This is a genomic window from Sulfitobacter sp. W027 (genome assembly GCF_025143985.1).
In the GTDB taxonomy this organism is placed as follows: Bacteria; Pseudomonadota; Alphaproteobacteria; order Rhodobacterales; family Rhodobacteraceae; genus Sulfitobacter.
In genome coordinates this window covers 552578-610248 of record NZ_CP083564.1, presented here as the reverse complement: position 1 = coordinate 610248, position 57671 = coordinate 552578, and the positions used below count along the sequence as shown (strand labels likewise).

The 57671-nt window shown below is 60.5% G+C and carries 49 protein-coding genes and 1 tRNA gene (2 of these 50 running past the window's edge); 31 read left to right on the top strand and 19 right to left on the bottom strand.

Going from position 1 to position 57671, the window contains the following annotated elements; genetic code table 11:
* From K3759_RS03000 to K3759_RS02980, 5 genes are all read left to right on the top strand, one after another.
* Positions 1–947, top strand: the 3' portion of a protein-coding gene (locus K3759_RS03000) for an acyl-CoA dehydrogenase (RefSeq protein ID WP_259984255.1). Its footprint begins 1318 nt before the window's first position; the window shows 947 of its 2265 coding nt (coding positions 1319–2265); the start codon falls outside the window, past its left edge; it ends in the stop codon at positions 945–947.
* Positions 944–2239, top strand: a complete 1296-nt coding sequence (locus K3759_RS02995) for an acetyl-CoA C-acetyltransferase (protein ID WP_259984254.1) — start codon at positions 944–946, stop codon at positions 2237–2239. Before K3759_RS03000 ends, K3759_RS02995 begins: the two co-directional genes overlap by 4 nt.
* Positions 2239–4311 (top strand): 3-hydroxyacyl-CoA dehydrogenase NAD-binding domain-containing protein, encoded by a 2073-nt coding sequence (locus K3759_RS02990; RefSeq protein WP_259984253.1) that lies wholly within the window; start codon positions 2239–2241, stop codon positions 4309–4311. Before K3759_RS02995 ends, K3759_RS02990 begins: the two co-directional genes overlap by 1 nt.
* 88 nt (positions 4312–4399) lie before the next feature.
* Positions 4400–5458 carry a dipeptidase gene (locus K3759_RS02985; protein ID WP_259984252.1) on the top strand — a complete coding sequence of 353 codons (1059 nt, stop codon included), beginning with the start codon at positions 4400–4402 and terminating at the stop codon, positions 5456–5458.
* A 154-nt stretch (positions 5459–5612) separates the two neighbouring features.
* Positions 5613–7202: an ATP-binding protein gene (locus K3759_RS02980; protein ID WP_259984251.1), complete on the top strand. Its 1590-nt coding sequence runs from the start codon at positions 5613–5615 to the stop codon at positions 7200–7202.
* A gap of 26 nt (positions 7203–7228) precedes the next feature.
* Here K3759_RS02980 and K3759_RS02975 read toward each other — a convergent pair whose 3' ends face one another.
* The 3 genes from K3759_RS02975 to K3759_RS02965 form a co-directional block, all read right to left on the bottom strand.
* Positions 7229–8368: an aminotransferase class V-fold PLP-dependent enzyme gene (locus K3759_RS02975; RefSeq protein ID WP_259984250.1), complete on the bottom strand. Its 1140-nt coding sequence runs from the start codon at positions 8366–8368 to the stop codon at positions 7229–7231.
* Positions 8369–8440: 72 nt separating this feature from the next.
* On the bottom strand, positions 8441–9112 hold the full coding sequence (locus K3759_RS02970; protein ID WP_259984249.1) for an amino acid ABC transporter permease: 672 nt from the start codon (positions 9110–9112) through the stop codon (positions 8441–8443).
* A gap of 81 nt (positions 9113–9193) precedes the next feature.
* On the bottom strand, positions 9194–10003 hold the full coding sequence (locus K3759_RS02965; protein WP_259984248.1) for an ABC transporter substrate-binding protein: 810 nt from the start codon (positions 10001–10003) through the stop codon (positions 9194–9196).
* 171 nt (positions 10004–10174) lie between these two features.
* Here K3759_RS02965 and K3759_RS02960 point away from each other — a divergent pair, with 171 nt between their 5' ends.
* On the top strand, positions 10175–10831 hold the full coding sequence (locus tag K3759_RS02960) for a GntR family transcriptional regulator (RefSeq protein WP_259984247.1): 657 nt from the start codon (positions 10175–10177) through the stop codon (positions 10829–10831).
* On the opposite strand, the gene K3759_RS02955 is transcribed toward K3759_RS02960, so the two are convergent.
* Entirely contained in the window at positions 10828–11715 is an 888-nt protein-coding gene (locus K3759_RS02955) for a LysR substrate-binding domain-containing protein (protein WP_259984246.1), read from the bottom strand. The two genes, K3759_RS02960 and K3759_RS02955, sit on opposite strands and share 4 nt — an antisense overlap.
* Before the next feature lie 118 nt (positions 11716–11833).
* Between K3759_RS02955 and K3759_RS02950 the strand changes: the two genes are divergently transcribed.
* From K3759_RS02950 to htpX, 4 genes are all read left to right on the top strand, one after another.
* Entirely contained in the window at positions 11834–12538 is a 705-nt protein-coding gene (locus K3759_RS02950) for an SDR family oxidoreductase (RefSeq protein ID WP_259984245.1), read from the top strand.
* Positions 12528–12776 (top strand): DUF6552 family protein, encoded by a 249-nt coding sequence (locus tag K3759_RS02945; RefSeq protein ID WP_259984244.1) that lies wholly within the window; start codon positions 12528–12530, stop codon positions 12774–12776. Before K3759_RS02950 ends, K3759_RS02945 begins: the two co-directional genes overlap by 11 nt.
* A 110-nt stretch (positions 12777–12886) precedes the next feature.
* Positions 12887–13126: a hypothetical protein gene (locus tag K3759_RS02940; RefSeq protein WP_259984243.1), complete on the top strand. Its 240-nt coding sequence runs from the start codon at positions 12887–12889 to the stop codon at positions 13124–13126.
* An 80-nt stretch (positions 13127–13206) separates the two neighbouring features.
* Positions 13207–14130 (top strand): zinc metalloprotease HtpX, encoded by a 924-nt coding sequence (htpX, locus tag K3759_RS02935; RefSeq protein ID WP_259984242.1) that lies wholly within the window; start codon positions 13207–13209, stop codon positions 14128–14130.
* 7 nt (positions 14131–14137) lie between these two features.
* Here the strand turns inward: htpX and K3759_RS02930 are convergent, their stop codons facing one another.
* From K3759_RS02930 to K3759_RS02895, 8 genes are all read right to left on the bottom strand, one after another.
* Positions 14138–15181 carry a siderophore-interacting protein gene (locus K3759_RS02930; RefSeq protein WP_259984241.1) on the bottom strand — a complete coding sequence of 348 codons (1044 nt, stop codon included), beginning with the start codon at positions 15179–15181 and terminating at the stop codon, positions 14138–14140.
* 61 nt (positions 15182–15242) lie between these two features.
* Positions 15243–17339, bottom strand: a complete 2097-nt coding sequence (locus K3759_RS02925; RefSeq protein ID WP_259984240.1) for a TonB-dependent siderophore receptor — start codon at positions 17337–17339, stop codon at positions 15243–15245.
* 98 nt (positions 17340–17437) lie between these two features.
* Positions 17438–18262 (bottom strand): ABC transporter ATP-binding protein, encoded by an 825-nt coding sequence (locus K3759_RS02920; RefSeq protein WP_259984239.1) that lies wholly within the window; start codon positions 18260–18262, stop codon positions 17438–17440.
* On the bottom strand, positions 18259–19290 hold the full coding sequence (locus K3759_RS02915) for an iron chelate uptake ABC transporter family permease subunit (RefSeq protein ID WP_259984238.1): 1032 nt from the start codon (positions 19288–19290) through the stop codon (positions 18259–18261). The genes K3759_RS02920 and K3759_RS02915 overlap by 4 nt, the downstream gene beginning before the upstream one ends.
* Entirely contained in the window at positions 19287–20288 is a 1002-nt protein-coding gene (locus K3759_RS02910; protein ID WP_259985544.1) for an iron ABC transporter permease, read from the bottom strand. Before K3759_RS02910 ends, K3759_RS02915 begins: the two co-directional genes overlap by 4 nt.
* A complete protein-coding gene (locus K3759_RS02905; protein ID WP_259985543.1) occupies positions 20288–21229 on the bottom strand; it encodes an iron-siderophore ABC transporter substrate-binding protein in 942 nt (313 codons plus the stop codon). Before K3759_RS02905 ends, K3759_RS02910 begins: the two co-directional genes overlap by 1 nt.
* Before the next feature lie 794 nt (positions 21230–22023).
* Positions 22024–24567, bottom strand: a complete 2544-nt coding sequence (locus tag K3759_RS02900; RefSeq protein WP_259985542.1) for an ATP-binding protein — start codon at positions 24565–24567, stop codon at positions 22024–22026.
* A 78-nt stretch (positions 24568–24645) separates the two neighbouring features.
* Entirely contained in the window at positions 24646–25128 is a 483-nt protein-coding gene (locus K3759_RS02895; RefSeq protein WP_259984237.1) for a molybdopterin-dependent oxidoreductase, read from the bottom strand.
* Between the two features lie 250 nt (positions 25129–25378).
* Between K3759_RS02895 and K3759_RS02890 the strand changes: the two genes are divergently transcribed.
* The 5 genes from K3759_RS02890 to K3759_RS02870 all read left to right on the top strand — a co-directional run bounded on the left by K3759_RS02890 (position 25379) and on the right by K3759_RS02870 (position 36433).
* Positions 25379–25999 carry a response regulator transcription factor gene (locus tag K3759_RS02890; RefSeq protein WP_259984236.1) on the top strand — a complete coding sequence of 207 codons (621 nt, stop codon included), beginning with the start codon at positions 25379–25381 and terminating at the stop codon, positions 25997–25999.
* A gap of 417 nt (positions 26000–26416) precedes the next feature.
* Positions 26417–26929 (top strand): hypothetical protein, encoded by a 513-nt coding sequence (locus K3759_RS02885; protein ID WP_259984235.1) that lies wholly within the window; start codon positions 26417–26419, stop codon positions 26927–26929.
* 64 nt (positions 26930–26993) lie between these two features.
* The gene (locus K3759_RS02880; protein ID WP_259984234.1) at positions 26994–29627 is read left to right on the top strand and encodes an NEW3 domain-containing protein; all 2634 of its coding nucleotides are present in this window, start codon (positions 26994–26996) and stop codon (positions 29625–29627) included.
* Between the two features lie 117 nt (positions 29628–29744).
* Positions 29745–35486 (top strand): hypothetical protein, encoded by a 5742-nt coding sequence (locus tag K3759_RS02875; RefSeq protein WP_259984233.1) that lies wholly within the window; start codon positions 29745–29747, stop codon positions 35484–35486.
* A 224-nt stretch (positions 35487–35710) separates the two neighbouring features.
* The gene (locus K3759_RS02870; protein WP_259984232.1) at positions 35711–36433 is read left to right on the top strand and encodes a hypothetical protein; all 723 of its coding nucleotides are present in this window, start codon (positions 35711–35713) and stop codon (positions 36431–36433) included.
* A gap of 70 nt (positions 36434–36503) precedes the next feature.
* On the opposite strand, the gene K3759_RS02865 is transcribed toward K3759_RS02870, so the two are convergent.
* The 3 genes from K3759_RS02865 to K3759_RS02855 form a co-directional block, all read right to left on the bottom strand.
* On the bottom strand, positions 36504–37610 hold the full coding sequence (locus tag K3759_RS02865) for a Xaa-Pro peptidase family protein (RefSeq protein ID WP_259984231.1): 1107 nt from the start codon (positions 37608–37610) through the stop codon (positions 36504–36506).
* An 88-nt stretch (positions 37611–37698) separates the two neighbouring features.
* Entirely contained in the window at positions 37699–39288 is a 1590-nt protein-coding gene (locus tag K3759_RS02860; RefSeq protein WP_259984230.1) for an ABC transporter substrate-binding protein, read from the bottom strand.
* Positions 39289–39340: 52 nt separating this feature from the next.
* Positions 39341–39949 carry a helix-turn-helix domain-containing protein gene (locus tag K3759_RS02855; protein WP_259984229.1) on the bottom strand — a complete coding sequence of 203 codons (609 nt, stop codon included), beginning with the start codon at positions 39947–39949 and terminating at the stop codon, positions 39341–39343.
* 204 nt (positions 39950–40153) lie between these two features.
* On the opposite strand from K3759_RS02855, the gene K3759_RS02850 reads away from it, so the two are divergent.
* From K3759_RS02850 to K3759_RS02825, 6 genes are all read left to right on the top strand, one after another.
* Positions 40154–41185, top strand: coding sequence for an ABC transporter permease (locus K3759_RS02850; RefSeq protein WP_259984228.1), 1032 nt, complete (start codon positions 40154–40156; stop codon positions 41183–41185).
* Between the two features lie 9 nt (positions 41186–41194).
* Entirely contained in the window at positions 41195–42100 is a 906-nt protein-coding gene (locus K3759_RS02845; protein ID WP_259984227.1) for an ABC transporter permease, read from the top strand.
* Positions 42097–42933: an ABC transporter ATP-binding protein gene (locus K3759_RS02840; RefSeq protein WP_259984226.1), complete on the top strand. Its 837-nt coding sequence runs from the start codon at positions 42097–42099 to the stop codon at positions 42931–42933. The genes K3759_RS02845 and K3759_RS02840 overlap by 4 nt, the downstream gene beginning before the upstream one ends.
* Complete coding sequence (locus K3759_RS02835) at positions 42930–43685, top strand: ABC transporter ATP-binding protein (protein ID WP_259984225.1); 756 nt, start codon at positions 42930–42932, stop codon at positions 43683–43685. The genes K3759_RS02840 and K3759_RS02835 overlap by 4 nt, the downstream gene beginning before the upstream one ends.
* A complete protein-coding gene (locus K3759_RS02830) occupies positions 43682–44179 on the top strand; it encodes a GAF domain-containing protein (protein ID WP_259984224.1) in 498 nt (165 codons plus the stop codon). Before K3759_RS02835 ends, K3759_RS02830 begins: the two co-directional genes overlap by 4 nt.
* Before the next feature lie 400 nt (positions 44180–44579).
* On the top strand, positions 44580–45221 hold the full coding sequence (locus K3759_RS02825) for a 2-hydroxychromene-2-carboxylate isomerase (RefSeq protein ID WP_173487770.1): 642 nt from the start codon (positions 44580–44582) through the stop codon (positions 45219–45221).
* Between the two features lie 37 nt (positions 45222–45258).
* On the opposite strand, the gene K3759_RS02820 is transcribed toward K3759_RS02825, so the two are convergent.
* From K3759_RS02820 to K3759_RS02805, 4 genes are all read right to left on the bottom strand, one after another.
* Positions 45259–45335: transfer RNA gene (locus K3759_RS02820), tRNA-Arg, on the bottom strand.
* Positions 45336–45411: 76 nt separating this feature from the next.
* Complete coding sequence (locus tag K3759_RS02815) at positions 45412–46797, bottom strand: HAMP domain-containing sensor histidine kinase (protein ID WP_259984223.1); 1386 nt, start codon at positions 46795–46797, stop codon at positions 45412–45414.
* A gap of 8 nt (positions 46798–46805) precedes the next feature.
* A complete protein-coding gene (locus tag K3759_RS02810) occupies positions 46806–48227 on the bottom strand; it encodes an NAD(P)/FAD-dependent oxidoreductase (RefSeq protein ID WP_259984222.1) in 1422 nt (473 codons plus the stop codon).
* Complete coding sequence (locus K3759_RS02805; RefSeq protein WP_259984221.1) at positions 48224–48958, bottom strand: TVP38/TMEM64 family protein; 735 nt, start codon at positions 48956–48958, stop codon at positions 48224–48226. The genes K3759_RS02810 and K3759_RS02805 overlap by 4 nt, the downstream gene beginning before the upstream one ends.
* A 318-nt stretch (positions 48959–49276) precedes the next feature.
* Here K3759_RS02805 and rpmH point away from each other — a divergent pair, with 318 nt between their 5' ends.
* The 10 genes from rpmH to K3759_RS02755 form a co-directional block, all read left to right on the top strand.
* Complete coding sequence (rpmH, locus tag K3759_RS02800; protein ID WP_007118882.1) at positions 49277–49411, top strand: 50S ribosomal protein L34; 135 nt, start codon at positions 49277–49279, stop codon at positions 49409–49411.
* A 26-nt stretch (positions 49412–49437) separates the two neighbouring features.
* Complete coding sequence (rnpA, locus tag K3759_RS02795; RefSeq protein WP_259984220.1) at positions 49438–49860, top strand: ribonuclease P protein component; 423 nt, start codon at positions 49438–49440, stop codon at positions 49858–49860.
* On the top strand, positions 49857–50078 hold the full coding sequence (yidD, locus tag K3759_RS02790) for a membrane protein insertion efficiency factor YidD (protein WP_007118880.1): 222 nt from the start codon (positions 49857–49859) through the stop codon (positions 50076–50078). The genes rnpA and yidD overlap by 4 nt, the downstream gene beginning before the upstream one ends.
* 66 nt (positions 50079–50144) lie before the next feature.
* Entirely contained in the window at positions 50145–51014 is an 870-nt protein-coding gene (gene ttcA, locus K3759_RS02785; RefSeq protein WP_259984219.1) for a tRNA 2-thiocytidine(32) synthetase TtcA, read from the top strand.
* 108 nt (positions 51015–51122) lie between these two features.
* Positions 51123–52664, top strand: a complete 1542-nt coding sequence (locus tag K3759_RS02780) for a bifunctional diguanylate cyclase/phosphodiesterase (RefSeq protein ID WP_259984218.1) — start codon at positions 51123–51125, stop codon at positions 52662–52664.
* Positions 52665–52972: 308 nt separating this feature from the next.
* Entirely contained in the window at positions 52973–54844 is a 1872-nt protein-coding gene (yidC, locus tag K3759_RS02775) for a membrane protein insertase YidC (RefSeq protein ID WP_259984217.1), read from the top strand.
* A complete protein-coding gene (locus tag K3759_RS02770) occupies positions 54844–55581 on the top strand; it encodes an MOSC domain-containing protein (RefSeq protein ID WP_259985541.1) in 738 nt (245 codons plus the stop codon). The genes yidC and K3759_RS02770 overlap by 1 nt, the downstream gene beginning before the upstream one ends.
* The gene (gene yihA / locus K3759_RS02765) at positions 55581–56231 is read left to right on the top strand and encodes a ribosome biogenesis GTP-binding protein YihA/YsxC (RefSeq protein ID WP_259984216.1); all 651 of its coding nucleotides are present in this window, start codon (positions 55581–55583) and stop codon (positions 56229–56231) included. Before K3759_RS02770 ends, yihA begins: the two co-directional genes overlap by 1 nt.
* Before the next feature lie 37 nt (positions 56232–56268).
* Positions 56269–57132 (top strand): acetylglutamate kinase, encoded by an 864-nt coding sequence (gene argB, locus K3759_RS02760; protein ID WP_259984215.1) that lies wholly within the window; start codon positions 56269–56271, stop codon positions 57130–57132.
* Between the two features lie 65 nt (positions 57133–57197).
* Positions 57198–57671 carry the 5' portion of a histidine phosphatase family protein gene (locus tag K3759_RS02755; RefSeq protein ID WP_259984214.1) on the top strand. Its footprint extends 21 nt past the window's final position, so 474 of the gene's 495 nt are visible here — the first part of the coding sequence; it begins with the start codon at positions 57198–57200; the stop codon falls past the right edge of the window.

Below are 57671 nucleotides of genomic sequence, written 5' to 3'. Positions count from 1 at the left end.
CGAATATCGTCACCCGCAGCCTGATCATCTTCGGCCAAGGTTCCATCCGCGCCCATCCTCACATGCTCGACAATATGCTTGCGCTGCAAAAAGAAGATAAGGCCGAGGCGCTGGAGGCGTTCGACAAATCCCTCTGGGCGCATGTGGGTCATACCACGAAAACACTGTTCCGCGCTTGGGGTCGCGCGCTGACAGGTGGACGCTTCGCCCCTGCCCCCGATGCGGGAGCCGCGACACCGATCTACCGCGAGCTTGGGCGTTGGTCGTCAGCCTATGCGCTGACGGCGGATTTTCTCTTTCTCACCCTTGGCGGGGCGCTCAAACGCGAAGAGATGATCTCAGGCCGGATGGGCGATATCCTGTCTGAAATGTATATCCTATCTGCCGCGCTCAAACGATGGGAGGACGAAGGCCGACAAGAGACGGATTTACCGCTGCTGCAATACGCCGCCGCCGATGCTTTCTCGCGCATTCAAACGGCGCTGGATGGCGTTATCGCCAACCTCCCCGCACGTTGGGCCGCGTGGCTGCTGCGTGTGCTTACTCTACCGGGTCGGGGCCGTCACGGCCCGGATGATGCGCTGACCGTGCAGTGCAGCGCGCTGATCTATGCGCCCTCTGCCACCCGCGATCGGATCACCGGGCAGTTGTTTCCGGGCCACGACGGAGATGGGATCGACCTGCTGAACCGCTGCTATGCCAAGGTGGTGGAAATGGAGCCGGTGAAAAAGCGCTTGCGCGACGCTAAGAAGACCCCTGCCGAGGCGCGACAGGCCGGTATCCTCAGCGATGCCGAAATGGCCGAACTTACCGTGATGAATGACCTCGTTACCAAGGTAATTGCTGTGGATGACTACACGCCTGAGGCGCTTGCCCACTACTTTCCCGACCTAGACCCGCCGCAGGATGACGACGATAAAACCAACCCGAGAGAGGCCGCCGAATGACCCATCCCAAAGCGCAGCGCGTCTTCCTTGTCGACGGAGCGCGGACCCCGTTTCTGAAGGCCCGTCAGGGGCCCGGTCCCTTCACCCCGGTCGATCTGGCCGTGCAGGCTGGCCGGCCCCTGCTGGCCCGTCAAAGCTTTGACCGCGCAGCCTTTGATCTGGTGATCCTCGGCTGCGTCAACGTTATCGCCGATGAAATGAACCCCGCCCGCGTTGCCGCCCTGCGGCTGGGGCTCGGGGAGCAGACAGTCGCCTTTACCGTGCAGATCAACTGCGGCTCGGGAATGCAGAGCATCGACACCGCCTACCGCTACATCCGCGATGGCAGCCATCAAATGATCCTCGCTGGCGGGGCCGAGGCGCTTAGCCACGCGCCTCTTGTGCTGCGCCAATCGGCAGTAGAGTGGTTTGGCCGGATGAATGCTGCCAAGGGACCATTGGATATGGCCCGCGCCATGACGGGTCTGCGTCCCGAGTTCTTCAAACCCGTCATCGGGCTGGAGCGCGGGCTGACCGATCCGATCACGGCGTTGAATATGGGACAGACGGCTGAAGTGCTCGCCCATCGCTTTGGAATCGACCGAGCCACCGCAGACGCCTATGCGGTGCAAAGTCATCACCGCCTTGCCGCCGCACAGGACGATGGGGTTCTGGACGATGAGGTCATGCCCGCCTTCGACCGGGACGGTACCGTTTATGACCACGACGACGGCGTGCGCCCCGACAGCGATATGGAGAGCCTTGCCAAGCTGAACCCGGTGTTCGAAAAGCCACATGGCAAGGTGACAGCGGGCAATTCCAGCCAGATCACCGATGGCGCAAGCTGGGTTATCGTTGCGTCCGAACGCGCGGTAGAGGCGCATGGGCTAACCCCACTGGCCGAGATCACCGACAGCGAATGGGCCGCGCTCGACCCGTCGATCATGGGTCTGGGGCCTGTGCTGGCCGCCACCCCTATTGCACAGCGGCATGGGCTGGGGGTGGATGACATCGATCTTTGGGAGCTGAACGAAGCCTTCGCGTCACAGGTTCTCTCATGTCTGGCCGCTTGGAATGACACAGAGTTTTGCCGCGAGGTTCTGGGGTATGACGCAGCCTTTGGCCGGATTGACCGTGACCGGCTGAATATCGATGGTGGGGCGATCTCGCTCGGCCACCCGGTCGGCACCAGTGGCAACCGCATCGTGTTGCATTTGGCCAATGCGATGAAAGCGCGTGGTGCCAGACGCGGCATTGCAACGGAATGTATCGGCGGCGGCCTTGGCGGCGCAATGATGCTGGAGGCGGTGTGATGACGGGATATGTCCTAAAACTCTTGGGTGAGAGCAAACTCGAACTCGGCGCGGCCACCACCCGCGAGGGCAACTGGCGCGCGGGCCGCGATGCGGAGGGTATCCTTTGGCTTGCGCTGGATAAGGCTGACAGTGGCACTAATACGATCTCAGGCGATGTGCTGCGCGAGTTGGAGCGGCATGTCTCTGACGCCGAAAATGACCCCCCCCGCGCCGTGGTGATCCGCTCGGCCAAACTGGGGGGGTTCGCCGCCGGGGCCGATATCACCGGGTTTGCTAAGATGAGCGATGCAGGCGCGGCGGACCTGCTGACCCAAGGCCATGCGGTACTGGACCGACTGGAGAACCTTTCCTGCCCAACGATCTGCGTAATCCACGGTGCAGCACTCGGCGCGGGGTTTGAACTGGCGCTCGCCTGCGACATGCGCATCGCGGTGCCGGGGGCATCTTTCGCCTTCCCCGAAGTGCAACTTGGCCTGCATCCCGGACTTGGCGGCACCTTTCGTCTGCCTGCACCGATCGACCCGACCGAGGCGATGACAATGATGCTGAGCGGAAAAACCGCCCATACCAAACGCGCCAAGACGTTGGGCATCGTGGATGAGGTGGTCGAAGAGCGCCACATCGCTGCTGCCGTCCGAACGCTGGCCGAAACGGGGGTGGAGCGGGCGGAACCCGGCCTTAAAACGCGCGCACTTGGCCTGGAACAGGCCCGGACGCTGCTCGCCCGCCAGATGCGCAACCGGACAGAAGAACGTGCGCCCGCCGATCACTACCCGGCCCCCCATGCGCTGATCGAGCTGTGGGAGGAACACGGCACCGACCGTGCGACCATGCAGCGCGGCGAAATACGATCCTTCGCCAACCTGCTAAAAACGAACAGCTCCAAGAACCTGCGACGGGTGTTCTTCCTTCGCCAGAAACTCAAGGAAACGGCCAAGGGTGACGACGAGATTGCCCATGTGCATGTCATCGGCGCCGGGGCTATGGGGGCCGAGATTGCCGCCGTGGCCGCGATCCGGGGCAAGCGCGTGAGTTTGAGCGACGTGGATAGCGCAGCCCTTGGCCGCGCGGTGAAACAGGCGGCAAAGCTCTGCGATGACAAACACCTGAGCAGTACTGAGACGCGCGACGCGCTGGATCGTTTGATGCCCGACCCCAAAGGCTACGGCATCGCTCAAGCTGATCTGGTGATTGAAGCCGCCCCGGAGCGGGTGAACGTGAAAGAGAAGATCTACGCCGGGCTCACGGCGCGCATGAAGGAAGGTGCGATCCTTGCGACCAACACCTCTAGCCTTGGTGTCGATGATCTCAGCGCCCATGCTCCTGCCAAGGCGCGATTTGCAGGACTGCATTTCTTCAATCCGGTTGCCAAAATCCCGCTGGTTGAAGTGGTGCTGGGGGCCGGTACAGATGCCCAGACTGCGGCCCGTTTGGCCGCCCTCTGCGGTGCCATTGGCAAGCTGCCCGCCCAGGTTGGCGACTACCCCGGTTTCGTCGTGAACCGCATCCTCACCCCCTATTTGATGGAGGCGATGGTACTGATGGACGAAGGCGTTCCTAAGGAGGTGATCGACAGTGCTGCCCTGCGCTTTGGCATGCCGATGGGGCCGGTAGCCCTGGCCGATCAGGTGGGGCTCGACATCGGCCTGCATGTGGCCGAAAGCCTGCGCGACCGCCTCGACAAGCCGATGGCTGAGATCACCGATATGCTGCACGCGCGGGTCGAACAGGGAGAACTGGGGCGCAGGACCGGCAGCGGATTTTACGACTGGACCGACGGCACGCCGCACCCGGATACCGAGGCGTCCGGCCCCGCTGATCTGACCGACCGTCTAATCCTGCCGATGTTAAACGCTGCCGTCGAAGTACTGCGCGAGAATGTGGCTAAAGACGCCGATCAGATCGATGCCGCGATGATCTTTGCTACCGGATGGGCGCCTTTCCGGGGCGGGCCGCTGAACTATGCCCGCACGCGCGGCACGCGCGATGTGGCCGAACGGTTGCGCATATTGGAAAAGGCGCACGGCCCGCGGTTTGCGCCTGACCCGGGGTGGCAGAGTTTCGGTTAACCCACAGGAGGGGCCACGCTTCTGACTGGTCAGCCCCGTCGCCGCCATGCTAGCCCCCTGTCGCAATAGCAGCGAGAAGAAGCAAAAGATGACCAGCCCAAAAATTTTTGACGGCCATAACGATTTTCTGCTGCGCCTGCTGCGCGATCCTGAAAACCGCGAGACGACGTTTCTGACCCATACCGACGAAGGCCATCTTGACCTGCCGCGAATGCGCCAAGGGGGCTTTGCCGGGGGCTTCTTTGCCATCTACATCTCGTCGCCCATGCCTGACGTCGATCTAATGGAGCAGATGAAAAGCCCGCCCTATGCCTTTGCCTTGCCTGATGAGATTCCAATGGCCGAGGCGCAGCCCGTTGCGCTGGCGATGGCCGGGCATCTTAAGTGGATGGAACGCGCCTCGGACGGGCAATTCAAAATCTGCCGCACGGTGGCCGAACTGCGCCATTGCCTCGATCACGATATCATTGCCGCGATCATGCATATTGAGGGGGCCGAGGCGATTGGCCCGGACCTTGATGCGCTTTATCTCTTTCACGACATGGGGCTGCGCTCGCTTGGCCCGGTCTGGAGCCGTCCGACGGTCTTTGGGCATGGCGTTCCCTTCGCCTTTCCCGCCTCCCCCGATACCGGGCCGGGGTTGACGCCTGCGGGAAAGGACTTGCTGCGTCTGTGCAATGAATTGGGCATTCTGTTCGATCTGTCGCATTTGAACGAAGCCGGTTTCAACGATGTCGCCGCCCTTTCGGACGCGCCGCTGGTGGCGACCCATTCCAACGCCCATGCAATCACGCCGTCCACGCGTAATCTGACGGACCGGCAACTCGGCATGATCCGCGACAGTGACGGGATGGTTGGAGTGAATTTCGCCAGCGGGTTCCTCAACCCCGATGGGCGCAGAACCAGCGGTGACGGGTTTGACGCCATGCTGCGCCATCTTGACCACCTCATTGCCCAGCTTGGCGAAGACCGCGTCGGCTTTGGCTCGGATTTCGACGGGGCGGAGGTGCCGGCCAAACTGAAAGATGCCACCGGTTTGCCCGCGCTCTGTGATGCTCTGCGCGCTCATAGCTATGACGAGGCTCTGCTGGCGAAACTGTGTCACGAAAATTGGCTTGCCGTGCTTGAGCGGACTTGGCGCGACTAACGGCCGCGGTCCGCGTGATTTTCCAGGGTGAAATGCCACAAACTCGCCCTAATTCAGCTGCAGCGGCATTGGCAGCGGTGCCTGAGGGGGATACCTTGGGCGGAACATCTGCCTTTTAACCAAGCCAGATAAGACGTGGACGACAGAGGCCTAGATGAACGACTTTTACAACGCCTTGGCGGATTTCGATGATCCGCTGCGGCAACTTTACATGCTTGCTGTCGAACCTGACCTCTCCGTCGAAGACAAGATCGCCAAGCTCTTGCAACTGGGCACAGAGGCACTCGGCCTTGAGCTGGGCATCGTCTCCCGCGTGGATCACCCGGTTTACGAATGCCTCTATGTCTTTGGCCCAGACTGGGCGCCCGCGCCCGGCAGCACTTTTGATATCAATGGCACCTATTGTTTGCACACGCTTGGCAATGTTGATGTGACCTCGTTCCACCACGCCGGACAGCAAGAGATTTCGACCCACCCGTGCTATGAAAACTTTGGTCTGGAAAGCTATATTGGTTTGCCGCTGAAATCCGGCGGCGACCTTTTCGGTACGCTGAACTTTTCCGGGACCGCGCCGCGCACTGCGCCGTTCAGCAAGGCGGAGGTGCAGTTTGTTCAGTTCCTCGCGCGTTGGCTGGGCAGTGAGTTGACCCTTCAATCCGAACGCCGTGATTTGCGCGAACAGCGTGGGCTGCTCAAAGCGATGGTTGATGCCGTGCCCGAAGCGATCATCATGGCCGATCCCAACCGCCGCGTGGCGCTGGTCAACCCAGCGGTCAAAACGCTTTTCGGCTATGAGCCGAACGAGCTTTTGGGGCGGCAGACGGCGGTCCTTTATGAGACCCTCGGCAGCTATGAACGCGCGGGCGAGGAGCGGTTCAACCCACAGGCAGCCAATACACGCGGAGAGCTCTCGATTGCCTGCCGCCGCGCCGATGGGACCACCTTCGAGGGCCAAGTCTCAACCGCCAAGGTCGAGACCGATCGCGGCGAGCATCTGGGCTTTCTTGGTGTCGTGCGAGACGTGAGCAAGCAGCGCGAGTTTGAACGCGCCCAAGACCAGCTTATCGCGACAGTCAGCCATGAGATGAAAACACCGCTCACCTCGCTCACCGGCGCGCTGCGCCTGCTTGAGGCAGGCCAAGAGGACTTGCCCCCGCAAAAGCAAAAACTCCTGCGGCTTGCGCTGCGCAACGCGCAGGCAATCGATCAGATGGTGGCGGATATTCTTGATGTGGAAACCCTGCGCAGGCCGGATCAATCGGGGTTCGCCGAACGCCCCTTAGCACCTCTGCTGGCGCAAGCCTTTGAGACGTTGGTCTCATATGCCAAAGATCGCGGGGTCGAACTGAAGATGATCCCGTCGGCGTCCCCTGCCCCCCTGCTGCGCCTTCACGAAGGGCGGCTTATGCGGCTGTTGTCAAACCTGCTGTCCAACGCGATCAAAGCCTCGGACGATGGGGGTACGGTGACGCTCGGTATCTCGAAAGATGGCACCGGGTTCTGGGTGCAGGACCACGGCAGCGGGCTACCGCTTGAGCTACAGCCGATCTTGTTCGAGCGGTTCTCGCGCGGGGACAGCTACCGTGTGGAAGAGGGGCACGGGCTGGGCATGAGCATCGTCAAGGCTATCGTTGACCAGCACCTTGGCAACATCCGGTTTGAAACGGCTGAGGGCGAAGGCACGACCTTTTTCGTCGATTTCCCCGCCCTTAAAACGCTGGCAGATGCGATGGCCGCCTCCTGACAACACATCGAAGGCCTTACCAAACGCTAAAGCAAGAATGCGCGCAGCGCTTGTAACGTGCGCTCAATCCCCGCGGTGGTCGTCAGCACACCCGGCGACATCCGCAGGATCTGGCTGCGGTTGTCGACGTAGATTTCCAGCGCCGCCAGTTGCGCCACCACATCGGCAGCGTCGATGTGTTCAGGCAAGACCACCATCAGGCTGCCGCCGCGCTGCTCGGGATCACTTGGGCTGGCGAGGGTCAGACCCATCTCCTTCAGCCCTGCCTGCAACTGCACGGTCAGCTTGCGGTTATGCGCTGCCAATGTCTCGGTACTTTGGCCCATACGCCATTTCATTGCCGGAAGGCTTGCCACCGCCGGCACCGTCGACGGTGTGCCGCTGTCGAGCCGCCGAATGTCGGGCGCGAATTCGAAGGCGTCCAAATCCCATGAGAACGGGTTGCCTTGCGAGAACCAGCCGCGCATTTCCGGTTCGCACCGGGGGATCAGGTTAGCGTCCATATAGACGATCCCCGCGCCCGGCGTACCGCACATCCATTTCAGGCTGGTCGACAGCGCGAAATCCACCCGCGGCGCGGTCACATCATAGGGCAACAGCCCCACCGCCTGCGTCATATCCACCCCGATGAGCGAGCCCATCTTGCGGCCATGCGCCACCAGTTGCGGTATGTCCAACCGGTGCGAGGTGGTCGAGCTGACCCATGTGAGCAAGACCAGCGCTACGTCCTCGTCCCAATCCGCAATGATATCTGCGGCCTCGACCCAATGCCCACCTTGGCGGATCGGCACTGTGTTCAACGTGAAACCAAAGCGCTTCGACAGCCCTGTGAGCAGGAAATGCAACGAGGGAAAGCCATCCTCGGCCACCAAGACTTTCTTGCCGCGCAGGGTGCCTTCGGGCAGCGCACCAATGACGGCCATCAGCCCGGTGGTGACACTTTCGGTCGTGGTGACAGTGCCCTTGGGCGCGCCGATCAACTCGGCCCAGAGGTCGATGAACTGCTGGCGTTTGGGCAGGACATCGGCCCATTGATCGCCGTTGGGCGCGGCCCAAGCATCGGTGAAATCGGTGAGCCCGGCCAGCATATCCGCATGTTTGCCGGGGTATTGGCCGATGGAGTGATAAAGGAGATAGGCGTCGCCCGTTCCTGTTTCTGTGGACATTGTAATCTCCGTAGGGTGTGGGCCGCGCAGGGGCGCGGGACGGTAGAATGTTGTGAAATACGGCGGAAGGGTTCAGCGATAGCCGCGCTTGTAATGCTGCTCTAGCCAGCCAGTAAAACGGACCATGGGCCAAAGGATCGCGATATAAATCAGCGCGGCCAGCAACAGCGGCGTCGGATTGGCGAAAAGCGCCTGCGCATCGGTGGCTTGCTTTAACAGGTCATCCATCGCCACGACCGAGGCCAGCGAGGTGTCTTTCATGATCGCCACGGCATAGGAGGCCAGCGGCGGGATCATCATACGAAACGCCTGCGGCAGGATCACCTTGCGCATGGTGGTGACAAAGGACAGGCCAAGCGCATCGCAGGCCTCGAACTGGCCGCGCGGCACGGCTTCGATCCCGGCGCGCACGACCTCGGCCGTATAGGCCGCCAGCACCAGCGCCAGCGCAATGGTCGCCGCGACGAAGGAGGAAAAGACAATTCCGGCAAACGGCAGCGCGTAGTAGACGAGGATCAACACCACCAAAACCGGAATGGCGCGAAAGATATCCGTATACAGAACCGCCAGCAGCCGGAACGGCTTGGCCGCGTAAAGCCGCACCAGACAGACCAGCACGCCAAGGATGCCGCCAAAGAAGATCGCCGCGAAACCCAGCAGGATCGTGTTGACCAACCCGCGCATCAGAATGGGGAAAGCGCGGCGCATCACGTCGAGATTGAAGAAGATATCGAGGATTTCCATAGCGCATTCCGTCAGTTTGGTCGCATGAGGCCAGTCTTGAGGCCGCAAGCGGGTAACGCCTCGCCCGCGGCCTCAACTTCGTCAGTCAGCAGAAGTCGGCACGGGCAACGGTGTGACGGCAAGGCTGCCCTCAGCAGGTGCCACGCCCAGCCATTTTTCATAGAGCGCCGCCATGGTGCCATCCTCTTTCATCGAAGAGATCGCGTCATTGACCGCCTCCAGATGCTCGGAGCCTTTGGGCATCATGATCGCGAATTTATCGCCCGTCGGGATCTCGACCGAGACCTGTAGCCCCTGCATCGTCGGTTGGGCAAAGGCATAGCGCAGGCTGACGATATCGTTCACGGCAGCATCAATCCGGCCACTGCGCAGATCGGTCAGCATATTCGCCGTGGTGTCATAGCTGGAATAGGATTTATACCCGAGCTCTGCCTCACGCTCCTTCAACCAGTTCTCCGGGAACGACGTGGCGATGGAGCCGATGCGCTTGCCTTTCAGCCCGTCCAAATCAGCGATACCTGCGTCGGTCTTTGTGCCCACACCAAGCGCGCCTGAGAAATAGGGCTGCGTGAAAGACTGGGCCTCAAGCCGCTCATCGGTGATGGTCAACGAAGAAATGACCGCGTCCACTCGCCCCGATGCCGTGGCGACAAAGAGCGCGCGAAAGTCGTAGCCGCTGATCTCGGTCGTCCTGCCGATCCTTGCCGCGACTTCGTTGATGATGTCGACCTCAAAGCCTTCGAACTCCCCGGCTTCGTTCTTGAACTCCCACGGCGGGTTCGCCGGGTAGGAGCCAATTTTCAGCACATCCTGCGCCATGGCCGATACGCCAGACAGTGCCGTGAAGGCCGCAACGGTGAGGCCAACGATCAGATTTTTCTTCAGATTCATGTTTTTCTCCCTGTGAACATCCCCGCGCAACGCGGCAAGTTTCACAGTATGGCTGCCAGTTTCCGTATACTAATTCAATTGAATTTTTCAAGTATGCAAACTTATACCTAGCCATATGCGCATTCCTTGCGCATGTTCGGATCACAATCGAATACTTTTACAGAGGTCCGAATGCCCCGCACTGCCAAGCGCCACATGAAAGATCAGATCTATGACATCTTCCTTGGGCGGATACAGCGGGGGGAGATCAGCCATGGCGACCGCTTTGTCGACACTGCCGTCGCCGAAGAGTTCAATGTCTCGCGGATGCCCGTGCGCGATGCGCTGATGCGCCTGTCACATGAGGGCTATCTCGACAGCACGACGCGGGGCTTCACCCTGCCCAACCTGTCGATGCGCCAGATATGCGAGATTTTCGAACTGCGCCGTCTGCTGGAACCCCGCGCCGCCGCGCTGGCGACCAATCAGCTGACCGAAGACGACATCGCCACTCTCACCCGCGCGGTCGAGCAATCCGAACGCACCTTAGAGACTGGCGAAATTGAGAGCCTCTACGCCGCCTCGGAAGACATCCGCCGCACATGGATCATGGCCGTGCCCAATATCGAGCTGCGCGACACGATCCTGCGCTACATGGCGCAAATCCAAGCCGTTCGCATGGCAACCCTGCGCGACGCCACCGCCCACGAAACCCTCGTCGATCTTCAACGCGACATGCTGCGCGCCTTTGTCGAACGCGACGCGGCCAAGGTTGAGCTTTTGCTCCTGCGCTATGTTTTGGCCGGGGAGGATAGCTTCCTGCGCCTCAAAGCCCGCGAGCAGGATTAACCTGCCTCGCACTTCGCCACCGCGCAAAGCCAATCGCGCACGATAATCCCGGCGCTTGAAACCCCTTGGCGCGGGGAGAGCAGGTAGAAGTCCAAGCCGCCCGCCATCACATGAGACACCGGACGCACCAATCGCCCCGCCTTAAGATCGCGCTGGACCAAAAAGCGGCTTGCCAAGGCTACCCCCTGCCCTGCTAAGGCCGCATCAAGGCTCAGTGTCGTCTGATTGAACCGCAACCGCCGCGCCGGTTTTGCGGCGTTGCCAAATGCTTCTTCCGCATAGCGCGGCCAAAGGTCATGCGTGTCGTGCAGCAGGGTCAAACGCGCCAAACCTGCCGCATTCAACGGCGCGTCCTCAACAATCAAACTGGGCGAGCAGACCGCCACAACCTCCTGCGCGAACAGCAGATCAGCCCGCAGGCTCGCACCGAAGGGCGGACGTGCCTGCCGAACGGCGAGGTCGATCCCATCCGCATGAAAGCTCGCCACCCGCTCCGTCGCTGTGATGCGCAGATCGATGCCCGGGTGGGCTTCGGTGAAATCTGACAGGCGGGGGATCAACCATTTCGACGCGAAGGTCGGGGTCACGCTGATTGTCACCCGCGCGGGCGCACTGCGTAGGGCATCCGTTGCCTCGACCAACTGCTCGAAAGCGCGCGACACGGAGGTATGATAGGCGCGCCCCTCTTCGGTAAAGGCTAGGCCGCGCGGCTCGCGCAGGAACAGGCGCAGCCCCAAATGACCCTCCAACCCGCGTACCTGCTGGGCGACCGCCCCTTGAGTAACGCCCAACTCATCCGCAGCCGCGCGAAGGTTCATATGCCGCCCCGCTGCGGCAAAGGCACGGAGCCCGTTCAGGGGCGGCAGTGGTACGTCACGTGGCACGATAGAATTCCTACAGTCATACGACAATGCATCTGGCTGGTTGCGACAGCCTTCAACGCCTAATTAACAAGACATACCCCCGCAGCGCAATCGCTGCACAGCATAAGGAGCATATCCGATGACAGCAGAAAAAGTAGCACTTGTGACAGCTGGCGGCAGCGGCATGGGCGCGGGTGCGGCCCGCAAACTGGCCGCTGATGGCTTCAAGGTCGGCGTGCTTTCCTCCTCCGGCAAGGGAGAGGCGCTCGGCACAGAATTAGGTGGCTTTGGCATCACCGGTTCGAACCAATCGCAAGAGGCGCTGGCCCAGTTGGTAGATGGCGCGATGGACCGCTGGGGCCGCGTTGATGTGCTGGTGAACTCTGCTGGGCACGGGCCGAAGGGCGACATTCTTGAGATGACCGACGAAGATTGGCACGGCGGTCTGGATGTCTACCTGATGAACGTGATCCGCCCCACGCGTCTGGTGACGCCGATCATGGCGGCGCAGGGCGGCGGCGCGATTATCAATATCTCAACATTTGCCACCTTTGAGCCGGACCCGCTTTTCCCCACCTCAGGCGTCTTCCGGGCCGGGCTCGCGGGTTTCACCAAGCTCTACGCAGATCAATACGCGGGCCAGAACATTCGCATGAACAACGTCCTGCCGGGGTTTATCGACAGTCTGCCCGAGACCGAAGACCGCCGGGCGCGCATTCCCAAGGGGCGCTACGGAACCGAGGCCGAAGTATCTTCGCTGATAGGCTGGCTCGCTTCCGAAGGCGGAGCCTATGTGACCGGGCAGAACTGGCGTATTGATGGTGGGCTGACCCGTGGCGTCTGAGGTAATCGCGCGCGCAGCCCCGGCGCAACTGGCGTTCTGGGTTAAATGGGTCGCCTCGGTGATCCAGACCCTCGGTTATGCCGCCACCGGTTTTGGCTGGACGCCATGGAACCTCTACCTCTTTGTGGTGGGGGTTCTGGGTTGGTTGATCGTCGGGGTGCTTTGGAACGATCGGGCGATTACGCTGGTGCATCTCATCGCCATGGGAGCGATGCTGGCGGGGATGGCAAGCCAGTAACGTTCAGGCGGCTCACGGGCTTTGATCCGGGGCTGCCGCCTTATGGATCGCCCTTGCGGATTACTCACACCCTCGGAATAGTGCGGAGGAGCGTGCAATCTGAGGCGGCCATGACTGAAATACCAAAACATCCTATGCGCCGCCTGCTGATAAGCCTCGCCATCTGGTTTTTGGTGGTGACCTTCGTGGTGTTGATCTACGCCAAAGGAGACGATCAGATGCCGCTGAGCGTCCTCGGCCGTCTTGGGATTGCCGCCGCCATCGTTGCCTTTGTGAACATTCCGCTGATCCGCAAGATCGGCCATATCTACCTGCACACGACACCCGATGACGGTGATCTCGACGACTAGCCACTCTGCCGCCGCCTGCCTTGCCCCCTGCGCAAATCGACCCATATTTCCTTTACAACGGACAACCGCGAGAGACCAAGATGGGCTATGTAAAGACAGCGATGCTGATGGCGGCGATGACCGCGCTTTTCATGGGTGTTGGCTATCTGATTGGCGGGTCAGGTGGCGCACTGATCGCGCTCTTGGTTGCGGCAGGGATGAACGCCTTTACGTGGTGGAATTCCGACCGCATGGTGCTCAAGATGCACGATGCGCAGCCGGTCTCACCGGGGGACCGCGCGGGGCTATATGCCCTGACGGCAGAGCTTGCGCGGAGTGCGGGCCTGCCAGAGCCGAAAGTCTATCTGATCGACACGCCCCAGCCCAACGCATTCGCCACGGGGCGCAACCCGGCCAATGCCGCCGTGGCGGTGACGAAAGGGCTGATGCAAAGCCTCAGCCGGGAGGAACTCGCCGGTGTCATCGCGCATGAGCTGGCCCATATCCGTAACCACGACACGGCGATCATGACCGTGACCGCCACTTTCGCCGGTGCGATTTCGATGCTGGCGAACTTTGCGATGTTCTTCGGCGGCGCGCGGGAGCGAATGGGCATGATCGGCACGCTGATGATGATGTTCCTCGCCCCCATGGCCGCCGCACTGGTGCAGATGGCGATCAGCCGGACGCGGGAATATGCGGCAGACAAGGCCGGGGCAGAGATCTGCGGTCACCCGCTTTGGCTGGCCTCCGCGCTTGAGAAGATCGCGATGGGCGCCGCGCGGATCGACAATCACGCCGCAGAGCGGAACCCGGCCACGGCGCATATGTTCATCATTAACCCATTGCACGCGCATAAGCATGACAGCCTCTTCGCCACCCACCCCGCGACCGAGAACCGCATCGCTGCCCTGCGGGCGATGACGCCCACCGCATCCCCGGTGCGGGAGCCAAGCCCTCGACCCACCAGCAGCAGCCGCATTCCTAAGAGCGGAAGACGCGGCGACGCAGGACCGTGGAGCTAAGCCGCGCTCAGTCCCGACGCCAGTAGGCTGTGCAAATCTGCCGGGTCTTATCCATGCCGAGCGCGGTTTTGAAATGGCCGCGCAGCTGCTGGGCGTTCCGGAACTCTCCGGCAAAGAAGGCATAGCCCAACCCGTCATCGGTCAGCGCCTGCGCGTGACCAAGGACGGCAGTTTCGAACTGTGCCGGTGGCAGGGCGTGAACGCGCAACTTGGTCTTTGGCAGGTAGTCCTGATAGGACACACCGCGCGGCAGGGCGGCCACCACATCGCCCACGGCACCCTCTGGCAAACGCGCCAAAAGCTGCGCAACGGCGGGCAGGCCCGTGCCATCTGCGGCTAAAAAATACGAAGACGCTGACGGCAAGGCGCTGATCCCCACCGGGCCCATGGCACCAATCTTTTGGCCCGCAATCGCGTTCTGCGCCCATTGCGAAATCAGACCAGAGCCATGGCGCACCACGTCGATGTCGACCTCTTCGGTCTCTGGGCGGATGTTCTTCAACGTGACATAGCGCGCGTGCAGCTCATCCGCGCCTTTGGGCCAGACCGGCGCGCCATTTGCGCCCATCACGGGCCAAACCGGCGTGCGGCTGGGATCGCGCGGCAGGATCAACCGCAGATGCAGTCCCTGCGCGGCGAGTTCGGCAATATCCGGGTAATGCAGGGTAACGCGCTGCATCCCCTCAAAAAGAACTTCGCTGTTGAGGACGGTCAGCAGCCGGAAGTTCTGCGGCGCGACACCCGCCTCCTGCGTTATACCTTGCCAGCGGATACGCTCGGCCAGCAGCGGATCAAATTCTGCAACATGATGTACCATGCCCTCTTTCGAGATTTGCATGGCGTTTTCACCGGGCGCTTGAAGGTTCACCTCCAACCCACGCGGGCGCAGATCGAACTCCACCCGGTAGCCGTCCTGCTCAAACACATGACCAGTCGTCCCTTTGGCGCGGAAAATCATGCCGTGATCGTCAACCAGATGCGACAGGATCCGCGAGAGCATCTCCTGCGGCGCGTCCATCGGGATGGTAGTCTTGGCTTTGGCGATGGTCATCTGGGGCTCCTCCTGAGGCAAAGAAAAGCGCGGCACACGAGGGTGGTGCCGCGCTTGAGGCTCACCAGCTATGGGCCAGCTTCACGGTGACTTCACGGCCGGGGCTGTAGAAGTCAGCGTAGAAACCGCCGTAGGAGGTATGCTTTTCGTCGAACAGGTTGGTCACATTGGCCGACAGTGTGGTCTGCTCGGAGAGGTCGTAGCTTACCGCGGCATCCACCACGACAAAGCTGCCTGTCTCGCCTGCGGTGTTACTGTCGCTGTAGTAATAGCCACTATTGAACCGTGCACCCAGACCAACTGTCAGATCACCGCGCCCAAGGTTTTCCCACGTCCGGCTGGCCCAGATCGAGGCGACATTTTCAGCCACAAGACCGGGACGATTGCCCACATTGCCAGAGGTGCCGTTCTCTTTGATCTCGGCATCCAGATAGCTGTAGGCGGCGGTCAGCGTATAGGCGCCCATCTCAGCCTTGGCTTCCAGATCAATGCCGCGCACGCCGATCTCACCGATGGTTTCCGGCAAATTATTCGCCGGGTTGGTGCGGGTGATGTTGGTTTTCGACAGGTCATAGACCGAGGCCGTCAGCAGCGCATTGGTGCCCGCCGGTTGCCACTTAGTGCCCAGTTCGAATTGTTCGCCCTCTTCCGGCTGGACACCGAAACCTGCAGGCACGACCGACTGCGCGTAGTTCCCGAAGACCGACAGGTTGGGTCTGATCTTATAGGTCAGCCCCACCCGGCCTGTCGTTTCGCTGATGTCGTTGGTCTGCACCGTGCCGGCAAGATTGTTGGTCTCGGTCACATCGATCCAGTCGTGCCGCAGACCGAATGAGGCGATAAAACGTTCGTTCCAGTTCAATTGTTGCTGAAGGTAAAGCGCCTTGCCTTCCGTCTCGGTATCGAGGTCGGCAAAGATCGGCACGCTGGCTGGACGACCGGTGTAGGTCGGATTGTCGCGATCAACCGAAGGTGCCGCGCCGTAGTAGCGCTTGTCACTGTCATCAGACCAAGAGAATTCGACCCCCGCCGTGGTTGTGCTCGCCGCTCCGCCGAGGAAACCCTCATAGGTCAGATGCAGGTCAGAGATCATGTTCTCGCTCGTGCCATCGCTGGCAAAAAAGGCGCGGTCCACCGTGCCATCGGTGGGCGTGCCGTCGCTGACATAGGCATAGCCGAAGTCATCCGCGCCATCGCTGTAACGCAGGGTGCCGCCAAAACTCAGCCCGTTGCCAAAGTTATGCGCGCCCAGAACAGAGACGGTCGTCCGCTCGGTGCCACGGTAGTTATAGTCAGGCTCGCCATAGAACACGTCGCTCCGATCAAAATCGCCGCCCGCAGGGAAACCGCCGCTGCCGGGCACGGAATCGCGGTTAAGGTGATCGACAATCACGGTCAGCTCGGAGGCATCGGAGGGGCGCCATGTCAGGCCGCCCATCGCAAAGATCTCGTCATTCTCGGAGTAGGGATATTCAAGCTCGCCATTGCGCAGCAGGCCGGTGAAACGGTAGCTAAGCGTGCCTTCCTCATCCAGCTTGTCGCCGAAATCCACACCGGTTTCCAAGCTGCCGTAGGAGTCCACCGAAGTATAGACACTGCCAAAGCGCTCGTCGCGGGGACGTTTGGTGACATAGTTGACCGAGCCGCCAGGGTCGGAGAGGCCAAAGGTCGAAGATGACGCGCCCCGGATCACCTCGACCCGCTCAAAGGCAAAAGGCTCTTCGCGGGTGGCGCCAAAGTTCGCGCCAAGCGTTAGGCCGTCGCGGTAGGTATAGGCCTCGAACCCGCGCAGGATAAAATAATCGAACCGGTCATCCGCGCCATAGCTGTCGGTGCTGGCACCGGCGGTGTAGTTCAGCACCTGCTCCACGCTATCCGCGCCACGCGCTTCGATCTCGCGGCTGGTGATGACCGAGACGCTGGCCGGGATGTCGATGATCTCGCCCGACAGCTTACCGCCGCTGCTGAGTTCGCTGGCGACTACCGTTTCAGCATCCGCCGCGCCGGAGGACTGCGCGCTGGCCTCAAGGATCACATCATCCAACTGGTAGGTCTCTTGCGCGTAAAGCGACCCTGGCACCAGCGCCGTACAGCATAAAAGTGCCGTCTTAATAGAGCCGCGCCCGAGGTGGCGAGGATTGAATTTGAAAGAGGGCATCGCAGTCTCCAAAATAACCTAGTGAATCAGTCAGGATTCCATTACCCCCGCGATACAGGGAGCGCCAGAGGGAATCTTACTAATTTAGTAAGTTATTATCAGGCTGCGGCATCTTTGTGCGATGGTATGGTTTTGTGACGTCCAATTGGCACCATACAGGGCGTTTGCGAGACGGGATCGCTGACAATACGGCACGAGAGGCCGAAGACGGTTTTCACCATCTCTTCTGTTAGGACGTCAGTGGCCGGCCCCTCGGCACGGATGCCGCCATCGCCCACGGCGATCAGGTGATCGGCATAGCGTGCGGCAAGGTTCAGATCATGCAGCACCATGACAATCGTTGTGCCTTGCGCGGTGTTAAGATCGACGAGCAGGTCCAGCACCTCGACCTGATGCGCCACGTCCAGAAAGGTGGTCGGCTCATCCAACAGCAATAGGTCGGTCTCTTGCGCCAAGGCCATGGCAATCCACACCCGCTGACGCTGCCCGCCCGATAGCGTATCGAGATCCCGCTCGGCCAGCTCTTCGGTCCCGGTCGCGGCAAGCGCGCGGGCAACGGCGCGGTCATCCTCTGCCGACCAGCGCGAGAACAGCCCCTGATGCGGATGCCGTCCGCGCCCAACAAGGTCGTCCACGGCGATTCCCTCAGGCGCGATGGGCGATTGCGGCAGTAGCCCCATAACCTGCGCCAGCTTGCGCGATTTCATCTGGTGCACCGCTTCGCCATCTAGCAGAACCGCGCCGGATTTAGGCTGTAAAATCCGCGCCAGCGTTCGCAAAAGCGTCGACTTGCCCGAAGCATTGCCGCCCACGATGGCTGTGATCTTGCCCGCAGGCACGGTGAGAGATACATCCTTTAAAATCATGCGCTTTTCATAGCCCGCGCCGAGATTTCGCGTTTCAAGATGGTGATCTTGGGTCATAGCGTGCCCCCATTTCTATTGGCGCGAACGATAAGATACAAAAGGAAGGGCGCGCCGACCGCGCCGGTGACGACCCCCACTGGCAGACGCGCGGGCAAAAGGAATTGCCCTACGAAATCCCCTGCGATGACCAGAACGGCACCCACCAGTCCGGCTCCCAGAAGCAAGCCGCGCGAACCCGGCAAAAGCCGCGCCGCGATGGGCCCCGCAAGGAAGGCGACAAAGGCAATCGGCCCGGTCGCAGCTGTCGCGATGGCCACAAGGCCGACGGCGGCCAGCGTCACCCGCAGCCGCGTGGCGTCGGCCCGCACACCCAAGGCCTCGGCGGTGTCATCGCCAAGGCGCAGCACTTCCAAATCGCGGGCGGTAAAGGCCAATAACCCACCGAAGATTAACAGCGCCCCCGCCACGGGCAGGGCTTGGACAAGCTGCATTCCGTTGAGGCTGCCGGTCAGCCAGCGCATCGCCTCGGCCCGCTCCCATGCGGGCGCTTCGAGCAAGACATAGGCCGTCACACTGTCGAGCATGGCCGAGACGCCGATGCCGATCAGGATCAGCCGCGCACCGGCAGCACCGCGGCGCGAGGACAGCGCCCAGATCAGCGCCGCGACCCCAAGCCCCGCCGCCACCGCGACAAGCGACACCAACCAACCGTCGAAGGCCAGAATGACGATGGCAAAGACCGCCGCCGCGCCTGCGCTGGCGCTGATGCCGATGATATCGGGGCTGGCCAAGGGGTTGCGCAGCATGATCTGAAACGCCACCCCTCCCAAGCCAAAACTCGCCCCGGCCAGCAGCCCCATGACCGCGCGGGGCAGGCGTAATTCGGACACCACGAAAGACGCATTCGCCCCCGGCGCTCCAGTCAGCGCGGCCCAGACATCGCCCGGCGGCAAGCAGCCTCGTCCGCAACTTAGGGTCAGTGCAACCAGACCAAAGACGAGCGCCGCGAGAAAGCCTAGCATCTGAATGCGTCGCGCGGCAGCGGAGCGGGACACGCGCGGGGCGGCGAGGGTCACATCATTCATAGCCCACGCATCCTGTGATTGCGCACCGTCCAGATAAAGAAGGGCGCGCCGACAAAGGCCGTGACGATGCCCACGTCCAACTCATTCGGGCGGGCGATGACGCGGCCGAGCACATCCGACAACCCCAGCATCGAAGCCCCCGCCAAGGCCGAAAGCGGCAGCACCAGCTTGTAATCAATGCCCGCAATCATCCGACACAGGTGCGGCACCACCAGCCCGACGAAGCCAATCGGCCCGCAAAGCGCCGTCGCCGTGCCGCAGAGGATCACCGCCCCCGCCGCCGCCATGACCCGCCCCAAGGCGACGCTCTGGCCAAGGCCAGTTGCCAGTTCTTCGCCCAAGGCCAAAGCATTAAGAACCCGAGCCGAAGCGAGGCTCAGTGCTAGCCCCACCAGCGCGAAGGGTAAGGCAGGCAAGAGGGTTTCAAAGCTCGCGCCGCCTACGCCGCCCACCTGCCAAGATTGCACAGAGCCCGCGATGTCATTGCGGGGCAGGACCACCGCGATGATGAAGGCCGAGACGGCCACCGAGGTCGCCGTGCCGGCAAGGGTCAGCTTGAGCGGCGTCGCCCCGCCTTGCCCGGCGGAGCCGATCAGGTAGACGAAAATCGCCGTCACCCCAGCCCCGGCGATTCCGAGCCACAGAAAACTATGTGCGCCGCTAATGTCGAACCAAGCGATGCCCACAACAACGAAAAGCGCCGCGCCCGCGTTGACGCCCAGAATACCCGGATCGGCCAGCGGGTTGCGGCTGATGCCCTGCATCACCGCCCCTGCAAGGCCAAGCGCTCCGCCCGCCAAAACGGCCAGCGCCGTGCGTGGCATCCGCACCGCGACCGCCGCCGCGCCGATGGTCTCGATCCGGCCCGTCATACCCGCCCAGATCTCCGCCCACGGCACCGACCGCGCGCCCACAGTCAGCGACAGGCCGGTGATCAGCAGCAGCAATCCCAGAAAAAGCGCAAAGCCTGCCAACCGTTGGGGGCGCAGCACCTGCATCATTCGCCGCGCGTGGCAGCCGCGCTTAGCCGCGCGAGGTAATCGTCGAGGACATAGTCGATCGACAGGGGCGTCGGGTTGGCTGCAGTACCCATCGGATCATTCGCCAAAAGCACGACCGACCCACGGGCAATGGCAGGAAAGCGCGCTATCAGCGGGTTCTTGGCCAGCTCATCCAACCGCGCCTGATCGCCATAGGTCACGACAACGTCCACGTCTTCAAAGAGGTCGATCCGCTCGGCGCTGACCCGGCCCGAATACTTCCCGGCTTCGCTCGCCTCGCGCACCGCTTGAGGCGTGTCCATGCCGATGTCGGTCAGGAATTGCACGCGCTGGTCTGCGGCAGCATAGAAACCGATGGTGCTGAGGTCGCGCGGGTCAAGATGGGTGACGAACATGCCAGTCTTTCCAGCAAGCTCGGGGTGTTCCCTACGGGCTGTGGCGATACGCGCTTCGATCTCGGCCACCATCGCCTCGCCTTCCTCGGCCATGCCAAGGCCCGCTGCGTTCTGGCGGATCATCTGGCGCCATGTGGTCGTCCATGCGGCTTCGGGATAGGCGATGACCGGGGCGATGCGGCTCAACGTGTCATAATCCGACTGCGACAGGCCGGAATAGGCGGCGAGGATCACATCGGGTTGCGTGCTGGCCACCGCCTCGAAATCAATGCCGTCGCCTTCGTCAAAGAGCGTGGGCACCTCTGCGTTCAGTTCGTCCAGCTTTTCGATAACCCAAGGCAAAAGCCCATCGCCATCGTCGTCTCCCCATGAGGCGCGGGCGAAACCCACGGGCACGATGCCCAACGCCAAGGGCACTTCGTGATTGGCCCAGCCGACCGAGGCCACCCGCTCGGGGCGCTCTTCGATGGTGGTCTCGCCAAAGGCGTGTTCCACGGTGATGGGAAATTCCTGCGCCGAGGTGACAGTCGCGCCAAAGGACATGCAAATGAAAGACAACGTTCTGAGCACCGCGGCCCCCTTAATCTGATTCTTTTAGTAAACTATTGCCTGTTAAGCTGCAGCGCGGAGGGATGCAACAGGGCAGTTCATCAGATTTTGGGTTCAAGCGGCGCCGGGATAGCCTGCGAAGCGGTGCCCGACCGGGGTGATTGAATGCGGTTCTGATAGGCTGCGAAACACGGTGACCGGTTGCAGAGCATGGACAGCGGTCTCGGCCTCAATGTCGAAACGTATAGGGGCAATAGCTGCCAACGCTGCGGTCCTTCGGTCCCAGCCAGAGAACCCGCTCAGTGAGGCACTCGGCGACCGCCCGGATAAGAACCTGCGGGACATTCAGTGCGAATTGTCGACGCTGAAGCGAAGGCCAGTCTGGTCAGCGCATGTGCCACTACGAAGGGCGCGATCCATTTACAGATCAGTGATCCAGCCCGGCTTGGACCGCAAATTGCGCCCCCGGTCTTCCCCCCGAGGGGAGGGACGGGGAAAGGCCGAGGGGCGCATCGCTGCAAAACAATCAGGGAGCCGCTCCCTGGGGTAGGGGAACGGGTAGCAGCTCCCGAGAAGGCCCGCGTACCGAAGGCAAAGCGGTCAAAATTAAACCGGCTGCCAGCTTGGGAACGCGGTCATTGATCTGGCCAATGACGCCTTCGTGCAGACCCGTCTATCGGCGGGTATATCTAACTATAGGTCGTGGTTTGCGCCTGTGCATCTGGGCGGGGGTATAAATGGACTAGCCTTAAGGATAGGTTACGACCTTGCCGCATAGGCCCTCCACGTCAAAGGCCAACCTGCGCTTTCATCGCCGCCTGCGTGGCGCACCACGTGCCAGGCAAAGCCTCGCATAATGCGCGCGCGTCTTTGTCTTTTTCGGTCTTGCAGGCGGTTTCGATCTCTTTTAGCAGGCCATGCAACCGGTCCGCCCCGAGCATGCCGCACATCCCGGCCATGGCATGGGCGCGCGCCTGCAGATTGGGCAAAGCATCGGTGGCTATCAGCGCGGGCAGATCATCCGCAACTTGGTCGAAGAGCTTTTGCACGCGTTCGCGCAGCTTCTCCTCGCCCAGCAGGTCGATTAAATCCGTCATCTGTTGTTCGTTTAGGAGGGGCCGCTTTGCAAACTTGCCTCCCACTGGCGCCGGCACGGGCGCGCTGGCCAAGCGTTCAGGCAGCGCCTGTTCCGGCATAACCTCGCGCGCCGAAATCTCTCGCAGACGCGCGCGTAGCACTTTCATATCCAATGGCTTTTGCAAAAAGCCTGACATGCCCACCGCGCTAAACTCCTCCCGCTCTTTCGGCAGAGCGTGAGCGGTGACAGCGATGATCGGCGTTTCCTTGTTAGGCCCAAACCCGGACAGAATTGCCTTGGTTGCCTGAACGCCATTCACCTCTGGCATGGAAATATCCATCAAGATCGCGTCAAAAGGCGCGCTATCGGCGAGTTCGATCGCTTCGCGCCCTCCGGTGGCGAGGGTGACGTCATGGCCAATTTTTTCGAGCATCGCCTTGATCAGGTCGCGGTTGATCTCATTGTCATCCACCAGCAGCAGGTTAAGCCGCTTTGCCGGGGACGGCTCAACGCGTTTCTTCTGCTCGTGAGGTGCCTCATCACAATCGATCTCTGACAGATCAGCGCGTTCCACCGGAAGACGCAGCGTGAAACATGTCCCCTGCCCCACCGTGGATTCGCAGGTGATTTCGCCGCCCAAGCGCTTGACCAAGCGCCGTACGATCCCAAGGCCCAGCCCCGTGCCTCCAGTGCGGCGCTCATACCGGCTGTCGAGCGAAACGAAGTCTTCGAAGATACGGTCTATATCCCCCGCCGGGATGCCAGAGCCGTCATCCTCGACCTGAAGGTAGAACTCTTCCCCCTCCGCCTCCGTCTTTGCGTACCAGCCTTTCAGGGTCACATCGCCGCCGGGGCTGAACTTGATCGCATTGCTCAGCAGGTTGACAAGAATTTGCTGGATCGCCCGTGGATCAGTTACGATGGCTTTGTCGTTGAGCTGTGTCAGGTCAAGATGCAGCCGGGTGCCTCCGGCCTCGGCCAAGGGCTCCATCGTGTTGATGATACCTGCCATCAGCACGGTCATGTCACAGGTATGCTGCACCTGCTCGTAAGTTCCTGCCTCGCTGCGTTCAATCGCCAACACGTCATTGATGTGCCCCAGCAAAATTTCCCCTGAGGTCATGCCCGCTTCAAGATAGCGCTTTTGCTCATCGTCGAGCCGGTCATCCTGCAACAGTTGCAGCGCCGAGATCACACCATTGAGCGGGGTGCGCATCTCATGGCTCATCATAGCAAAGAACCGCGACTTTTCATGATAGGCGTCTAGGGCTTCGTCACGCGCGGCGATGATCTCAGCCTCGCGCAGTCGTTTTTCGGTGATGTCGCGAATATAGGCGATGAAGAGCGCCCCCTGCCCCGAAGGCGACTGCGAGACCGACATCTCCACTGGGAAGATGCGACCATCTTGGTCGATCATCTCAAACTCTCGGCGGCCTCTGTCGGCAACCTCCGTCACACCGGTCTGGCGGAATCTCATGAGCCGTTCCCGATGCGCCGTGCGGTCGGCGGGCGGGATCAACAGGCTGATATAGTCCCTGCCCTTCGCTGCCTCGTGGGTGATCCCGAATATCTCTTCGGCTGAGCCGTTGAAATCTTCGATCTCGCCATGTTCATTAATGACGACGATGGCGTCGAGCGATGCTTGGAGAGTTGTGGCAAGGCGCAAATGGTTTTCCTCGACCATTTGCGTGGTCTGGTTCAACCGGCTGGCCTGCCGCGACAGGCGATAGACCGCGCCGACCAATGCGAGCGTGACGAACAACACGATCCCCGCCATCACTTCGATCAGCCGCACAATTTCACGGCGTTCATTTTGGGACATCTCGCTGGCGATGGCGATGGAGGCCAGAGCGATCTCACGCGGTACGTCCTCTACGGTGCGCAGCATGGCTTCGATATCGTCCAGCGCGGCGGCCAACTCTGCATCCGTCCCGTCAATCGCAGGCAGAAATCCATCTAGCATCAGACGCAGCTCGCGGATCTGTGGCTTGGCCTTGGCATTGTTGCGCACCCGTTCGGCCAGCAGAACCCGGCTGTAGAAGATGTCGAACCGCTTGCGGAACTCCTCCAGCGCCTCGGGCGTGGCGGATTTCGCCTGCGCCAAGGCCCGGTCGGTTTTAAGGAACTCAATCTCGATCTGGGTAAAGACCCATTCAGCATGGTCTTGCTGCGCACTGTCGAGTGCCTGAATTCGGTCCCAAACGTTGTAGGCTAGATAGGCCGCGATGCTCATCCCCACAACAAGGATGAGCATCAGCACCTGTCGGCTTCTGGCGCGCGCGGGCCCAAATCTTCCTGCGTCGTTCATCCACGCCCTCTGCGCCATTCTCAATTACTCGACACTAATCCGGTCAAGCTGCCAGATTGATCGGCTGTAGACCAGTTCGGTCTGATAGGCGATGTCGCTGTCATAGGGGTAGACCACCCAAAGCGGCCCCTTGTCCCGCCGAGACATTTCTTCGCCGTTGGTGTGGTAGGCGATGATCGGCCCATCCTCGACCGCGTCGGACATCGGGATTTCTACGGCATAGTCATTGATCGCGGTCGCGGTAACCGTGCCCTCTTCGACGTTCAGTGTCTCAAACAAATGCTTGAGCGAGACACCTTCAAACTCCTGCGCGCCATCGGTCCAGATGGTTGTCGTCTCAAAGCTCGAAACCGGCATCGATTTAAGGTCCGACAGGGTGAAGCTATGGGTCTCATCGGCCAGCGTCACCTCAAGTACGGCTTCTTCGTCTTGGGCGGCACCTGCCGCGGCAAGGCCCAAGGTGAGAGCGGCAGCGGTGATGGTCTTGCTGAGATTTTGAAAGATCATGTCTGTTTCCTTGTCTGGCGTTATGACCTGACCATACCCTGACCCTAAGAAAGGGGCGAAGGCGCAGAAGCGCATCGGTCCTATACTAAAGGATATGCACCCCTGTCTCAGCCTGCTCTGCTGCCCCATACCAAAGGATAGCCGCGCATGCCTTTGCCCCCGTTTTGACCCGGGGTTCTATCTTTCTTTCTCATCAAGCACATTCTACCAATAAGAGAACCCAGCCACATTTGGCTTCAGGAGGTCCATTATGTCTTTGCGTATTTTAATTGCTGATGATCACGACATGGTCCGAGAGACCATCGCTATGTTTCTCGACGCGGATGGTGCAACTCTCACCGAAGCAGCAAGCGACCTGGCAGGAGCACTGGACAAGATCAAGTCCGAGCCGCCCTACGACCTTGTGCTGCTGGACTATACGATGCCGGGCATGAAAGGGCTGCAAGGGTTGCAGACCGTGCTTGATACCAACGAAGGTCGCCCTGTCGGGTTGATCTCTGGCACCGCCACTCGGCTTATCGCTGAACAGGCGCTGGAGATGGGGGCGATTGGCTTCCTTCCGAAAACCCTGCCCGCCAAGTCACTGGTCAACGCAATTCGGTTTATGGCCGCAGGCGAGACCTATGCCCCGGTCACCTTCATGTCCGGGAAAGACAACCCCGAAGAGACCGATTTTGAGAAAGCCCTGTCCGAACGCGAGCGTCAAGTGCTGCGCGGATTGATGAGTGCGCAGTCGAATAAAGAGATCGCGCGCGACCTCGATTTACAGGAAGTGACGATAAAACTGCATGTCAAAACACTTTGCCGAAAACTGGAAGCAAAGAATCGTACGGATGCCGCAATTATTGCGCGCGATGCTGGCTTCGTTTAAGGCGGCTTTTTCGCGCTTAATCTGCCCCTGCGATAGCTGCGCACGCGTGCCGTAGCGCTCACAATCCTCCCCTCTTTTTGGTAACCATGATCGCCCGCTTCCTGCGGGCGTTTTTGCCTTTGGCATAAGGCGCCGCCCGCCGAATCCAAGAGTCGCGGACAGCGTTTTTCCCCGTGAAATTAACCATCTATCCGCCGCAGCTTAGTGCGCCTTCAGCGCCAAATGATAGCGCGCGGTGCGACTCGATAGAGGCTCCTATCCTTTCGGTTAAGGGCCTGACCACAGGCTCAGCGAGTTAACCCTTCGCTCAGATGATATCGGTATCCGGTTCCCCGAAGATGAGAACAGGACAGCGCAATGGGCGTGTCCGTTCATTGCAACTGCCGGCTCTTCACCGGCCAACGAGGGAACTACTAGATGCGTATCCATATCTCCCAGTTATCCAAGACATTCATTGCCAGTACGGCTTTGTCTATCGCAGGCTTCGCCGCCGCCGCCGACGCGCTAACCAGCAAATTCTCCTTTCGCGTGGTGGAAACCAATGCCGAGGGCGAAGAAGTCCTCGTAGAGCGTGAAACGGTCCGCCCGGGCGAAGTGATCTCCTATGAGTTGCGTCACCAGAATACGACCGATGGCGCGATGGAAGGTCTGGTTATCGCCGCCCCGGTCCCGGATGGCGTCTCTCTCGCCCTCGGGTCCGAAGTGACCTCCATCGCAGCGGTCTTTGAAGTCCAGGCCGAGATGGACCCCGAGCAGGAAGGGCTGGAATGGTCGACCGTTCCCGCCACCCGCAAGATCGTCGATGCCGATGGCAACATGACCGAAGAGCCTCTCCCCGAAGATGCCGTCGCCGCAGTGCGCTGGACCCTCTCGGAACCGCTCGAAGCAGGCGCCTCCGCCTTCAACAGCTACCGCGTGCGTCTGAACTAAGCCCAGCGCCTCTCTCTTCACTCTCTCTCTCTCTCCAACTACCATAGAACTAGGGAATATTAACGTGAAATACCAAACAACCTTCCTGCGCTCTGTCAGCGCGATCGCTTTGACTTCCGTTATCGGCACCGTCGTTTTCGCGGCCCCCGAAGCGGGCTCTGTCATCGGAAACCAAGCAGTTGCGACCTATACCAACGCGGCGGGCGACACGATCACGGTGACCTCCAACACCGTTGAGACGATCGTTCAGCAAGTTGCTGGCGTGACCCTGACCTCTGACAACACCGAAACCATCGCCCCCGGCGGTAAAGCCTTCTTGCCTCACATCATCACCAACGATGGTAACGGCGCGGATGCCTTCTCTCTCACAGCGGTTGAAACCAATTCCGGCACACTCGACACTTCGCAGCTGGTCTTCTACCCCGATGCCAATATGGACGGTGTGGCCGATAGCGCCACACCGCTGACCGAGACACCAACCCTCGCGCCGGGTGAGCAGTTCGGCATCGTGATCGAAGCCTCTGTCCCCTCCACGGCGACCGGCTCTGATACGATCACCGTGACTGCGGCCTCCACCCTCGACGGCACGGTGCTGAGCACCAATACTGATACGCTGACAATTTCCAACGACGCGATTGTCGAATTGGTCAAATCGATGACGGCGGACCCGGCTTCTGGCGGCAACCCAAATATCATTGATGCAGGCGATACGGTAACGATCACACTGACCTACTCCAGCACCGGCTTGGCCGCGGCCAACAACTACTCTGTGCAGGACGTGCTTGATGGCCGTCTGACCTACGTTCCCGGCTCGGCCCGCTGGTCTGACTCTGCTACTCCCCTGGACGATGACAACGGTTCCACCGTGGTCGACACCACAAACGGCTCCGGCGAGACGATCGCTTGGGACTATGATGATGGGCAAAACGTCAACTTCCTGATCTCCTCTGTTGGCTCCGGCCGCTCGGGTGAGGTGACCTTCCGTGCCGTAATTGCTGATACCGCCAATGCAGGCATCATCACTAACGTGGCGACACAAGACGTTGATGGCGTAGCCTTCCCGCCGTCGAACACCGCATCCGTCACCGTTGACAACCAATATGCGGTGGCGATTGCCGATACCGCGATCAACTCCAACGGCACTGCCAATGCGGCGATTGCCTCGGCCACCGATGATGACGCGGCAAACAACGATGTCGTCACGGAAACCGGCGATGTCTACCAAGGTGGCGTGATCCGTCAGGAATTCGTGCTGACCAACCTTTCCAACAGCCCGGACAGCCTGCAACTTGACGTGGCCAATGTGGACTTCCCCGTTGGCACCACCTTCCGCTTTGTCGGGGCAGATGGTGTCACACCGGTGGTAAGCTCCGTTGGTCCCCTGGCCATCGGCGATAGCGCCAAGGTGACATTGATTGCCACCTTGCCGACAAACGTCGCACCAACAGTCACCACCAACTACACCGCGACGATCACAACCACGTCGGACAACTCGGGCGTCACTGACGTATCGACCGCCGAATTCTCCGGTGCGGTGCTTGCAGCTTCGGTCGACCTCGAAAACGCTGTCGTCGGTTCCGAAGGCGATGGCGCGGCTCCGACAAACGGCGGCAACCCGTGGGTCACCCAGTCGACAGACCCCGGCGCACCGGTCGTCTTCGAGATGCTGGTCGAAAACAATGGCCCGACCTCGGACAGCTTCAACCTGTCACTGGATCAAGCCCTGCCCGCAGGCTGGACGGTTGAATTCCAACTGCCCGACGGGTCGATCGTGTCGAACACGGGCACCATCCCGGCAGGTGGGTCGCAGGCCATCCGTGCAGTGATCACGCCAGCTGATGACGCCCTGCCCGGCGATACTTTGGTCGATATCGCGGTGGTTTCTTCCGTTTCAGGACAGGGTGACCGTATCGTCAACCAAGTCACGGTCAACGAAATCTATGACGTGAAGATCATCGACAATCAAAGCGCGCAGGCGTCGCCCGGTGGTATTGTTGACATCCTCCACACCATCTCGAACGAGGGGAACGTGGCCATCACCGAGGCGTCGATTACCGAAGGTGGTCTGACCAACTTCTCCGGCGCGATCTTCTGGGACCAGAACGGCAACGGCGTGATTGATCCGTCCGAGCCGGTGATCGACAACTTTAACGACCTGACCGACGGTGTCTCGCTAGGTGTGAATGGTCTTGCCCCGGGCGACAGCATCTCGCTGATCTACCGCGTGCAGACTCCGTCAACAGCCACGCAGGGTGTGTCCGAGATCGGTACGATCACCATCAACAATACGTTGAACGGAACCGGAACCGACATTGATCAGACCAACAACGCCGTCGAAGACCGCGTGGTCATCATCTCGGGCGATGTCACGCTGAGCAAGTATCAGTACATCGACGCGGGCTGCGATGGCACCGTGGGCACCTTTACCAAGACACGTCTTGATGTCGAACCGGGCCAGTGCATACGCTACATGGTCGAAGCTGAAAACACAGGCGCTTCTGCCGCGGATAACGTGACCATCTCGGACGCTGCACCGGCCTATACCGCGGTGACAAACTGTGGCGGTGCCTGTTCTGAAAGCCTGTTCCCGGGAACTAGCACGGCGACCATCACCTCGACCAACGTGTCGAGCGCGCATGGCACGATCCTTCCCGGTGGCTTTGCCCGGGTAGAGTTCACCGTACGGGTTAACGACTAAGCGACCTCTCGGGCGCCCCCGGTTGAGCCATGCTCTCCGGGGGCGCCCCCTCGACCCCCGTTTCCGTCTCCCTAATTACTTCATGCCCTTCACTGGGATCGCAACAGGAGCAAGCTGATGCGCAGTTTCCTTATGTCTAAAGCCCGTCCGGCTCTGGCCCTGATCAGCGCCTCCGCAATGGGCCTGAGCCTCCTGCCCCAACCTACAGCAGCCTCCCCGGCACCCGGCGGGTCTTTCATCCGCAACGTGGCAGAAGTCAGCTATTTCAACACCTCCCTCGGCATCATGGAGCGTGTCTTTTCAAACCCCGTTCGGGCCGAGGTCGCCTCGGTTCCCGGCTTGGAAGTGACCGGCTATTCCGACCTACTACTGACCCGCGGTGCCTTTGGTCGCTACTACTTCGACGTAATCAACAGCGGCAACGTCCCGCTTTCTACATCGCTCAGCATTGGCGGACAGCGCCGCTCCACGATGATGTCGCACCAGACGCTTTTTCCTGATTTGAATGGCAACGGTCAGATTGATGCGGAAGACGCGGCGGCTGATATGTCGGCCCCCTTCATGTTGGCTGCAGGTGAGCGGCTTCAACTGATCTACGAATTCCGCATCTCTGCGGAAACACCCATAAGCACCCAGTTCGCGAGCGTATTGACGGCCTCAGCTATGTCAGAAGATGGCCAGAGCCTTAGCAGTCAGGCGATAGGTGTATCGCGTGTCGAAGAAGGCGGGCTCGAGATCGCTAAAGAGCAAGTCATTTCGGAAACCGACGAAGGGGCGATCATCACCTACACCTTACATCTGCGCAACGACTCTGAGCGCGACGCCTTCGGTTATCCTGAGATCGACGGCCAGCCCATCCTGATCGATGGCACGCCGCAGACCGGGGTTTTGCTCCGCGATGCAATCCCGTTGAACACTGCGTTCCACGCGATCCAAAACTCCGGCACCATGACGGCGCTGGTCCACATGCGCGGCATGCCTGCTCACGAGTACATCAGCGTTATCCCGACCGACCTTTCCGATGAGGTTGATGCGGTGGCCTTTTTTCATGAGGGCGACTACGCGGTTGGCCATGCCTCTGCCCCTAGTTTTTCAGTAAGTGTGCCCACGGCTTTGGGCGCGGTAGAGGTGCATAACACCGCCTCGGCCTTCTACAACAATCAAGAAAACACGCTGCTGCTGGACTCCAACACAGTTTTTTATGCACGTGAGATGGAAACAGCCGGCACGTTGAATTTCGAGCATCCCGAAACCGGCGCAGATCAACCCTATGGCATGCCCGGCAGCGATACGCGTCTGCGCGTCACCGCCGGGGTCTGCAACGGCACCGTTGAGATCGATACGACGCCAATCACAATCCGTAGCATGCTAACCGGAGATGTCGAGACGATCATCGCGACCGAGACTGGAGCCAACACCGGCGTCTTCCTCACGCCCGCGCTGCCGATGGCGCAAATGTCGCCCGCCGTTGCTAGTGATCACGTGATGGCGACAGATTTTGGCGATAGCTTCATTGCCACCGCGATCTGCGACAATGAGGTGCTTGAGGATGATCTGATGATCAACCCCGGCAACTTTCTGTTTAACTCCGTTACCAATGCACCGGTCGACGGCGTGGCCATCGCGCTCGTCGACATGCACTCTGGCGCGGAGATGGCCCGCACGTGGACCGACCAGCGTGGCTTCTTTGCCTTTTCTGAAATGCCTGCAGGCGACTACCGCTATGCCGTGATGGATGCACCCGGTTGGATCTTTCCTTCCATGCGCGAAGACTATGTCGGCATGGGCCGCAACGTGATGGTTGCGGGCTTTGGAGAAAGCTTCAGCCACGCAGGCGGCGCGCTCTTTGTCTCTGACATCCCCGTGGATCCGCATTACGGCACACCCCTGGCACTGGATAAAACCGCAGATCTCGACAGCGTGGGTCATGGCGAGTTCGTCACCTACACTCTCAGTTTTACCAACAACATGCATCAGGCGTTGATCGGCGGCGAGATCCTCGATCGCCCTGCCTATGGGGTGAACTTCGTTCCCGGCACGGTCACCCTCAACGGCGCGCCGCTGGACGATCCGCAGCAGATCGGCAACGGCGACCTGCGCTTTGACCTGGGCATGCTTGAGCCTTTGACCAGCCATGAGCTGACCTATGTGATGCAATTCTCTGCTGCCGCCCGTGAAGGCCGAAACGAAAACACCGCGATCCTGTCAGGCCGCCAGGCGGGTACCGGCATGCCGCATCAGTCTCAGACCGCCCGCGCCATGGTACGGCTTGATAATTCGGGCGGCGTTTTTGCCCGGCAGGGCACTGTTCTGGGCGCTGTGTTCATGGATTGTAACGGCAACGGCCTGCGCGACCGTGTCTCGGATGAGCCCGGTATTCCCGGCGTGCGCATCGTGACCCAAGAAGGTCTCTTCGTGGTGACCGACGTCGATGGCGCCTATTCGCTGAACGGAATGCGCCCGGTAACTCACGCTTTTCTCGTCCAACCAGAAACCCTCCCCGCCGGGACCGAGGTGCAGGTGACCCGCACCAACGATCTGCGGCGCGGAGGTTCGCGTCTGGTGCCGCTAAAGAAAGGCGAGTTGCGGACCGAGAATTTTGCGGTGGCCCAATGTACCCCCGAAGCGCTTGAGGAAATCAGCAAACGTCGCGATCATTTCAACGGCAAACGCCAGACCCCCGGTGTAAATGCGACCGACCTGCCGATCGACGGCCAACGCAGCAGCACCCGTTCGGTGCGCAGCGAGGCGGGCATCGCCACAACCACGCAGCTGACCCCCGGCATGATCGCCGCACAAAGCGAGGATGCCGGTACCAATGCGGCCTCGGTGGCGCAGGCCGCCCGTGCTTCGGCACAGCGTCAGTCCCTCGACAGCATGATCCAGAACCTTGATAGCGCGCCCGGCTTTGTCGACTTTGCAGAGGACACCACCGTCTCCCGCGCGACCCAGAACATCAGGGTCAAAGGCAAGGCAGACCTGACACTGGCGCTGCTGGTGAATGGCCGCGAACTCGGCGGCGACCGTGTGGGAGAGCGCACCAGCTTGGAAAAGAACAACGTGCAGGCGCTGGAATATGTCGCGGTAAAACTGGCATCGGGTGAAAACGTCCTGACGTTGGTGGGCCGTGACGGGTTTGGCATCGAGCGTGTGCGCAAGCAACTGCGCCTTACCGCCCCCGGCAAACCTGCCCGGATCGAGATCCTTTTGCCCGAGACCGCTGCGGCCAATCCCGCCTCTGTAGTGCCGATTGTGGTGCGGGTGCTTGATGCCGGTGGCCGTCCCGTGCCTGCCTCTGGCACAGTGACTCTGTCGGCACGCCGTTCGCTCTGGGATGTGACCGATATCCGCAGCAGCACCCCCGGCGTTCAGGCCTACCTCGACAATGGCGAGGCCACCTACAATTTAATCCCGCCGCAGGTGTCCGGCCCCGATTTGATCACCGTGCGCTCGTCCTTTGGAGAGGCTGAGGCCACCCTTACTTTCACCCCTGACCTGAATGAGCGGGTGCTGATTGGCGTGATCGAAGGCGCGGTATCGCTGAGTGGTGACGCAGGCAATGTGCTTGAACAAGACCGCATCAGCTCCTTTGAAGAGACCACGACAGGTGTGCGGGGTGAGCTTTACCTCAAAGGTGTGATCCGTGGCGATGCTCTGCTGACCCTGCGTTACAGCTCGGACCGTGACACCGAAGACCGCCTGTTCCGCGACATCCGGGGCGAGGAATACTACCCCGTCTACGGCGACAATTCCGAACGCGGAGCCGACGCGCAATCCTCCTCCAGCCTGTTTGTAAAAGTGGAAAAGGGCCGTTCCTATGTGCTTTACGGCGACATCGCCATTGAGCCGGAAGCCAGCGCCCTGAAACTCGGCGGACTGCAACGTGTCGCCACCGGCGCGAAAGGGCACTGGGAAGACGACCGTGTCTCGGTCACCGTATTCGCGGCGCGGACTGCCCAAGAACAGCAGGTGCAGGAAATCCGTGGACGCGGCGTATCTGGCCCCTATGACCTTAATCTTGGTGGTTATGTACAGGGGTCTGAGCGGGTGGAAATCCTGGTGCGTGACGAAGAAGGTGGCGATATCCTCTCGGCGACGCCGCTGCTGCGTGGCACCGACTATCTGCTCGACTTCTTCCGCAACACGATCACCTTCGACACGCCGGTGCGGCAGTTCGACCTTGATGGCAACCCGGTGTCGATCCGCGTGACCTATGAGGTCGAAGCCGAAGGTGCCGAAACCTACTGGCTCTACGGCGGCGAGGTGAACTATGCCCTGTCCGAGCAAACCTCCATTGGTGCTCGTGCCGTTCATTCCGATGCTCCTCTCGGCAACACGGCCCGCCAGCGGATGCACTCAGCCTACCTGCAATACGAAGACGGCCAGGGCGGCGTTTGGGAGGCTGAAGTGGCCCGCTCGGAAGATGCTATGGGTGAGAAAGACACCGCTGCGCGTCTGTCTTACGAAGTGAAAACCGAAACCCGCCACTTCGCTTTTGAGGCGATCCACACCGGGCGCGACTTTTACGCGCAAGGGGGGCTGGCCCGCGCAGGCACAAGCCAAGTTCGTCTGCGCTATGGCGCGGAAATCGATCAGCGCAGCGATATCGCCGTTAGCGAGGAATACACGCGTGATCGGATCAATAGCAGCGAACAGCTGATCGTGGATGCGATCTATTCGCGCCATCTAAGCAAGACCCTGCGCGGTGAGATCGGGTTTGAATACAGCCACGACCGTACAGACAGGAGCGATGAAAACGAAACGGCGTTGATCCTCGGCGCGCATTGGACCCCGGCGGCCCGACCCGGGACCGTGATCGAAGCCAAGCTGCGCGCCCCGCTCAGCGGCGACGCCCCTACCAAGCTGACCCTAGGGCTTTATGACGAGCCCAAGAACGGCTGGCGCGTCTATAACGAGATCGAGCTTCAATTCGGCAGCGATGAGCTGGTTACCCGCGCCGCCTATGGTTTCAGCTATACGCTAAACGAATGGGTCACCGGCCGGACCGAGATGACCAAAGCCAGCGGTGCGAGCGACACCAATATGGTGCAGGGCCTGTCCGTCGATTGGGACATTAACCAGAGCACCAGCTTCCGCGCGGACTTTGAGCATTCCCGCAACCTCGACACTGCAGAAGGTGAGTTGACGTCGCTGGCACTTGGCATGAGCTGGCAGTCTGGTGATGACAATTGGGTTGGCGATGCCGAGCTGGAAACCACTTGGGAAGAGACCGGCAAGACGCACTACGCCAGCCTCGGTATCGCTGGCAATGTCACCCCTGACCTGACGGTTCTGGCGCGCAGCCGCGCGGCGCTTGATCGCCGCAGTGGCGCCAATGCCCGTCGCTTGCGCACCCGGATTGGGGCCGCCTATCGCCCCAAAGACAATGCCCGCCTTGATGTGCTGGCGTGGTATGAGCATCGACTGGAAGAGAAACATACCAGCAAGGAAACGCACCTGTGGTCTGTCGATGCGAATTATGAAGTGGACGCCGACCTGCGGATCAACGGCAAATATGCCGGCCAGTACCAAAAGATCGGCACCGCGACCGGCGCCGGAGCCAATACCACCACGCAGCTGGTCCAAGGCGGTTTGAACTACGAATTCGGCGACGATCGTTTCCAACTTGGCCTTAACGCCACGCATTTGTGGGACAGTGAGGGCAACTCCACCAACGGGATCGGGGCCGAGTTTGGCTTCACCCCGCGCGAAGGTGTCCTGCTGGCACTCGGCTACAACAAGGCGCGTGGCCGGGTGGCCGGGCAAAGCGGCCTCTATGACGAAGGGTTCTATTTCCGGTTCAACCTATTGTTGGACAACTCACTCTGGACCCAGTTCGACCAGTTCCTCGGAAGCTGACCGGGAGACTCAGCCGAGAGGGAGAGCCACGTTCCATGCGCATCTGGAGCGTGGCTCGATTGCTATTGTAAGCCGCGGCCCCGCACCAAAGTGCGCGTGGCTATGCCAAGTGCCATGCCGCCTATCCTTTTGAGAGGCTAACTATCTGTCCGCATTAATGAAATATCGATTTTAAGGGCGCATGATCAGGGTCAACGCAACATCCAACCCAGATGGGAAACCCGATGAAAAAGCTCGCTGCCAGCACCGCCTTTTGTCTGATCGCCGCCACCCTTTCCGGTGCGGCAAATGCAAATGATTTAGTTCGTTTTGATAGTAAAAAGATCGCCCTGACCGGCTTGGACTTCGCGCTGGCGCCCACTGCATCAAAAGACCGCATTTACCTGAACCGCAGTATGATCAAGACGACCGCGAAAGGTGCCCCGCGCAAGCTTGCCATTCCAACGCGGGGAGGGCCTTCCGCCGCTGTGCGCCATGTCATCGCCTCGGCTGAGGCTGGTGGTAAAGGCTATGACGCAGTCCAGTACGGCGCGCGAGTCAAACCCCCAAAGCGTCCGACGGGCATGACCATTGGCGAAATCTATCGCTGGATCGCGGCCACACCCGGCCAACCCCATGCCATCGGGCGCTATCAGTTCATCCCCAATACATTGAAGACTCTCGTCGCCGAAGCGGGGCTGAGCAAAAGCGACGTCTTTACCCCACAGGTCCAAGACCTGCTTGCCGATATCCTTCTCGAAGACGCGGGCTTTACCCCCTTCATGAAGGGCAAGATCAGCCGCCACCGCTTCATGGAAAATCTTGCCCGCATCTGGGCGGGCCTGCCGACATCAACGGGTCGCTCCTATTACCACGGCCATGCGGGCAACCGGGCTGTCATCACCTGGAATGAATTCGACAGCCATATGAAAAGCATTTTCGAAAGCTCCGCGCGCGGTACGTCCTGACCGCGCGCCTCCCTCTCTCCGTCTCCCTCCAGACCAAAGCGTGCGTATTTCCGCCGCTTTGGTCCCCTTTTTAGGTGCCGCGCTGCATCTCACGCGGCATCTCCGAGAAGATTTCCGGCCCATCGGCACGCAGGATCACGATCTCTTCCAAACGCACACCGAACCTACCTTCTAAATAGATGCCCGGCTCGATCGAAAAGACATTGCCCTCGGCCAGAATCGCATCGGAGTTCGCCGCGATATAGGGCGGTTCATGAATGTCGATGCCAAGGCCATGGCCCGTGCGGTGCAGGAAGTTCGCGCCGTAGCCCGCCTCGGAAATGACATCGCGCGCGGCTTTGTCGACCGCGCTTGCCGGGACGCCGGGACGCGCTGCTTCTAGTGCAGCCTGCACCGCACGCTCGACAGTTGCGAAAACCTCAAGATAGTCCTCTCCCGGCGTGCCGAAAAAGCCGCAGCGGGTCATGTCGGACGGGTAGCCGTTCAACCGGCAGCCGGTATCGATGAGCACGGCCATGTCCTGCGCCAATGCGGTCTCGCCGGGGTAGTGATGCGGGAAAGCGCCGGATTCGCCAAAACAGACCGAGCAGAATTCGAGCGTCGCGCCATTAGCTTTGTAATGTTCTTGGATCAGCGCCACCACTTCGCGCTCGGTGATGCCCTCTTTTAACGCGGCGAAAGCGGCTTTTACGGCTTCGTCGTTCAGCCGATGTGCGGCTTTGATCGCGGCATATTCTTCGCCGTCCTTGCTGGCGCGCAGCAGACCGACAGTGTCTTCGGTGAAACGGCGCCGCGGAGTGTCGAGCGCATCCAGCAGCCGTAGGGCAAAATCCGTGCGCATGGTTTCATCCAGCACCACCGACAAGCCCGGTGCTGTGGCCCCGCTGGCCTGAAGCAGTTCGGCCAATGCGGTTTCTGGCCCCTGATCGTCGCTCCACGGGTGGAATGGCAAATCCGTGTCTTTGCGCGCGGCGGCGGCGTTCAACGCGGGCATCAAAAACCCCGCGTATGTGGCGCTGACCAGCAGCATCACCGGGCGCTCGTCGCCATGGGGATGCACGCCGGAGAGCCAAGCCATATGGCTTGAGGGGCCGAGCGCGACCAGATCGGTGCCCGTCTCGGCCATGCGTGCGCGCAGTTTGGCAAGGCGGGTGTCAAAGGGAGAAGGGGCGGTCATGAGTAAGCACCTGTGGCATTCAAAAAAGGGGGAGATTGGTTGCGCTGGCCGATACCCACCGGCCAGCGCGTCACTCAAAGCAGCAAGATCAGTTCTTTTCCACCAATCGGTAGAAGACGAAATCCGACGTCGCACCGTTTACATAGCCGCTCACGGCCTCATCCATCGCCACCTGATAGGCCGCTTGGAACATGATCACGATCGGCGAGTCCTTTTGCACCTTCTGCTGAAGGTCGCGGTACATCTCTAACCGCTTTTCCGGATCCGCTTCGGACAGGGCCGCCATGGTCTGCTTGTTCAACTCGTCCGGCACGGCCCAAGCATTGCGCCATGTGGTGGTCGCGGCATATGAGTCGTCGGAATTGTCCGAGTTATAGGCAAAGGCTTTGGCATTGGAATGCGGGTCCATGAAGTCTGGGCCCCAATAGAGCAGCATCGCCTCGTGGCTCCGCTCCCGGTACTTGGTGATGACTTGGCTGCCAGTGCCGGGCAGGATTTCAAAGTTGATCCCCGCATCGGCAAAGCTGGCCTGAAGCGACTGTGCCATATCGGTAAAGGGGGCCGCGTTGATCACGTCAAGCGAGACGGTGATCGGTGTCTCGATTCCGGCATCAGCGAGAATTTGTTCAGCGTTTGCAGGATCATAGGTGAAAGGGGTCTCATCAAAAGAGCCGGGGAACCCCTTGGGCCAGAAAGCCTGATGCACCTCCATCTGACCTTTGATGATCGAATTGGCCATGCCTTTATAATCAACCAAATAGCGCGCTGCTTCCCATACGGCGGGCGGGGTCAGGCTTTCGGTTTTCTGGTTGAAGGACAGGAAATGCACCGCCGCCTGCGGGTAGGTCTCCACCTTGATTTCTTCATTGTCGATAGAGGCGATCTGATCCGGCGTCAGGTTGCGTGCAAGATCGATATCGCCTTTTTCCAACAGCAATTGTTGCGTGGCCGCTTCGGCCACGTGGCGAATGACTACGCTTTCGATCTCAGGTGCGCCGTTGAAATAGCCCTCATTCGCGCTCATCCGTACCATCTGCGCGGGCGCATAGCGGTCGAGCTTGAAAGGGCCGGAACCGGCGGAGTTTTCGTTGAGCCAAGCGTTGCCCATATCGCCATCGACTTCATGTTCTTTCACCAGCACGCTGTCGACGATGGACGCGGGACGTGCGGCGAGCACGTTCAGCACGAAGGCCGGGGAGAAGTCGCCGTCGTATTTGACGGTGACGGTATTGCCTTCAGCCGTGACCATCTGGTCGATGTTCTCAGCGGTCCAGCCCAGCTGGGACAGGATAAACGCCGGGGTGAGGTTCAATTTGATCACACGCTCGAAAGAGAAAAGCACGTCATCCACCGTGACCGGATTGCCAGAGGCGAATGTTGCGCCGTCGCGCAGGGTGAAGGTGATCGACTTGGCTTCGGCATCGGCCTCCCATTCCGCGGCCAGCCCCGGTGCCAGAACCGTGGTGTCCTCGGCGTCATATTGCACCAGTCGGTCGTAGAGGTTGGTGACCAGCTCGCCCGAGGTGAACTCATAGGCCTGCGCAGGGTCGAGCGCCACGATATCGTCGATGTTCTGCGCCACGACCAGCACACCTTCGGGCGTGTCGGCCAAGGCCAGCGGCGCGGCCAAGGGCAGCGCCAGCGCGCTTGCCAATAGGGTTGATCTCAGGGTCTTCATGGTTGTCTCCTTGTTGGATCGTTGAAGTTGAAATGGCATTTGCCCAGCGCGGTTAGGCCTTCTTGATCAGTTCAGGCAGCTCAATGGCCCCTGCCCGGTTCAGCACGGTCAAAGTGCCTGTCCAGAGGATGCGCGCGGTCCTGTCGGTTCGGTTGGCCCAAGCATGGGGAAGCTGGCCGCTGTAATGCAGGCAATCGCCGGTGTTCATGCGGAATTTTTGACCGTCGAGGATTTGCTCGATCTCGCCCTCAAGGACAAAAACCATCTCTTCGCCCTCGTGGCTCACCGTTTCGGATTCGTAACCGGGCGGGACATGCAGCAGATAGCTCGACAGTTCCGCCCCGGGGAAAGTGGCGGCAAGGCTTTCGTAGGTGAGCGATGAATTGGCCAACGCGAACTGCGCACGCTCATTGCCACGGGTCAGACCGTCGGAGGGTTTTGGCGTGGCGATGAAATACTCCAGGGCCACGTCGAGACCATCCGCGATCTGCGCCAATGTGCCAAGCGATGGCGTGGCATTGCCCCGTTCCACCTGACTGAGATAGCCCATCGAAACGCCGGATTTGTCGCAGAGCATTTGCAGTGTCATCTGCATTTGCTTGCGCCTTTTGCGGATCGCAGCGCCGAGGGTTGGCTCGGCCTTGGCATTGTCGCGCGGCATCTCTCTCACTCCCGAATTCTCGGACGACGTTACAAAAATTTATTTTGTCTGACAAAAAAATTTTTGCAAATGGCGAAATTTGTTTTATGCACGACCCATCCAGAACGGTGCTCCGCTGCTTGAGACCACATGTCGGTCCAACAAATGGCTTGGTTATCAAAGGCATCGACGAAGGAAGGGAGGGCATCGACCGTGAACACAAATATGACAAAAGCCCGCAGGTTGGCGCAGGGGGTCTCCTCTCTCGGCGGCTTTGCTGTGGTGACCCTGCTCACCTTCGTCGGGCTGATGGCGATCACATTCTTCATCGGGCGGGTCATTCCGATTGATCCGGTGCTTGCCGTGGTTGGTGACCGCGCGACCCAAGAGCAATATGATGCCGCACGTGTGGCGATGGGGCTGGACCGGCCTCTGATCATGCAGTTCTTTTCCTATGTCGGCGATGTGTTCCAAGGCGATCTTGGCCGTTCCGTCTCGACCAACCGGCCTGTGGCGCAGGACCTCGCCAAGGTCTTCCCCGCCACGTTGGAGATGGCGACACTGGGCATTCTGATCGGCATCGGCCTTGGCGTCCCTTGTGGTGTTTGGGCCGCTGCGCGGCAGGGCACTTGGGTGGATCAAATTATTCGCGTTTTCGCACTGCTGGGCTATTCCGTGCCCGCTTTTTGGTTGGGTCTTGTGGGGCTTGTCGTCTTCTACGCCAATCTGGGCTGGGTTGCGGGACCGGGCCGTGTCGATATCTTCTACGAAGGTCTGATTGAGCCGCGCAGTGGGCTAATGCTGGTGGATTCGGCCCTTGCGGGGGAGTGGGACGTTTTCTGGAATGCGCTGGATCACCTGATCCTGCCCGCCGCAATCCTTGGCTTCTTCTCGCTGGCCTATATCGCGCGGATGACCCGGAGCTTCATGCTGGATCAACTGGGCCAAGAGTTCATCACCACCGCTCGCGTCAAAGGCGTGGCCGAATGGCGTGTGCTGTGGGTGCATGGGTTCCGCCCGATCCGCGTGCCGCTGATTACCGTGATCGGCCTGTCATACGCTGCCCTGCTCGAAGGGTCGGTGATGATCGAGACGGTCTTTAGCTGGCCGGGTATCGGCAACTACCTGACCGTGGCGCTGCTCAACGCCGATATGAACGCCGTACTGGGGGCGACGCTGGTGATCGGCGCGGTCTTCATCATGATTAACAAGCTCTCGGATGTGCTCTACCGCATCCTTGACCCGCGCAGCCGCTAGGAGGCCTCCATGACCACGGCAAGAAATTGGCTATTGGACGAGTCTCCCGCCTCGAAGCTGCAGGCGAACATGGGCAATGCCTATCGCATGCTATTGCAACTGCTACGCAATCCGCTGGCGGTAGTCGGGGCGCTGATCCTGCTCATGCTGATCCTCGCCGCGCTTTTCGCGCCTTGGATTGCGCCGCAAAACCCGCTGGGTCAGAACCTTGATGCCCGCCTGCTGCCCCCTTCAGCGGCACATTGGATGGGCACGGATGAACTGGGGCGCGACATCTTCAGCCGCGTGATCTATGGCGCGCGGATCACCCTGATGATCGTGGCTTTGGTCGCCATAATCGCCGCCCCTCTGGGTCTGTTGATCGGCGCGATTTCGGGCTGTTTCGGAGGCTGGATCGACAAGGTCTTGATGGGGGTGACGGATGTGTTCCTCTCGATGCCCAAGCTGATCCTCGCGCTGGCCTTTGTCGCCGCACTCGGGCCGGGGATCGAGAATGCCATCATCGCCATCGCCATTACCTCTTGGCCCGCCTATGCGCGGATCGCGCGGGCTGAGACGCTGACCTTTCGCAATTCCGAGTTTATCTCCGCCATGCGCCTGCTGGGCGCGTCCCACTGGCGGATCATCACGCGCCATGTGCTGCCACTGTGTACCTCATCGATGATCGTGCGCGTGACGCTCGATATGGCGGGGATCATCCTAACCGCTGCGGGTCTTGGCTTTCTCGGGCTTGGCGCACAGCCGCCGCTGCCGGAATGGGGCGCGATGATCTCACGCGGGCGGACATTCATTCTGGATCAGTGGTGGGTGGCGACAATGCCCGGCTTTGCCATCATCCTTGTCTCGCTCGGCTTTTGCTTTCTCGGCGATGGTCTGCGCGACGTGCTTGACCCCAAACAAGGAGGCAAGTCATGACCACCCCCTTGCTGGAACTTGAGAACCTCACCGTCAGCTTCCCCACCCCCAAGGGCCGGGTCGACGTGGTCAAGGGGCTGTCCTTCACCCTCGGGCGGGAGCGGCTTGGCATCGTGGGCGAAAGTGGGTCGGGCAAATCCATGACCGGGCGCGCGATTCTGCGGTTGGTGCGCCATCCGGGAAGGCAACAGGCCGATGTGATGCGCTTTGACGGGATTGACCTGCAAAGCCAATCGGAGCGGCAGATGCGGAACCTGCGCGGGGCGCGGATTTCGATGATCATGCAGGATCCGAAATTTTCGCTGAACCCGGTGATGACCGTGGGGGCGCAAATCGCCGAAGCCTTGTTGACCCACGAGCGCCTCGCCCGGCGCGACGTGAAAGCGCGGGTTCTTGAGATGCTGGAATCGGTGCGGATCAATGAGCCCGAACGAGTGATCGACCTCTACCCGCATGAAGTCTCCGGTGGCATGGGCCAGCGCATTATGATTGCCATGATGCTGATCCCCCGTCCTGACCTGCTGATCGCGGATGAACCGACCTCGGCGCTGGATGTGAGCGTGCAGGCACAGGTGCTTGACCTCATCGACGAGCTGGTGCGCGACCACGGTATGGGGCTGATCCTGATCTCCCACGACCTCAACCTCGTGGCGCGCTATTGCGACCGCATTCTTGTGATGCATGCAGGTCAGGTGGTGGAAAGCTGCGATGCCGCCGATCTACACAAGGCCAGCCATCCCTACACCCAAGGCCTTCTGGCCGCAGTTCCGAAAATGGAAGAGACACGCGATGAACTTCCCGTCCTCGACCGCAGCGCTTGGAGCGGCACATGAGCGCGATTACTCTTAAGAACCTCGATATCTCCTATGGGCAAACCAAGGTGGTCACCGGGGTAAATATCGAGGTGGCGACGGGCGAGAGCTTTGCGCTGGTGGGCGAGAGTGGCTCCGGCAAATCGACGGTGCTTAAGGCCATTGCTGGACTGGCTCCAGATTGGACCGGTGAGATTTCCGTGCTCGGCCAGCCGCGCGGTCACAAGGTGGACCGTGCCTTCGCCGGGCAATGCCAGATGGTGTTTCAAGACCCCTATGCCTCGCTGCACCCGCGCAAGACCGTGGACGGTGTCTTGTCCGAGCCGTTGATGATCCACGGCCTGGGCAACCGGAGTGCCCGCGTGGTTGAGATGCTGCAGGCGGTAGGTCTCGACAAACGCTTCCGCTTCCGCTTCCCCCATCAACTCTCTGGCGGGCAACGGCAACGCGTCGCCATCGCCCGTGCGTTGATGCTGGAACCCAAAGTGATGCTGCTGGATGAGCCGACATCGGCGCTGGATGTCTCGGTTCAGGCGGAAATCCTCAATCTGTTGAAACGCCTGCGCCGCGAACAGGGGCTGACCTATCTGATGGTCACCCACAATCTGCCGGTGGTCAGCTTCATGTGCGACCGCATGGCAGTGATGAACAAAGGCCGCGTTGTTGAGATTGCCCCCGCGACCGCCCTGCATGACGGCAGCTTTACCGATCCCTATACCCAAGCCCTTTACGCCGCCTCGGGCGGCAATCCAGACCGCAAGGAAGTCCGATGACCGATACCACCGCCGCGCTGCAAAGTTTTCAAACCGCGCTTGAGCAGGCGCAGACAGAGACGCAGGCTTTCGACGCGCTGTGCACCCTGACCAAAGCGACCGTGGGCGCGAAGCTTTTTACAGTGATGACCGCGGATATGGACGCCATGCTCGCGCGCCGTGTCTATACGGATGATGCCGAGAATTACCCAACCTCCGGCACCAAAGAAATCACCATCGACCAGTGGTTTGAGCAGGTTCACGGGCGGCAAGAGTGCTTTGTCGCCAACACCTTGGCCGACATCGCCGCTGTCTTTCCCGACGCTGAGTTGATTGGCCGCTTGGGCTGTGCTTCTGTCGTGAACCTGCCGATCATACTTGGCAGAAAGATGGTAGCGACGGTGAACATTCTGCACGAAGAGGGTTACTATACCCCCGAACGTGTCGCCGACGTCAAAGCACTACTGACCCTGCCCGCGATCGCCACCATGGCCGTCGTGCGTCAGATGGGCTGAGGCCAAGCCGCAGGAGAGAATGCTAGGCCGTCGCAGACATGCCGCGGCCTTTTTGCTTAACCTATACTTTTGGCGAAAGAGCGCCGCCTTATGCGCCTTTGCGGAACCCATCCGCCCCATGTACCGTTTACTTACTGAACATGCCGTAGGAGGAATGGCTCATGTGGACTAGTGAACTTCTGATCCTGATCGTGGCCGCGACGGCCTTGGCACTTTTGTTAAAGCGGCGTCCCGAACCGCGACGGGTCCGAGCAATTGCACCGCGACCTCATTCCAATGACATCTCAAAGCGCCGGTATTGAACGCCACTTAAACGTCGCCTCTATGGCCCCTCGCCCTCCCAGCCTTGCGCGCAAATTGGTTTCCGCCATGATGCCCGCAGAACCGGAGGGAGCCGACCTTGGACACGATCGAATATTTCTATTCCGCCCATTCCGCCTATGCCTATCTCGGCCACCGCAAACTTATAGAGATCTGCGCTTGCCGCGGTGCTCGGTTGGTGCATCGGCCCTTCGACCTCACCCCGGTGATCGCATCGGGCCGCGTGGCCCATTTCCGCGGTTTCACCCCCCATTACATCGACTACTTCTTTGGTCGAGAGATCGAGCGTTGGGCGCAGTATCGCAGGCTTGATATCCTCAATCACCGCCCCACCCACCATGACAACGCATTGAGCCTATCGAACGGCTTCCTGATCGCCGCCGCGCGGGCCGGGCACGACGTTGACGCGCTATCTTTTGCGATTCTTCAAGCCCATTGGCGCGATGATATTGATCTCGCTGACCCTGAGCATCTACGAAATGCCATCACACCGATTGACCCCGAATGCGATGCCCTGCTCAGGCAGGCGATGGACACAGAGATACAGACCATTCACGCCGAAAACACCGAAGAAGCCATCGCCCGCGGCATCTTTGGCTCGCCCACCTATTTCCTAAACGGTGATATGTATTACGGCCAAGACCATCTGGAATTGATGGATCACGCATTCGAGCGGCCCTACCGCGACACGGGTTTCTACAACCCGCCGAGACACAGATAAGTGCCCAGAAAGCGATGCGTTCTATAATTTTGGGTAGTGGCGGACCGAGGAGGATTCGAACCCCCGACCCCCTGATTCGTAGTCAGGTACTCTATCCAGCTGAGCTATCGGTCCACTGAGCGGGGGTTTAGTCTTACCCCCGCAGAGTTGCAAGCCCTCGTTTTGAGGAAATGCAATTTTCTGCGAAAGTTTATAAAGTGCCATCGCCCTTAGGCAGGGTGATGTCGAAAACTGTGCCTTCCGGCCCGCTGCTGCGCAGGGCCAAAGTGCCGCCGTGGCCGCGCACCAGTTCCGAGGCGATGACCAGACCCAGCCCCGATCCGCCTTTACGCGCTCCACCCTGAAAGGCAGTGAACAGGTGTTCACGCGCTTTGGGGGGCAGGCCGGGGCCGGTATCGCTCACGGTGATGCACCACGCCTCTGCCCCGTCTTCGGCGCGCAGATGTACCTCACCTGCCTTGCCAGTGGCGGTGATCGCCTGCCGCGCGTTGCGCATGAGATTGGCGAGCACGCGGTACATTTGTTCAGGGTCTGCGCGCACGGTCAGATTCGCGGGGATGTCGGCGGCAAAGCTGATGTCGCTTTCCGGGTCGGCAAGGCGCTCGCCGTCGATCACCTCTTCCACCAGATCTTCCAACCGCATCAGCGTCAGCGTCGGCCCGGGCTCTTCGGCTTTGCCGAAGGCCAACGTCGATTCGCATAGGTGCACCGCACGGGTGATGGAGCTCACAAGCTTGGGTGCCATACGCTTGACCGTCGGGTCTTCGGACATCTCTATGCGATCGGTGAAAAGCTGCGCCGACGTCAGGATGTTGCGCAGATCATGGCTGATTTTGCTCACGGCACTGCCGAGTTGCGCCAGCCGCTCTTTCTGCTTGAGCGCCTGTGTCAGGTCCGTCTGCAGCTTTTTCAGCGCTTCTTCAGCCTCACGCAACTCGGTCACGCTCGCCGAAGGCTCAATAATCCGCCGGGCATCCTCAGGGGCCGCAGCGTAGCGCTGCATATGGCCCGCGACCCGCTTGATCGGCTTTAACAGCAAGGCCCGCATGGCAAAGAACAAAAGCACCGCCGTGATGACCGAGATCACCGCCGAAAGCATCAAGATGCGAATCCCGTAGTCGAGCATGGCGACACGCATCGGCGCGGTCTCCATCGTCACCTCGATCAACAGCCCCGCCTCGCGCACCGGGGCGCCGATTACCCGCACCACCTCGTTCCCGGGCCGGAACAGCCGCAGCATCGCGTCACGGATCAGCACCATCGCTGAGGCATCGCGCAGGTCATAGGTCTGCGAAACAGAGCGCGGCATGGGGGAGGCCAGTACCAATTGCCGCGCCTCATCCCGGCGCAGCACCACGTTGAAAACCTCAGCGTTGCGAAGCAGTTCCTCCTCCAGCTCTGGGTCCAGCATATCGTCAGCCAAAAGCGCCAGCGACGCGATTTGCGCCCGCTCCAGCCGGGTTAGCATATATTCCTCGCGGAACCGCGCGATGGAGGGGACGAAAATCAGCACTTCGGCCAGCATCACAAAGATGGTGGTCAGGATAAGCAGACGGCCAGAGAGCGAGTGGATCATGGTCTATCTCAGGGCAATAGGCGCTGCACGGCACGCACGACCGTTTTCACCAAAGCGCTTTCGAAGAGGCGCGGGCTGAAATAGGCCCCCGCCGCGCGTTTGTTAATTTCCGAGATTGTGGGGTAAGGGGCAACCATAGCCGCAATCTGGCTCATCTTCATGTTATTGACCAGCGCAAGCGACCATAGGGTGATCAATTCACCCGCCTGATGGCCGACAATGCTGGCCCCCACCGGGCGGCCTTTGACCACCATGACCTTGATGAACCCTTTGGTCTGACGCTCGGCAATCGCGCGGTCGTTGTGGTTATAGTGAAAGCGCACCACCTCCAGCTTATCCCCATGCTCCTCACGCGCCTGCGCTTCGGTCAGCCCCACCTGCGCCAGCTCCGGCGCGGCATAGGTGACCCATGGGATATGGTGCAACTTCGTTTTGCTCGGCAGACCAAACAGGATCGAGCGGATCACCACCCCGGCGTGATAGCCCGCCACATGGGTGAACTGCAGACCGCCCGCCACGTCGCCAATGGCATAGACGCGGCGGTTGCTGCTGCGCAGGCTTTCGTCGACCTTGATGCCCGCTTTGGTGGTCTCCACCCCCGCTTTATCGAGGTCGAGCCGGTCGATGTTGCTCTTGCGCCCCACGGCCATCAGCAGATGCGAGCCATTGATCACCCAACCATCCTTAGTCTCAACCGTGATCGCGCCCGCTTCACCGCTGATGTTGGCGGCATTGCTGCCTTCTTCGAAGACGACGCCTTCGTCGCGCATGGTCTGAAGAACCACCTCAGCCAGCTCCGGGTCATCTTTACCGAGCGCCCGTTCGCCTTCAATTACTGTAACCTTACAGCCCATCCGCACATGGGCCTGCGCCATCTCAATACCAATGGGGCCACCCCCAATAATGATCAGATGCTCCGGCTTCTCACGCAGATCAAAGAGGGTTTCGTTGGTTTCATAGGGCACATCCTTTAGCCCCGGAATCGGCGGCACCAGAGGGGATGATCCTGTGGCGACAACAATGCGCCGCGCGGCGATGATCGTATCGCCCGCCTGCACCTCTTTATCGGAAATGAAACGCCCGTATTCGCGGATCACCCGCACGCCCAATCCCTCAAACCGCTCAACCGAATCGACCGGCGCGATTTGCGAGATGACATCGGCCACGTGATCCTTGGCGGCGGCGTAATCCACCACTCCGGCGGCATTCTCAACCCCGTACTGCGCGCCGTGTTGCTGGGCATGGGCGGTCTTGCCGGTTTTGATCAGCGCCTTTGAGGGCACGCAGCCATAGTTCAGGCAATCGCCACCCATTTTATGCCCCTCCAGCAGGGTCACATCTGCGCCCATCTGCACGGCACCTGCCGCCACCGACAACCCGCCAGAGCCTGCGCCGATGATCAGAACGTCGGTCTTGATACGGTTGGTCATTTCAGCAGATCCTTCTTGCCGGTAAATGTCTTGATCGCCACAGGCAGCAGCGACAGAACGCAGAGACCCAGAATGGGCAGCAAAATATGGGGTTCAAAGATGATACCGAGGTCCGGCGTCTCACCTCGGGCAAAGACTGCACCTAGCCCAGCCCCGACAGAGGTAAAGACCAGCGCCCCCGGCATGATGCCGAAAAACGTTGAGATGGCGAAACGAAACAACGGCACGCCGAGGAAAGCAGGCACCAGATTCGCAACAAAGAAAGGCACCACTGGCACAAGACGGATAAAGAAGAGCATCGACCATTGGTTGTCGTCGATCCCCGCCTTGATCTTGCGCACCACCCCCTCAGAGGCATCCATCCGTTCTTTCAGCCGGTCGCCCAAGCCCCATTGCGCGGCCAGAAAGATCACGATCGCGCCAAGCGTCGCGCCACCCACGTTATAGAGCACACCCGGAAACAGCCCGAATAGAAAACCGCCGGTCAACGTAGCCACTGTCGCCCCCGGCAGGGAGAAGGCGACGATCACCACATAGGCGACGACAAAGGCCAAAGCGGTGAGCAGATAGTTGCTGTCACGAAAGGCGATCAATGCCTCGCGATTCTCACGCAGGGCGTCGAAACTCAGGTAATCACGCAGGGTAAACGCGCCGACGGCAGCGACAGCCACGATCACCGCGAGGGGCAGGTAGCGCATCAGCGCGGGCTTACTCTGGTCTTGACGGCTCATTTCAACACTTTCATTGGGCCTACATCAGACCAGTTGTGGTTTCCTTAATGATGGCGTTAAGCGGCAGGTAGGAACAGGCTCCTCACGCGCGCTTGATAGGACTTGTGCACAAAGGGCCAAATCTGCAGGGTTGAGGGGCGAACTGAAACAATCCGGCCCACAGGGACCGGCATTTTGTTGCAAACCGCAGATTTTCCCTGTCAGGGGGTTTGACTTGCACGCCCTCCCGCATTAGAGGACGGGCTTGAATTGACGCTGGCCGCGGTGGAACCCTTAAAGTGATTCCGTGCCCAGCCAGCTTTAAATGGAGACGGAGCGATGAAACGCACCTTTCAACCCTCGAACCTCGTGCGCAAGCGGCGCCATGGTTTTCGCGCGCGCATGGCCACCAAAGCCGGCCGTAAGATCATCAACGCACGCCGCGCACAGGGCCGGAAATCGCTGAGCGCATAAGCGCCCTCGATCTTCGGAACCAGAATATGACACCGCCGGAGGCACCCTTGAATGGCACTTGCGCCACGAAGGGGAACCCTGCCCCGGCGGTTTCTCTGCGTTTGGAAACCCTGACCAAACGGGCGGATTTCCAGCGTGCCAGCCGCGCCAAACGTGTGGCGACCCCGGGATTTATTCTGCAAATGCGACCCCGCCGGGACGAAGAGCCCAGCGCGGCGCCCATTCGCGTGGGATTTACCTGCTCGAAAAAGGTCGGCAATGCCGTGGCCCGCAACCGCGCCAAGCGACGCCTGCGTGAAATCGCACGGCTGACCCTGCCGCAGGCGGGGCAAGCGGGCATGGACTATGTCTTTGTCGGGCGGCGCGAGGCGACAGCCGTCTTGCCTTTCGGCCAGTTGCTTGCCGATCTCACCCGCGCGCTCGATATCCTGCATGGAGCACGCAAATGACCCCCTTTGCGACGCTGCTCGCCCTACCGGTGCGCGGCTACCGGCTGCTCTTCAGCCCGTGGGTCGGATACAATTGCCGCTACCAGCCCACCTGCAGCGCCTATGCGCTGGAAGCCTTGCAAAAGCACGGCGGTCTGCGGGGCGGATGGCTGGCCGCGCGGCGGATTGCCCGCTGCCACCCATGGGGCCGCAGTGGAATCGACAACGTCCCCGATTAGCGTCCCGCTTGCGGCAAAGGGGTAAAATGCCCTAGGTGAAGCCAAGCTGATAGTGAGAGACAGACGATGCTGGACGAAACCAACGAGATTCACCCCCTCTTTGCCGGCGCACCGCAAAGCACCGAATTCAAGAAGCTGCGCAAGCGTATCGTCCGCATGACCCGCGAGGCGATCGACCAATACGGTATGGTCGAGCCAACCGCGGAAGGCGCGCCGAAACCCAAATGGCTGGTTTGTTTGTCAGGCGGCAAGGACAGCTACACCCTGCTCGCGGTCTTGCATGAACTGCAATGGCGCGGCCTGCTGCCTGTGGAGCTTTTGGCCTGCAACCTCGATCAGGGCCAGCCGAATTTCCCGGCAACCGTGCTGCCGGAATTCCTCGAAAAGATGGGCGTTCCGCATCGCATCGAATATCAAGACACCTATTCGATCGTGATGGACAAGATCCCTGCCGGACGCACCTTCTGCGCCCTGTGCAGCCGCCTGCGCCGGGGTAACCTCTACCGGATCGCGCGCGAAGAAGGCTGTTCTGCCGTGGTGCTGGGCCATCACCGGGATGACATTCTAGAGACCTTTTTCATGAACCTTTTCCACGGCGGGCGACTGGCGACGATGCCGCCCAAACTGGTTAACGAAGAAGGCGATCTGTACCTCTACCGCCCCCTCGCCCATGTGGCTGAAAGCGATTGCGAACGCTTTGCCACGGCCATGAATTATCCCATCATCCCATGCGATCTTTGTGGGTCGCAAGACGGGCTCCAACGCCAGCAGGTCAAGGCGATTCTTGATGGCTGGGAGGCCAATAGCCCCGGTCGTCGGCAGGTCATGTTCCGCGCTTTGATGAACGCCCGTCCCTCACATCTGCTTGACCCTAAGCTTTTCGACTTCGCAGGGTTAATGCGGAACGTTGAGAGTACAGAACAAGAACAATTTTAGATAAGAAACTACCGGAAAAGCGGGCTTTGTTAACCCACGACACACCCTAAAGACGATATCCCTCCCCCGACAGCGCAGAGATTGCGCGAACAGGGAAGGGATATCGCGATGGCATTCTACCAGCTTACTGGGCTTACGGAGCTGCGCCAGTCGTTGGCCGCGTTGCTTAGCGGTCAGGCGGCTCTGGCCTTTCTTCCTGCAATGACACTGCTGGCGTTTTGGATCGGGGGTGAAATGGCTCTGATTACCGCATCCGCTGCGCTGCCCCTTCTTTTCCTTGCGGGACAGAAGTTTGGCGGAGGGCTGGTGCTGCCCCGGGATGCGCTCACCGGCATACTCCAGCGCAGCACCTTTGAGGAACTGACAGAACAGGTGTTTCAGCGCGCCCGAGCACAGGGACGGGTGTCGGCAACATTCTTCATCGCACTTGAAGACTTTGACCAATTTATCCAACGCTACGGTCAGGCCGCCGCCGATACGGTTGTCCGACAAAGCGGGGAAAGGTTGCTTAGCGTGCTGCGGGATGACGACACTATCGGCAAAATGGGAGAGGCGCGTTTCGCCATCTGCATGGCCCCGGTTCGGCAGCTTGACCTTGAACTTTGCATCCAGCTCGCCGGACGGCTTCAGGCCGCCTTGGAAGAGCCGATCTCTGTCGACGGAGTCACAATCTATCTTACCGCCTCCGTGGGCTTTTGCCTTAACACCCGCGCCCCGGGGGAGGATGGGGCCGCATGGCTCGCCGCCGCCGCCACAGCCCTGCGCACTGCCCAACGGCGCGGCCCCTCCTCCATTCGTGCCTTCTCTGACCAAATGCGCCGCGACACCGAAAGCCGCGCAGAATTGCGCGAAGAGGTCGTGCAGGCATTAGATAGCGGGCAAATTCAGCCATGGTTTCAACCGCAAATTTCAACTGACACCGGGCAAATCACCGGCTTTGAAGCACTGGCACGCTGGAACCACCCGGTACGTGGCATGATCCCCCCATCAGACTTCCTGCCCGCAATCGAAGAGACTGGCCTGCTGGAGCGTTTGGCCGAGGTGATGATGTATCACTCCTTCGCCGCACTCAAAGCTTGGGACGGTTCTGGGACCGAGGTGCCACAGATTGGCGTGAACTTCGCGGGGGGCGAGCTTGCCAACCCGCGGCTCATCGATAAAATCACTTGGGAGCTGGATCGCTTTGAACTGACGCCTGACAGGCTTGCGGTGGAAGTGCTTGAAACTGTCGTCGCCTCCGCACCCGATGACATGATCACCCGCAACATCAATGCTTTGGGCAAGTTGGGTTGCCGAATTGACCTCGATGATTTCGGCACTGGCCATGCCTCTATCGCGTCAATTCGCCGTTTTTCGGTCAGTCGGATCAAAATTGATCGCTCCTTTGTCATGAAGTCAGACCGTGACCCCGACCAACAGCGGATGATCAGCGCAATTCTGACCATGGCTGAGCGACTGGGCGTCGAAACCCTCGCAGAGGGGGTGGAAACGGTGGGGGAACATGTCCTGCTGGCACAACTTGGCTGTGACCATGTGCAGGGGTTCGGCATCGCACGCCCTATGCCATTCGAGCAGACGCTCGATTGGATAGCCCGCCACAATGCAAAACTACAAGATGTTCCACGCATAATGGACGGGCGCGCGACTTAACCCGCCCGATCCATCCCGCAGCTTCGCAAGCTGGCGTACAGCAATCACAAGCCGCCCCACGTCTTACCTGAGTAGATGACACGAACATTGCGCCCAACATCCCCTAAACCGTCCTGCCCTCCGTGGCGGCTCGCAACGATCCTGCAATCAGCTCCCCACGATTGACCCCAGCAAAACTCCGCAAAACCCATGCCGGATGGATCAAAACCCCGCCCCATCCCCTGTCGATCTGCCCGATTCCGCTTGACCTTTGGCCCCGCACTCTGTTGAACCCCCGTGATATTCAAAGACATCAGGTGGCGGTCCCCATGGACGAACAGAACAAGAATCTCATCCTTGCCACGGCGCTCAGCTTTGCCGTCATCCTCGTGTGGTTCCTCTTGTTCCCGCCCCCCGAAGCTGATCCGGCCCTAGAGCCCAACGTCGAAATGAGCCAAACCGCAGACGGCACTTCCGTCCCTGCCTCCCCTGCTGATACCGCTGCGGCGCCCGGCACCGACGAAGGCGAAGGAGCCGCCCCCGAAGGCCGCCGCGCGGCTTTGGCAGACGCACCTCGCGTGACCATCGCAACGGACAAGGTCAGCGGCTCCATCTCGCTCATGGGTGGTCGGATCGACGATCTGAAACTGAATGACTATCAGACCACGCTTGATGAGGATGCCGAAGTTGTCACGCTGCTATCCCCCGAAGGGTCGAGCGACGCCTACTACGCGCTGCACGGCTGGGCCGCAGGCTCGGGCCTGGCACCCGATGCCGTGCCCGGCGTCGATACGCTCTGGACCCTGAGCGAAGGTGAGACGCTGGGCGTCGACAGCCCCGTGACCCTGTCCTGGGACAACGGTGCCAGTCAGGTCTTTACGCGGACCATTTCTATCGATGACGAATATATGTTCGACATTACCCAGAGCGTCACCAACAATGGCGAAGGTGCCGTGAACCTTGCCCCCTTCGGCATGATCGCTCAGCACGGGCTGCCCGAAGACCTGAAAAGCTTTTTCATCCTGCATGAAGGTGCCGTGGCCATGGCCAATGGCGAGCTTTCGGAGGTCGATTGGGACGATATCGCCGAAGCCGACGTGAACAGCACTTGGGGCCGTCCCGCCGTGGTTACCGAAGGTGTCACCGAGGGCTGGGTCGGCTTTACCGATCACTACTGGCAGGCGGTGCTGATCCCCGACGCGGGCGAGACCTTTGAACAGGCGCTTACCTATGACCCGCGCGCCGACACCTACCGCGCCTTCACCCGCCAACCGACCCGCTCGGTTGCGGCGGGCGAAAGCGTAAGCACATCCAGCAAGTTCTTCGCAGGCGCGAAGGAATGGGAAACACTGCAGGATTACCAATCCGCCGGTGTCGCCAAATTCATCGACAGCATCGACTGGGGTTGGTTCTTTTTCCTGACCAAGCCGATCTTCTGGCTCCTGCACAACCTTAACCAGCTTATCGGCAATATGGGCGTTGCCATCATCGGCCTGACCCTGCTGATCAAGGCGCTGCTCTTCCCGCTGGCCTATAAATCCTACGTTTCCATGGCGCGGATGAAGGAACTTCAGCCCGAAATGGAAAAGCTGAAGAAAGACGCAGGCGACGACCGTCAGAAGATGCAGCAGGGCATGATGGAGCTCTATAAGAAGAACAAGGTGAACCCCGCCGCAGGCTGTCTGCCGATCCTTCTGCAGATTCCGATCTTCTTCTCGCTCTACAAGGTGATCTTTGTCACGATCGAGCTGCGCCACGCGCCCTTCTTTGGCCCTTTCCAAGACCTCAGCGCGCCGGACCCGACTTCGATCATGAACCTTTGGGGCTTGCTGCCCTACGCCGCGCCCGAGCCCGGCTCGATGCTGGCGCTGATCTTCATCGGTATTCTGCCGCTGCTGCTCGGTATCTCCATGTACCTGCAACAAAAGCTGAACCCGGCGCCCACCGATCCGACCCAGCAGATGATCTTTGCTTGGATGCCTTGGGTCTTCATGTTCATGCTCGGCGGCTTTGCCTCCGGCCTCGTGGTCTACTGGATCGCGAACAACACGATCACCTTCACGCAGCAGTATCTGATCATGCGCAGCCAAGGCTATAAGCCGGACCTCTGGGGCAATATCGCGGGCGGTTTCAAACGCACACCCAAGAGCGCTTCGGCGAATGCAGACGCGAAGCCCAAATCGGGCAAGTCGAAAAAGTGATGCAGGTCACCGCGCTCAACCGGCATCCGCTCAAGGCCCATGGCCGCGAGACGGTTGAGCGCGTGACCCTGCGCGCCGGGCAATCCATGCCCTATGATCGGCTCTGGGCTGTGGCGCATGACTCTTCCAAAGCCGTGCCCGGAGACTGGGCGCGGTGTTTGAATTTTACGCGGGGCGCGTCGTCGCCACAGTTGCAGGCGATCACGGCTAGGCTGGATGAGGCGACCGAGGTGCTCACGCTGCGGCATCCAGAACGTGGCGAAATCACCTTTCACCCTGACCGTGACAAGGCGCAGTTCCTTGACTGGGTGCGCCCGCTGGTGGCCGAAGGCCGTGCCGCGCCGGTGGATATCCTGCGGCTGGACGGGCGCGGATACACAGACAGTGCGGAGCCCACGCTGTCGCTCAACAGCCTCGCCTCCCATCGCGCGGTCGAAGAACTGGCCGAGACCCCGCTGCAAACCGCCCGTTGGCGCGGCAACATCTGGTTTGACGGTGCTGCCCCTTGGGATGAATTCGAATGGGTCGGGCGCGATATGAAAATCGGTGGCGCACGGCTCCATGTGTCCAAACGCATCACCCGCTGCCTTGCCACCACCGTAAACACCGACACCGGCGCGGGCGACGTAGATACGCTCGCTGCACTCGACCAATTGGGTCACCGGGATTTCGGTGTTACCCTAACCGTCATCTTGGGCGGAGAGATCGCCCTAGGCGACGAACTGGAGCTAATTTGATGCAAGTGAACTACACCATCGCCGAGGAGCCGGACGCGCCGAGCGCGGAAAAGGGCCGGATGCTTTTTGCGGGCGAGACGACATTCGTCAAAGGCGTGGTGGCGATGGACGGGCTGCCGCCCCCTGACCGGATGGAGGTCTGCTTTGCGGGCCGCTCCAACGTCGGGAAATCAACGTTGATCAACGCGCTCACGGGCATGAAAGCCCTAGCGCGAGCCTCGAACACTCCGGGCCGTACGCAAGAGATTAACTTCTTCACGGCAGGTGAAGAACACTACCTTGTCGACCTTCCGGGCTATGGCTACGCCAATGCGCCTTTGCCGGTGGTCGAAAAGTGGCAGCGTCTGCTCAAGCAATACCTCTCGGGACGCCAGACCCTGCGCCGCGCCTTCGTGCTGATCGATGCGCGTCATGGGGTAAAGAAGGTCGACAATGAGATCATGTCCCTGCTCGACAGCTCTGCCGTGACCTTCCAAGTGGTGCTGACCAAGGCAGACAAGGTGAAAGAAGCCGAGCGCGAGAAAATCCTGATGCAAGTAAAAGACGCGCTGAGCAAACACCCCGCCGCCTATCCCGAGATTGTCGTGACGTCTTCGGAAAAGGGCTGGGGCATCCCTACCCTGCGTGCCATCATCGCCACGCTGGAATAACTCCTCCCGCCGCTATCGGCTTCCCATGGGTCAACAGATGAGAACGCAAGACATGAACCGCGACTGGATCGCCACCGCCCAAACCCTCAGCCAAGCTCTGCCCTTCCTGCAACGCTATGCCGATGCCACCGTGGTCATCAAGCTGGGCGGTCATGCGATGGGCAGCGATGAGGCGATGGATGAATTCGCCCGCGATGTGGCCCTGATGCGTCAAGTGGGTGTGAACCCGGTGATCGTCCATGGCGGCGGGCCGATGATCAACGACATGCTGGCGCGGCTGAACATCAAATCCGAGTTCGTGAACGGCAAACGCGTCACCGATGCCGCGACCATGGAAGTGGTCGAGATGGTGTTGTCGGGCCTCGTCAACGCGCGGATCGTTCAGGCGATTTCCGAACAGGGCGGTCGTGCCGTGGGTGTTTCGGGCAAGGACAGCGGGCTGATTGTCTGCGAGCCGGAAGATCCTGCCCTTGGGCTTGTGGGCAACCCGACCCAAGTGAACCCACGCATCCTGCGCGACTTTGCGGACAAGGGCATCATCCCCGTCATCGCACCGCTTGGCATGGGCCGGGGCGGCGACACCTATAACATCAACGGCGACACCGCTGCCGGGGCCATTGCGGGCGCGCTGAAGGCCGACCGTCTGCTGCTGCTGACGGATGTGGCCGGCGTCAAAGATGGCTCTGGCGAGGTTGTTACCGACCTGACGGCGAGCCAGATCAACGAGATGATCGCGGACGGTACCATTGCAGGCGGGATGATCCCCAAGGTTCAGACCGCGCTGGATGCGCTCGAAGGCGGCGTGCGTGCGGCGGTGATCCTTGATGGTCGTGCGCCAAATGCCTGCCTGTTGGAACTGTTCACCGAACACGGCGCGGGCAGCATCATTCGCAAAGGCTAAGGCAAAGCGCTTGCCCCCTGCCCCTGCTTCGCGCCTATGATGGGCTGAGCAGTGAAAGGAATGACATGCGCCGCCTGATCCTAATGCGACATGCGAAATCGGACTGGTCCCACGGGACCAGCGATCACGATCGCCCTCTGAACCCCCGTGGGCGTGGCGCTGCAGAAGCGCTTGGCAACTGGCTGCGGACCGAAGGGCTGCTGCCTGATGCGGTGCTCTGTTCCACGGCGGCGCGCACGCGCGAAACCTGCGCGCTTTTGAACCTGCCTGAAAGCTGCGCGGTGGAACACCTCCGCCAGCTTTACCTCGCCGAACCCGACGAGATCATAGCAAACCTGCGCCAGCGGGCGACCGGCGACACGGTGCTGCTTGTGGCGCATAACCCCGGCATTGCCGCTGCCGCAGCGCTGCTGCTGCAGCAGACGCCCAATCAGGGTGCCTTTGATCGCTATCCTTCCGGCGCGACCACAGTGATGGATTTCGACATCGACAGTTGGGCCGACCTTGCCCCCGGAACCGGGACGCTGCACGCCTTTACC

Coding starts and splice junctions, on each gene's coding strand:
- K3759_RS02995 (WP_259984254.1), top strand. CDS start 944: ATGACCCATCCCAAAGCGCAGCGCGTCTTCCTTGTCGACGGAGCGCGG.
- K3759_RS02990 (WP_259984253.1), top strand. CDS start 2,239: ATGACGGGATATGTCCTAAAACTCTTGGGTGAGAGCAAACTCGAACTC.
- K3759_RS02985 (WP_259984252.1), top strand. CDS start 4,400: ATGACCAGCCCAAAAATTTTTGACGGCCATAACGATTTTCTGCTGCGC.
- K3759_RS02980 (WP_259984251.1), top strand. CDS start 5,613: ATGAACGACTTTTACAACGCCTTGGCGGATTTCGATGATCCGCTGCGG.
- K3759_RS02975 (WP_259984250.1), bottom strand. CDS start 8,368: ATGTCCACAGAAACAGGAACGGGCGACGCCTATCTCCTTTATCACTCC.
- K3759_RS02970 (WP_259984249.1), bottom strand. CDS start 9,112: ATGGAAATCCTCGATATCTTCTTCAATCTCGACGTGATGCGCCGCGCT.
- K3759_RS02965 (WP_259984248.1), bottom strand. CDS start 10,003: ATGAATCTGAAGAAAAATCTGATCGTTGGCCTCACCGTTGCGGCCTTC.
- K3759_RS02960 (WP_259984247.1), top strand. CDS start 10,175: ATGCCCCGCACTGCCAAGCGCCACATGAAAGATCAGATCTATGACATC.
- K3759_RS02950 (WP_259984245.1), top strand. CDS start 11,834: ATGACAGCAGAAAAAGTAGCACTTGTGACAGCTGGCGGCAGCGGCATG.
- K3759_RS02940 (WP_259984243.1), top strand. CDS start 12,887: ATGACTGAAATACCAAAACATCCTATGCGCCGCCTGCTGATAAGCCTC.
- htpX (WP_259984242.1), top strand. CDS start 13,207: ATGGGCTATGTAAAGACAGCGATGCTGATGGCGGCGATGACCGCGCTT.
- K3759_RS02930 (WP_259984241.1), bottom strand. CDS start 15,181: ATGACCATCGCCAAAGCCAAGACTACCATCCCGATGGACGCGCCGCAG.
- K3759_RS02925 (WP_259984240.1), bottom strand. CDS start 17,339: ATGCCCTCTTTCAAATTCAATCCTCGCCACCTCGGGCGCGGCTCTATT.
- K3759_RS02920 (WP_259984239.1), bottom strand. CDS start 18,262: ATGACCCAAGATCACCATCTTGAAACGCGAAATCTCGGCGCGGGCTAT.
- K3759_RS02915 (WP_259984238.1), bottom strand. CDS start 19,290: ATGAATGATGTGACCCTCGCCGCCCCGCGCGTGTCCCGCTCCGCTGCC.
- K3759_RS02910 (WP_259985544.1), bottom strand. CDS start 20,288: ATGCAGGTGCTGCGCCCCCAACGGTTGGCAGGCTTTGCGCTTTTTCTG.
- K3759_RS02905 (WP_259985543.1), bottom strand. CDS start 21,229: ATGTCCTTTGGCGCGACTGTCACCTCGGCGCAGGAATTTCCCATCACC.
- K3759_RS02900 (WP_259985542.1), bottom strand. CDS start 24,567: ATGCTCATCCTTGTTGTGGGGATGAGCATCGCGGCCTATCTAGCCTAC.
- K3759_RS02895 (WP_259984237.1), bottom strand. CDS start 25,128: ATGATCTTTCAAAATCTCAGCAAGACCATCACCGCTGCCGCTCTCACC.
- K3759_RS02890 (WP_259984236.1), top strand. CDS start 25,379: ATGTCTTTGCGTATTTTAATTGCTGATGATCACGACATGGTCCGAGAG.
- K3759_RS02885 (WP_259984235.1), top strand. CDS start 26,417: ATGCGTATCCATATCTCCCAGTTATCCAAGACATTCATTGCCAGTACG.
- K3759_RS02875 (WP_259984233.1), top strand. CDS start 29,745: ATGCGCAGTTTCCTTATGTCTAAAGCCCGTCCGGCTCTGGCCCTGATC.
- K3759_RS02870 (WP_259984232.1), top strand. CDS start 35,711: ATGAAAAAGCTCGCTGCCAGCACCGCCTTTTGTCTGATCGCCGCCACC.
- K3759_RS02865 (WP_259984231.1), bottom strand. CDS start 37,610: ATGACCGCCCCTTCTCCCTTTGACACCCGCCTTGCCAAACTGCGCGCA.
- K3759_RS02860 (WP_259984230.1), bottom strand. CDS start 39,288: ATGAAGACCCTGAGATCAACCCTATTGGCAAGCGCGCTGGCGCTGCCC.
- K3759_RS02855 (WP_259984229.1), bottom strand. CDS start 39,949: ATGCCGCGCGACAATGCCAAGGCCGAGCCAACCCTCGGCGCTGCGATC.
- K3759_RS02850 (WP_259984228.1), top strand. CDS start 40,154: ATGACAAAAGCCCGCAGGTTGGCGCAGGGGGTCTCCTCTCTCGGCGGC.
- K3759_RS02845 (WP_259984227.1), top strand. CDS start 41,195: ATGACCACGGCAAGAAATTGGCTATTGGACGAGTCTCCCGCCTCGAAG.
- K3759_RS02840 (WP_259984226.1), top strand. CDS start 42,097: ATGACCACCCCCTTGCTGGAACTTGAGAACCTCACCGTCAGCTTCCCC.
- K3759_RS02835 (WP_259984225.1), top strand. CDS start 42,930: ATGAGCGCGATTACTCTTAAGAACCTCGATATCTCCTATGGGCAAACC.
- K3759_RS02830 (WP_259984224.1), top strand. CDS start 43,682: ATGACCGATACCACCGCCGCGCTGCAAAGTTTTCAAACCGCGCTTGAG.
- K3759_RS02815 (WP_259984223.1), bottom strand. CDS start 46,797: ATGATCCACTCGCTCTCTGGCCGTCTGCTTATCCTGACCACCATCTTT.
- K3759_RS02810 (WP_259984222.1), bottom strand. CDS start 48,227: ATGACCAACCGTATCAAGACCGACGTTCTGATCATCGGCGCAGGCTCT.
- K3759_RS02805 (WP_259984221.1), bottom strand. CDS start 48,958: ATGAGCCGTCAAGACCAGAGTAAGCCCGCGCTGATGCGCTACCTGCCC.
- rpmH (WP_007118882.1), top strand. CDS start 49,277: ATGAAACGCACCTTTCAACCCTCGAACCTCGTGCGCAAGCGGCGCCAT.
- rnpA (WP_259984220.1), top strand. CDS start 49,438: ATGACACCGCCGGAGGCACCCTTGAATGGCACTTGCGCCACGAAGGGG.
- yidD (WP_007118880.1), top strand. CDS start 49,857: ATGACCCCCTTTGCGACGCTGCTCGCCCTACCGGTGCGCGGCTACCGG.
- ttcA (WP_259984219.1), top strand. CDS start 50,145: ATGCTGGACGAAACCAACGAGATTCACCCCCTCTTTGCCGGCGCACCG.
- K3759_RS02780 (WP_259984218.1), top strand. CDS start 51,123: ATGGCATTCTACCAGCTTACTGGGCTTACGGAGCTGCGCCAGTCGTTG.
- yidC (WP_259984217.1), top strand. CDS start 52,973: ATGGACGAACAGAACAAGAATCTCATCCTTGCCACGGCGCTCAGCTTT.
- K3759_RS02770 (WP_259985541.1), top strand. CDS start 54,844: ATGCAGGTCACCGCGCTCAACCGGCATCCGCTCAAGGCCCATGGCCGC.
- yihA (WP_259984216.1), top strand. CDS start 55,581: ATGCAAGTGAACTACACCATCGCCGAGGAGCCGGACGCGCCGAGCGCG.
- argB (WP_259984215.1), top strand. CDS start 56,269: ATGAGAACGCAAGACATGAACCGCGACTGGATCGCCACCGCCCAAACC.